Origin of the sequence: Paenibacillus agaridevorans (assembly GCF_003112455.1) — a bacterium.
Classification (GTDB): domain Bacteria; phylum Bacillota; class Bacilli; order Paenibacillales; family Paenibacillaceae; genus Pristimantibacillus; species Pristimantibacillus agaridevorans.
Window position 1 is genome coordinate 57,672 of record NZ_BDQX01000047.1, and the last position, 47,523, is coordinate 105,194.

General features: G+C 49.5%; 31 protein-coding genes (1 of these 31 cut by a window edge). 25 read left to right on the plus strand and 6 right to left on the minus strand.

The window, feature by feature from the left end; all coding sequences use genetic code 11:
• From PAT3040_RS04940 to PAT3040_RS04970, 7 genes are all read left to right on the plus strand, one after another.
• Positions 1 to 210 carry the 3' portion of a sugar phosphate isomerase/epimerase family protein gene (locus PAT3040_RS04940; RefSeq protein WP_108991757.1) on the plus strand. It extends 648 nt beyond the left edge of the window, so 210 of the gene's 858 nt are visible here — the last part of the coding sequence; the start codon falls outside the window, past its left edge; the stop codon is at positions 208 to 210.
• A gap of 361 nt (positions 211 to 571) precedes the next feature.
• Positions 572 to 1,696, plus strand: a complete 1,125-nt coding sequence (locus tag PAT3040_RS04945) for an ROK family transcriptional regulator (protein WP_108991758.1) — start codon at positions 572 to 574, stop codon at positions 1,694 to 1,696.
• A 28-nt stretch (positions 1,697 to 1,724) separates the two neighbouring features.
• A complete protein-coding gene (locus PAT3040_RS04950; protein WP_108991759.1) occupies positions 1,725 to 3,869 on the plus strand; it encodes a hypothetical protein in 2,145 nt (714 codons plus the stop codon).
• Positions 3,870 to 3,960: 91 nt separating this feature from the next.
• A complete protein-coding gene (locus tag PAT3040_RS04955; protein WP_181376446.1) occupies positions 3,961 to 4,968 on the plus strand; it encodes a LacI family DNA-binding transcriptional regulator in 1,008 nt (335 codons plus the stop codon).
• A 25-nt stretch (positions 4,969 to 4,993) separates the two neighbouring features.
• On the plus strand, positions 4,994 to 5,365 hold the full coding sequence (locus tag PAT3040_RS04960; protein ID WP_108991761.1) for a sensory rhodopsin transducer: 372 nt from the start codon (positions 4,994 to 4,996) through the stop codon (positions 5,363 to 5,365).
• Between the two features lie 48 nt (positions 5,366 to 5,413).
• Positions 5,414 to 6,319: a polysaccharide deacetylase family protein gene (locus PAT3040_RS04965; protein WP_108991762.1), complete on the plus strand. Its 906-nt coding sequence runs from the start codon at positions 5,414 to 5,416 to the stop codon at positions 6,317 to 6,319.
• A gap of 40 nt (positions 6,320 to 6,359) precedes the next feature.
• Positions 6,360 to 7,532 carry a M24 family metallopeptidase gene (locus PAT3040_RS04970; protein ID WP_181376447.1) on the plus strand — a complete coding sequence of 391 codons (1,173 nt, stop codon included), beginning with the start codon at positions 6,360 to 6,362 and terminating at the stop codon, positions 7,530 to 7,532.
• A 618-nt stretch (positions 7,533 to 8,150) separates the two neighbouring features.
• On the opposite strand, the gene PAT3040_RS04975 is transcribed toward PAT3040_RS04970, so the two are convergent.
• Complete coding sequence (locus PAT3040_RS04975) at positions 8,151 to 9,251, minus strand: SGNH/GDSL hydrolase family protein (protein ID WP_108991764.1); 1,101 nt, start codon at positions 9,249 to 9,251, stop codon at positions 8,151 to 8,153.
• 248 nt (positions 9,252 to 9,499) lie between these two features.
• On the opposite strand from PAT3040_RS04975, the gene PAT3040_RS04980 reads away from it, so the two are divergent.
• Complete coding sequence (locus tag PAT3040_RS04980; protein WP_108991765.1) at positions 9,500 to 10,261, plus strand: sugar phosphate isomerase/epimerase family protein; 762 nt, start codon at positions 9,500 to 9,502, stop codon at positions 10,259 to 10,261.
• A 30-nt stretch (positions 10,262 to 10,291) separates the two neighbouring features.
• On the opposite strand, the gene PAT3040_RS04985 is transcribed toward PAT3040_RS04980, so the two are convergent.
• Complete coding sequence (locus PAT3040_RS04985) at positions 10,292 to 11,722, minus strand: extracellular solute-binding protein (protein ID WP_108991766.1); 1,431 nt, start codon at positions 11,720 to 11,722, stop codon at positions 10,292 to 10,294.
• 218 nt (positions 11,723 to 11,940) lie between these two features.
• Here PAT3040_RS04985 and PAT3040_RS04990 point away from each other — a divergent pair, with 218 nt between their 5' ends.
• On the plus strand, positions 11,941 to 13,503 hold the full coding sequence (locus tag PAT3040_RS04990; protein ID WP_108991767.1) for a sensor domain-containing diguanylate cyclase: 1,563 nt from the start codon (positions 11,941 to 11,943) through the stop codon (positions 13,501 to 13,503).
• A 3-nt stretch (positions 13,504 to 13,506) separates the two neighbouring features.
• Positions 13,507 to 15,207: an S-layer homology domain-containing protein gene (locus PAT3040_RS04995; RefSeq protein ID WP_258234837.1), complete on the plus strand. Its 1,701-nt coding sequence runs from the start codon at positions 13,507 to 13,509 to the stop codon at positions 15,205 to 15,207.
• A gap of 102 nt (positions 15,208 to 15,309) precedes the next feature.
• Here PAT3040_RS04995 and PAT3040_RS05000 read toward each other — a convergent pair whose 3' ends face one another.
• The gene (locus tag PAT3040_RS05000) at positions 15,310 to 16,500 is read right to left on the minus strand and encodes a coenzyme F420-0:L-glutamate ligase (protein ID WP_108991768.1); all 1,191 of its coding nucleotides are present in this window, start codon (positions 16,498 to 16,500) and stop codon (positions 15,310 to 15,312) included.
• 374 nt (positions 16,501 to 16,874) lie between these two features.
• Between PAT3040_RS05000 and PAT3040_RS05005 the strand changes: the two genes are divergently transcribed.
• The 15 genes from PAT3040_RS05005 to dgoD all read left to right on the plus strand — a co-directional run bounded on the left by PAT3040_RS05005 (position 16,875) and on the right by dgoD (position 43,715).
• Entirely contained in the window at positions 16,875 to 17,879 is a 1,005-nt protein-coding gene (locus PAT3040_RS05005; RefSeq protein ID WP_181376448.1) for a Gfo/Idh/MocA family protein, read from the plus strand.
• A 46-nt stretch (positions 17,880 to 17,925) separates the two neighbouring features.
• Positions 17,926 to 19,239 (plus strand): enolase-like domain-containing protein, encoded by a 1,314-nt coding sequence (locus PAT3040_RS05010; RefSeq protein ID WP_108991770.1) that lies wholly within the window; start codon positions 17,926 to 17,928, stop codon positions 19,237 to 19,239.
• A complete protein-coding gene (locus PAT3040_RS05015) occupies positions 19,236 to 20,165 on the plus strand; it encodes a Gfo/Idh/MocA family protein (protein WP_108991771.1) in 930 nt (309 codons plus the stop codon). Before PAT3040_RS05010 ends, PAT3040_RS05015 begins: the two co-directional genes overlap by 4 nt.
• A 424-nt stretch (positions 20,166 to 20,589) precedes the next feature.
• Positions 20,590 to 22,140, plus strand: coding sequence for an extracellular solute-binding protein (locus PAT3040_RS05020; protein WP_108991772.1), 1,551 nt, complete (start codon positions 20,590 to 20,592; stop codon positions 22,138 to 22,140).
• 19 nt (positions 22,141 to 22,159) lie between these two features.
• Positions 22,160 to 24,211: a helix-turn-helix domain-containing protein gene (locus tag PAT3040_RS05025; protein ID WP_108991773.1), complete on the plus strand. Its 2,052-nt coding sequence runs from the start codon at positions 22,160 to 22,162 to the stop codon at positions 24,209 to 24,211.
• Between the two features lie 215 nt (positions 24,212 to 24,426).
• Entirely contained in the window at positions 24,427 to 25,320 is an 894-nt protein-coding gene (locus tag PAT3040_RS05030) for an ABC transporter permease (RefSeq protein ID WP_258234840.1), read from the plus strand.
• A gap of 14 nt (positions 25,321 to 25,334) precedes the next feature.
• On the plus strand, positions 25,335 to 26,216 hold the full coding sequence (locus tag PAT3040_RS05035) for a carbohydrate ABC transporter permease (RefSeq protein WP_258234841.1): 882 nt from the start codon (positions 25,335 to 25,337) through the stop codon (positions 26,214 to 26,216).
• A gap of 72 nt (positions 26,217 to 26,288) precedes the next feature.
• Positions 26,289 to 27,968, plus strand: a complete 1,680-nt coding sequence (locus PAT3040_RS05040) for an extracellular solute-binding protein (protein ID WP_108991775.1) — start codon at positions 26,289 to 26,291, stop codon at positions 27,966 to 27,968.
• A gap of 73 nt (positions 27,969 to 28,041) precedes the next feature.
• Positions 28,042 to 29,154, plus strand: coding sequence for a sialidase family protein (locus PAT3040_RS05045; protein ID WP_146200364.1), 1,113 nt, complete (start codon positions 28,042 to 28,044; stop codon positions 29,152 to 29,154).
• Positions 29,155 to 29,181: 27 nt separating this feature from the next.
• Positions 29,182 to 30,696 carry a hypothetical protein gene (locus tag PAT3040_RS05050; protein ID WP_108991777.1) on the plus strand — a complete coding sequence of 505 codons (1,515 nt, stop codon included), beginning with the start codon at positions 29,182 to 29,184 and terminating at the stop codon, positions 30,694 to 30,696.
• A 15-nt stretch (positions 30,697 to 30,711) separates the two neighbouring features.
• Positions 30,712 to 36,132 carry an S-layer homology domain-containing protein gene (locus PAT3040_RS05055; protein ID WP_108991778.1) on the plus strand — a complete coding sequence of 1,807 codons (5,421 nt, stop codon included), beginning with the start codon at positions 30,712 to 30,714 and terminating at the stop codon, positions 36,130 to 36,132.
• 26 nt (positions 36,133 to 36,158) lie between these two features.
• Positions 36,159 to 36,863 carry an SGNH/GDSL hydrolase family protein gene (locus PAT3040_RS05060; RefSeq protein WP_108991779.1) on the plus strand — a complete coding sequence of 235 codons (705 nt, stop codon included), beginning with the start codon at positions 36,159 to 36,161 and terminating at the stop codon, positions 36,861 to 36,863.
• Positions 36,864 to 37,053: 190 nt separating this feature from the next.
• Positions 37,054 to 41,739: an S-layer homology domain-containing protein gene (locus tag PAT3040_RS05065; RefSeq protein ID WP_108991780.1), complete on the plus strand. Its 4,686-nt coding sequence runs from the start codon at positions 37,054 to 37,056 to the stop codon at positions 41,737 to 41,739.
• Between the two features lie 150 nt (positions 41,740 to 41,889).
• A complete protein-coding gene (locus PAT3040_RS05070) occupies positions 41,890 to 42,561 on the plus strand; it encodes a FadR/GntR family transcriptional regulator (RefSeq protein ID WP_108991781.1) in 672 nt (223 codons plus the stop codon).
• Between the two features lie 5 nt (positions 42,562 to 42,566).
• The gene (dgoD, locus tag PAT3040_RS05075) at positions 42,567 to 43,715 is read left to right on the plus strand and encodes a galactonate dehydratase (RefSeq protein ID WP_108991782.1); all 1,149 of its coding nucleotides are present in this window, start codon (positions 42,567 to 42,569) and stop codon (positions 43,713 to 43,715) included.
• Positions 43,716 to 43,793: 78 nt separating this feature from the next.
• Here dgoD and PAT3040_RS05080 read toward each other — a convergent pair whose 3' ends face one another.
• The 3 genes from PAT3040_RS05080 to PAT3040_RS37945 form a co-directional block, all read right to left on the minus strand.
• Positions 43,794 to 45,602: a sensor histidine kinase gene (locus PAT3040_RS05080; RefSeq protein ID WP_108991783.1), complete on the minus strand. Its 1,809-nt coding sequence runs from the start codon at positions 45,600 to 45,602 to the stop codon at positions 43,794 to 43,796.
• Positions 45,599 to 47,218: a response regulator gene (locus PAT3040_RS05085; RefSeq protein WP_108991784.1), complete on the minus strand. Its 1,620-nt coding sequence runs from the start codon at positions 47,216 to 47,218 to the stop codon at positions 45,599 to 45,601. The genes PAT3040_RS05080 and PAT3040_RS05085 overlap by 4 nt, the downstream gene beginning before the upstream one ends.
• A 109-nt stretch (positions 47,219 to 47,327) precedes the next feature.
• Positions 47,328 to 47,523 (minus strand): hypothetical protein (locus tag PAT3040_RS37945; RefSeq protein WP_219930235.1); only part of this gene is annotated, 196 nt, incomplete at its 5' end.

Below are 47,523 nucleotides of genomic sequence, written 5' to 3' on the forward strand. Positions count from 1 at the left end.
ATGTCGATGGGCAATGAAGCATTAACCGATTTTTGCGAGCTTGGTACGGGGGTGATCGACTTCCCGCCTATTATCGACGCATTAAATGAAATTGGCTATGATGGATGGCTGACTGTCGAAATCGACTATTCTGTGCATACGCCTCTACGCAGCTTGGAAATATGCCGCGATTTTGTTGAGCAAGAGCTTAAGATTCCGGTGAGAAGCTGATTTCTGGATAAGAAAGAAGAACAGCCACGGCTAATAGCCGTGGCTGGTTCTATGCCGATAGAAGCCGCACATTTCACGCTACTATGCCGATAACATAATTCATCAAGTGGATTATATGGTCGATTTACTTTGGGTAAAGGTAATTGGTTAGTCGGAAATGATTGAATGAATTTTTTTAATGTATTTACAATAAGGATTTTAAGTTATATAATTTAATAAGTAAAATATATAAGAGCAAAACAGCCATTCAAGCGGAGACAACATGATCATTCAGTCAAAAGCCTTACCCTGTAAGCACAGCGAATACTTATGATAGAATGGGTAGGTGATTTTATTATTGCGTGTGAGAGGATAGTTTAGGATGAAATTGAATCCATTGGAAAATCAAATTCTGAAGGCTATACAGAAATGCGAAGGAGTCTCCCGTAAAGCGTTAGCGGAAATGACAGGCCTTTCGCAAGCGACAATTACTAATATTACAAAAATGCTCCTCGAGCATCATTACGTTGTCGAAGGCGATCGTGTTGGCAATGGGATGGGAAGAAAAGAAGTATTGCTGTACTTAAATCCCGAGAAGTTCCGGTTTTTGGGAATTGATATTGGGGGATACCGAATCCGCTTTGCATTGGCGGATAACCTCATGAGAATTACGCATGAGCGGGAGTACTTGGTAGATGAGTTTGACGGAGAAGCGGATGTCATAGAGCGTGTGCTGGAGAAAATTGAACAATTTTTGTCCGAGTCGGAATTGAATCCGGATGACCTTGATGGCATAGGGATCGGTGTTACGGGTATCGTGGATAGGAGTATGCAGCGGATATTGAATATTCCAAACCTCAATGCTTGGGGAGAACTGGATATTGTATCCAGGCTGAACCGGCGGTTTGATTGTCCCGTTTATTTGGACGAAAGCGGCCGAACGATGGCTCTAGCCGAGAAAATAGAAGGTAAAGCCAAAGATGTCGAGGATTTTATCAACGTTCACGTTGCTTACGGTATAGTGGCCGGCATATTTATTAATGGGCAATTGCTTAGAGGCGCTAATAATGTAGGCGGGTTGCTTGGACATATTACCGCAGATGAAGAAGCTGGTCGATGTTCGTGTGGCAATTATGGATGTTTGGAAAATATTGTGACTTATCCGATGATCGAGGATGCTTATAAGCGCCAAGGCGGCCAACTCGAATCCATTGCAGAAGCTTATCGAATAAATGATAAAATCGCATTTGATGTCTGTATTGCGTCAGGCAAAGCGATCGGTATCGCTTTAAGCAACGTTATTAATTTGTTTAATCCGCAAGTGATTTATTTGGGAGGCCCCGTTTTTGAACATTTGCCTATCATTTTCGAAGAAACAAAACGTACGATCTTGCTTAGAGCAAATCGTTATGCTGCGGTAGATATGCAACTGGAACATAGCTCGTTCGGGGATAAGCAGGGGATGATCGGAGCCTTGACGCTGGTTCGAAATTCGTTGATTGGATGACTGAGCACAAAAGATGAGGGGGCGGAAGATGGAGCGAAATTACGATTTTCGCAAGCGGCTGGAAGTGGTTCATAAGCCGAATCGCCGTGATTCCAGCGTCCGCGCCGAAGCGGGCGAGCTGGAAATTTCGGAAGACTGGCGCATCGTTATCGATGAGGCGGCCAGTCCGCTGCTGGTTCATACGGCCAAGGATTTGCAGGACTACCTGTTTACAAGCATGAACGTTTCCGTTCGTTTGTTGCGGGTAAAGGATATTGCGGAAACGCTAGCCTTGCAAGAGCGTGTAATCGTACTGGCGACGAGCGAGCAATTGCCAGCGATGGGCGATAAGCTTGAGAAGCCGCGAAGTTACCGAATCGTTGCTCAGCAAAGTCGTATCATTGTATGCGGTTACAATGAACGCGGGGCAGCGCAGGGGAGCTATTTTCTTGAGGATCAGATGAATTTGCGCGAAGCGCCGGTGCTGGCTTGCTCGGATGTTACTCGCGAACCGCTGTTCTCGCCGCGTATGGCCCATTCTGGCTGGGGGCTGGATCGTTATCCCGATTCTCATCTGAATGCGCTTGCACATGCGGGGATCGACGCGATTATGGTGTTTGTAAAGGACGTTGACGAAACGCCGGAAGGTTATCAGGATTTCAACTATTTGGTCGATCGCGCTGAGCTCTATGGACTGGATGTCTATGTTTACAGCTATTTGATCAGCCGCCTCCATCCGGATGATCCGGATGCGAAACAATATTACGAAAGCACCTATGGACGGGTGTTCAAGGCGTGCCCAAGGTTCAAAGGAGTTATTCTCGTCGGGGAATCATGCGAATTCCCGAGCAAGGATACAAATACGACGGGCAAGCTGCGGCTTGATTGGCCAGCCGATCAACCGCAAACGAAGCCGAGTCCAGGTTGGTGGCCGTGTCAAGACTTTCCGCAGTGGCTGAACCTGTTGTCGGGAACGATTCGCGCGCATAACCCGGACACGGACATCGTATTTTGGACGTACAACTGGGGTTGGGCGCCGGAGGAAGATCGCCTGAAGCTTATCCGCGCGCTGCCGGAAAATATTACGCTGCAAGTGACGTTCGAGATGTTCGAGCAAATACGCAATGAGCATGTAACTCACGTTTGCGTAGACTATACGCTTTCAAACGTCGGGCCTGGCGCGTATTTTAGCAGCGAGGCGGAAGTGGCTCGCGAACGCGGCATTAAGCTGCATGCAATGAGCAATACGGGCGGGCTCACTTGGGATTTCGGCGTCATTCCTTACGAGCCGTTTCCGGGGCAGTGGAACAAGAGACATGAGGCATTAAAGAAAGCCAACCAAGACTGGGGCTTAAGCGGCCTAATGGAATCCCATCATTTCGGCTGGTGGCCGTCTTTTGTTAGCGAGATCGCAAAGTGGGCTTACTGGAGCCCGAGCCCTTCGTATGAGGAAGCGCTCGCGATGATAGCCAAGCGGGACTTCGGCGAAGCGGCTGCGCCTCTTGCAGTGGAAGCTTGGAACGCATGGAGCGAAGCGATCACCCATTATATCCCGACAAACGAAGACCAGTACGGACCGTTTCGCGTCGGGCCGTCTTATCCACTCGTTTTCCGCAATGCTATGTTTAAAAAAGCGGTGCAAATGCCGGCCGTCAAACATGCGATGTTCGGCAACGAAATCGTATTGACGGATTACGATCCGCTAGAAGATCCGCGGCAATCGCTTGGCGTAACCCGCATCGACGTGGAAATCAGGAGCCTCGAGCGGATGCTTGAGCTAATGGAGACCGGTAACGAGTTGTTGGAAGAAGCGCTAAAAAGGACTCCGGATAGAAAAAGAGAAGACGGCGTGAGAATGCTTGGTCTAGGGCAGTTTATTGCCAGGTCGATTAAGACGACGATCCATGTCAAGCAGTGGTGGAAGCTGAAACGACAGCTATTGAGCGAAGGGGATACCGGTAAAGCATTGGCATTGATGGAGCGGATGGAGGAGTTGGCCCGCCGTGAAATCGCAAATGCGGAGGCTACGATCCCGCTGGTGGAAGCCGATTCGCGGCTTGGCTGGGAACCGAGCATGGAGTATATGACGGACACTGCGCATTTGCGCTGGAAAATGAAGCAAGTGCAGAGCGTGCTGGATAACGAATTTGCGCAATACCGCAAGTCGCTTGCGCTAACGGATAGCATGCAATAAAGAGTTTCTGCACCATGGGAAGCGGATGGGAGCCAACTTTTGCTGTTTGCGCAAACGTTGTCTCAAATCGAAAAAAGGAGTGGGAGATGCCGTGCAGCTCAAAGATCTTGCCAAACAATTAAATGTATCGGTGTCCACCGTCTCCAGAACCGTTAACGGAACGGGGCGGGTAGGCGCCAAGACACGGGAACGGATACTGGATGCGATCAAGCAGACCGGATATCAACCCAATGAAGTAGCTCGCAGCTTGAAACGTCGGAGCGCTCGTACGCTCGGGGTCGTCGTCGCGGATTTATCAAACAGTTTCTATTCCAAAGTCATCAAAGGCGTCGAAAAGGTGGCTAGCGAGAACAGTTATAACGTGTTCGTATGTAATACGGACGAAGAAGTGGGCAAGGAAGAGGAGTACATTCGGGTACTGCTGCAAAATCAGGTGAGCGGATTGGTCATTGCCACCGTAGGTTCGGATGTCCGGCTGTTTCAGCCTTATATCGATTCCGGCATTCCGTTTGTTTTTATCGACAATTTGCCTTTGTTGGAAGAACGTTTTAATTTGGTTGCGATCGATAACGCTAAAGCGAGCAGAAGCATTACCCAACATCTAGTCGATCAGGGGCACCGCAAAATAGCGATGATGACGGGGCCGCTAAACCAATCCACATCTTCGGAACGATTGCTTGGCTTTCGAAAATGTCTAGAGGATAACGGCATTATGCCGGAGGAGCGGTGGATAGGCGTCGGAACGTTTAAGCAGGAGTACGGATACCGAATGATGCGCGAATGGCTGCTGAACGAAGATCGGCCGACTGCGGTATTGGCCGCCAACGATTTCCTCATGTACGGCGCTATAAAGGCGATTTACGAAAGAGGGCTGAAAATTCCTGAAGATATTGCAGTTGCCTGCTTCGATGCCAATGACGAAACGGGATTGATCTCGCCGGGCATCACGGCCATCATTCAACCCGCTTATGAAATCGGATCTATCGCCGCCGAAATCATTATGCGCAGAGAGCACGATAAAGGGCGAAAGCAGTACGAGAAAATCGAGCTGGAGCCTGTACTTCTGCTGAAACAATCAAGCATGGGGAATAAGGGCTGACAACACGCAAAGAGGAGGTGAGAATATGAGCAAGGGTCAAGGCCATACGTTGTGGATCTACCCGGATTGCGAATTGCCGCCTGCGGGGGATTCCCTGCTAAAAGGACATGAGTCGGTTATCGTACTGAACTTGGGAGTCAATGAAGCAAACATTAGCTTGACGCTTTATTTTACGGATCGCGAGCCTGTCAAGGATATTAAAGTGAAGGTCGGCGGAGAGCGAGTTCGCTGTCTGCGGCTTGATAATCCGGATGATCTGGAAGGATTTATTATTCCAAGAGAATTGCAGTATGCGCTTAAAGTCGAAAGCGACACGCCGGTCGTCGTTCAATACGGCAGACTGGATACGAGACAGGACAATATGGCTTTCTATACGACGATGGGCTTCAGCGAGTAAAGTGTTTTATTTTCGCAATTATTTTTACGGAGAAGAGTGGATGAATAGATGAGTGATAATATCAAAGTTATATTCGGCTTCGATATGGAGACGGACGTAGGTAGTTTTACGCCCTATTATGACGGGGTTAAGAATGCTACAGCACCGCTTGTCGAGCTATTTGATAAGAAGGGCATTCAGGGAACGTTCTACTATACGGGGGATGCGGCACGGAGAAATCCGGAGAGCGTAGAGCTTGTAAAGCAAAGCGGCAACGAAGTCGGCTGCCATTCTTTGTTCCATGAGACGGTTGGAGATGAGTTGTTCCCGATTCCCGGGGTCGTTCCACTCCTTCCGGAGGAGGTTCCGTTTCGTATCGAGAAAGCAACGGAGTGGGTGCAGCAAGTTCTCGGAGAGCAGCCGATTTCGTTCCGCGCTCCCCGCCTGTGGGGCTCCACGGCGTTGCTAAATTCACTGGAGAAGCTAAATTATGTGTCGGACGCCTCTTATCCCATGTACTTCTATCGGGAGCGATATGTTCCGTACAATCCAAGCTCGGCCGACTGGACGAAGGAAGGCGATATGAACATCGTCGAAATTCCCAACTTCGCTGACATGGTCATGAAGAGCAATGACCCGGGACTGGAGCGCGACCGCGATCAATGGCCGTTGTTCCGTACGCAAGGGACCGACGCGCTGATGAAGCATATCGATAGTTTTGTGAAATTTCTCAAGGATAGAAATTTGCCGGTCGTACTTTGCTTCTATTTCCACCCGTGGGAGTTCATTCCGATCCAGGAAAGCTATCATTACGGCGAAGCAACCGTTACGCCGGATCGCTTCCTGACGCTTGGTTGCGGGGATAAAGCGATGAAGGAGTTTTCGCTGCTGATCGACCGGCTTAAGGATATGGGCTCGACTTTCCATCGCGCAGATGATTTCGCCAGACTGTGGAACAAGGGTGAAATCCGATAATCGCCCACGCAACGAAAAAAGGACAAGGGAGAGGATTACAATGTCAACGAGGATCTGTATTCCGGATTATGAGTATAAGGAAAGAATTCAGCGGGCGGCAAAGCTGGTACAGCAAAAAGGATTGGACGCGCTTCTTGTCAACTCCAACGAAGCGGACTATGCGAACGCGCGGTATTTTAGCGGCTTCTGGCCGTTGTTCGAGCGGGCTGGCGTCGTTATTACGGCTGCGGGAGACGCCGCGCTGCTTGTTGGACCGGAGAGCACCGTCTATGCTTCGGACTTCGGCAAAATCGATAAAATTTTCACGCTCATGGAATACCGCGAGTCGGCCAACCCTGCGTATCCCGAGCTTAAGCCCAACACGTATCGGGATGTCTTTAAGGCGCTTGGATTAACGGGCGACAAGCTGAAAATCGGCGTCGCCAGCCTGCTCGACACGACGGTCGTTATGATGGAAGGGTTGAAGAACAACTACCCTGAGGCGGAAATCGTCGGTGCGGACGACATTATGGTCTCGCTGCGCCGGATCAAATCGGTCAACGAGCTGGCGTGCATGCGCGAAGGTTACCGTATTGCCGAGCTTGCGACGGAAGAAGTCATCCGGACGATCCGCCCGGGCGTTACGGAATCACAGATGGTTGGCGTCGCCCAGCGCGTTATTTACGAACATGGCGCCGAATACGAAGGGCTGCCGATGTATATTTTCAGCGAAAAGTCGACGAGCCATGCGATTTCCCGTTCTTCGCACCGCGTCATTAACGCGGGAGACATCGTGCAATTGAACTTGTCCGCCAAAGTCGACGGCTATTCGGCGGCGGTCGGACTGCCGATCAGCCTTGGCAAGTTGACTTCGGAGCGCCGCGATGTTATCGAATTTGGCCTCCGTGCGCACGAATGGACGCAAGCCCAGCTCAAAGCGGGCGTCGTCGCGAGCGATGTGGCGAAAGGTTTTATTCAATTTTTTGGCGATAACGGCTATGCGGACAATTACCTGTACGGTCCTTGCCACGGCACGGGAATGATCGAGGTGGAAGCGCCTTGGATGGAGACATCGTCCGAGTACCTGCTGGAGCCGAACATGACGTTCCAGATCGATACCTTTGTCATGACGCCGACGTTCGGCATCCGCTGGGAGAAGGGCGTCGTCATTACGCCGGGAGGCTGTGAGCTTATGTGCCAGCCGGTAGGCACAATACACGAATTGGAATTTTAACATAATAGGGCGGCATCTGGCCAAACGTGTATGAAAATTCATACACAATCTACCAAATAGGCCGGCACCTGGCTAAACGTGTATGGAAATTCATACACAATTCACCAAATAGGCCGGCATCTGGCCAAACGTGTATGAAAATTCATACACAATCCAGCAAATAGGGCGGCACCTGGCCAAACGTAAATGAAATTTCATATACAATCCAGCAAATAGGCCGGCACCTGGCTAAACGTGTATGAAAATCCATACACAATCCAGTAAATAGGGCGGCACCTGGCCAAACCTATATGTAAATTCATACACAATCCACCAAATAGGGCGGCACCTGGCTAAACGTGTATGAAAATTCATACACAATCCAGCAAATAGGCGGCACCTGGAAAAATGGTTATCCCAAAAGTCAGTGAAAACGGAATGCTGGACGCTCCGTTTTGGTAGAAAGTTTAAAAGTGGCAGGCATCGACCTCGCCACTTTCCTGAAAAAGCAGCTACACAAAAAGTTGGGCGGAATTATTTTTCGCCCAACTTTTTATTTTTGAGACTTATTGGACAGCTCCTTTTGTTGCTGCTAAACGCGGTCGCTCAGCCTCGAACAGAGTGCGAGCGAACTACCGCTCATAGCAGCAGAGATTTAAATATTGGTTCGAGACGATCCGCCATCCTGAGAAAACCTAAGTCAGTTGGATGCGTGCCATCTACCGTACATTCATGAAAATCACTGCCGAGCAAGTCAGAGCCGTCGATAAAGAAAATATTTTGATCGCCTTTGGATCGAAGCTCATGAACGAGTGACTGCTGAAATTGCTTGCACTCGATTCTTGTCTGATACAGTTCCCTGTGATCCGGGAAGATTTCTCTGGCGTAACGGATTTTGGAAACGACCAGCACTTTTGTTTGAGGGTGGACGCTTCGATAGATTTGGATAAATTCAGGGAGTGTTTGTTGAAAAAGCTCGGTACTCACACAATTAGCTTCGTAATCCAGAACCAAACAGGCAGGATTAGGGATGCTGGCAATAACCTCAGCTACCTCCGGTTCGCCTTTGCCGCTTCCCGAAAATCCTAAATTCAAAAATTCCATCGGGATTCTGCGGCTCAAAATGTTGGAATACGCCATACCCGGACGCGATGCGCAACCCCCTTGGGTAATGGAAGTTCCGTATATAATGATTTTTTTATCCGTTAAATAGTCTGGCGGGGGCAATATAGAGGCACTCTCCTCCAAACCAATCTCTATTTCTTCCACGCCCTTGTACAACGGTAAATAGAGAACGATATTGCGCATTTCGGAATGCCAGTCTTGGAATAAAGCGCTATCATATTCTGTCCGTTCGATATCATATTTCGTTGTATTGCAGTATTGCAGTCCATGCGATGTTTCGATATAACAATCCACTCCGCATTGTCCTGTCGCTGGCATATGAAACATATTTGCCTTATCTGCAAGCTTTACTCTTACCGACAATGAAGGAGAGTCAGTTTGGAAACGAACTTGCGCACCCGCCGGATGATTGGCCAAATAATCTACAGCAGCAGGCAGCACGGCCTTTGGCGCAGTTGGCAGTCTCCGATACTTGCCCTCTTCCGCAAACCAGGCAAGACCTGAGACGTGGAAGGGACTCCTTTTGGGCGAATGCCATTTCATGTTGTCTTGATTTGCCTCGTCGGGCCTCATATTTCTATCATAAGTTTCAATTCTGTTCTCCCGTTTTTTCATGATCAGTCTTGTATCTCCCTTCCATCTATAATTGCTAATGTAGTGCGCTTTCCTGACGACACCTCAAATACTAACACAGTGAAGCCCTTTGGCATAGTGACTGATAGGAAGGAAGTCAATGCACGCCTGTTTTTGGCGGACCGGGCTGATTATGTGCATTGTGCGTCGTTGTTTTCTAGACATTTTGGAGCGTGCGGCTTATATTAGGTCTATCGGATTGGAAAAAAGGATAGAAGGAGTGAGCTGATATGCTGCATACTGGCATGCTGTCCATTACGTTTCGCCAATTACAGCCCGAAGAGATCGTTGCGCTGACGGTTCAAGCCGGCCTGGATGCCATCGAATGGGGAGGGGACATCCATGTGCCCCATGGCAATGTGGAGGTTGCGCATCATGTAAAAAGAGTAACGGAAGAAGCGGGACTCATCATCGCATCCTACGGTTCGTACTACAAGGCCGGCGTTCTTGATTCGGATGTACCGTCTTTCGAGGATGTCCTGGCCAGCGCGGTGGCGCTGGGGGCGCCGGCCATACGGATTTGGGCCGGCAACAAAGGCAGCCAAGCGGCGGATCCTGGCTGGCGGGATCAGGTAACCGCAGACATCGTTCGTATTGCCGATCAAGCTCAGAAGGAGAATATTCGCATTCATTTGGAGTACCATGCCAATACGCTGACCGATACCCTTGAATCGACGATCGCACTGCTTGAGGCGGCAGACCATCCTAATGTCAGGACGAACTGGCAGCCCCCAACAACGCTGTCGGTAGAACAGCGGCTCGAATCTATGGAAGGCGTACTGCCGTATCTTGCAGATGTTCATGTGTATCATTGGCAGCTTGGCGAGCGGCTTCCACTCTCCGATGGCTCGGAGGAATGGGGAGCGTATGTCCAGCACTTTCGTCCAATAGCGGGGAACCGTCGCTTTGCGATGCTGGAATTTGTGCGGAACGACGATCCCGAGCAGTTCCTGGAGGATGCCGCCGAGTTGCTTCGATTGGTTAAATCGTAGCTTCGTTACTCGCTCCTGGCGATTCCGATTCTACTCCTCCGCATAGACACCCCCCTTTGCCGATGGCGAATTCAATAACTCTTCGACCTGGCCGCATAACGCCTCTTCGTCAATGAACTCGGACCAATATTGCTTTAGAATCGTTTTTAAAGGGAAAAACGAATGTAAAGGCATATTCAAATCCCGATTCATACGAAAAGAGGAGATCGTCTCGCGGAACAAATCGTAGCGCGAAGGTCGATTTAGGCTGTTGGCATCCTCCAAAGGCTCCTCGGCGACCGGCTTCAGCGCGGGCAGGCTGATGGTTTGATTTCGCAAAATACGCTGCGCCCGCGCCGAAGCCAGATAGTCGCTGAAAGCTGCGGCGGCTTGAGGTTGCTTGGAATTCCGGTTTACCGCAACGCCAATGACGTTTAGAAGCGTTCGCGGCTCGAACAAATAAGGAACGGGGGAGATATCATACTGGATATCCAGATCTTTGAAATCGTTTAGCGACGTATAGGTGGTCAAAATCATTGATACCTTTCCTTGAAGGAACAGCTCGTTGACATCGTCGTTGCTTTCGGACAAATAACGAGGGAAAACCTCGCGATTATTAATCAATTCTTTGCAGAGCCGAATACTTTCTAGCAGAGGAGTGCCATGCAGACGGAATGCGCCCGGCTGTTTCATCGCAAAGTCCATGCAGCTTTGCAGCAAAAAGACGGGCCAGCGATTATCCGACAGCAGATAGAAATAAAAACCGTGCCGCTGGCCAGGGACAGCAAGCGTATGGGCATGCTGTATAATATCTTGCCAGGTCCAGCTGCCGTCGGGTTCAGGCACGTTGGCTTCCTGGAAGTGCGTGCGATGATAGGCCAGCACTAACGGAGAAAAGACGATAGGCTGAGCCAAAAGCGTTTGTCCCTGGGTGAAGGCCCTCTGAGCAAAACGGTATGTATGGGTTTGCGGAACGAGAGGCTGCAGCATATCGATGTCGTCGTTTTCCTCCAAATGCTGAAAGTCGAGATTGTTAATCGTGCACACATCCAGCAGCCCGCTGTTCATATAGTCTTTGACGGTGCCCAAATAATTGGACACCGATTGCAAGGGCAGCGCCTTGACCCGGATTGTCGGATGCAGCTTGCGGAAGTCTTCGATGAGCAAGGGCAGCGCAAAATCCCGCTCGATAGAAGAGCTGTAGCCAAATGATATCGACTGAAAGAAGCCAGGCAATTGCTCCGTAACTCGGCTGCCAACCCGGTCCACTTTGACGATCAAACCTTCCTCAACCAGAGCGTCGAGTCCTTTACGAGCCGACTTGTTGCTAAGTTGAAATAGTTTTGTGAGCTTAAGCTCGGAGGGCAGCAAATCGCCGGGCGCGTACACCCCGTTTAATATATCGGAACGCAAATGATCGATCATATTTTGCAGCCGAAGCTGATAATTTTTCCGTCCTGGTTGGGGCTGATCGCGATTCATTTTTCATCATCCTTTAGTTTGTCCTCAATCTCCGTTAATCTACTGTATATCATACAACAAATGTTATTTAATGTGCATCAACATCGAGTGAACAGGAATGTGTCGGAATGCGATGAATCGGAGAGCCACACCGCGTAATTATACGGGGGAGTGGCTCTTTTTCGTCTGTGAATATGATATATTTGTTCTAGATATGAAAAAGGAGATATGTCACATCCATGAAGCTCTCGTTAAAGTATTTAATTTTATCAGCGGCACTGCTTTCAATGATTTTCACTCTATTTAGCAGCATCTCATCGGGGTATCGGATCAGCCAGCAAACACTTATTGAAAACACCTTGGAAACTAACCGAGTCTACGCACAAAAACTTGCCAATACAACGGATGTTTTTTTTAACATGACTCTACAAACCTTGGAACTAAGCTCCAAGGACATTTCGTCATACATGAAAGGAGATCATTATTCCAAGACAAAGCTTCTTCAAGAGGCTGATCGTCTGAAAAAGCAAACAAACACGTTTAACTCTGTTGTGATTGTAGCTGCCGACGGAGAAATTCTCGCGACGTCACCGCAAACGCTGGATGTAGTTGGGAAGCTTCTGGATTCTACGGGCGGACAGGAAGCTTTAAAAGGGAAGCGGCCGCTTATATCGAAGCCCTATTTATCCATAACCGGGCGTTTGATTATTTTCATCTCTCATCCGATCGTAGCTGAAGATGGGGAATATCTTGGTTTAGTTGGCGGCAGCTTGTATTTAAAGGAAGCCAATATTTTGAACATGATATTAGGAGAGCACTTCTACAATGATGGATCTTATGTATACGTTGTAGACGAAGACGGTCGTATTATTTATCATCAAATGCCAAATCGGATCAATGAGCTGGTGTCGCATAACCCGGTCGTGCAAAAACTGATGAACAAAGAAAGCGGAACTGCCCGCGTCTTAAACACACAAGGCGTTGATATGCTTGCAGGATATGCCTATGTTCCGTCTGTTGGATGGGGGATTGTATCTCAGAGACCAGCGGCAGTTTCATTAGCCCCCACCTCGGACATGATGAATGGAATGATTGTTAAATCACTACCGTATTTATTGATTTCTTTAATACTTCTTTCATTTATTTCCAAGCTGATTGCTCAACCCTTACAAAAACTAGCGCATTTTACGGAGTCAAGCACGGAAAATAATCAAGAGAAAAGTATGCAGAAGGTTAGTACTTGGTATTATGAAGCCATACAATTAAAAAAAGCACTTACCTATAGTCTTGGTTTTTTCCATGATCGAGTAGACTATTTTACTTACCAGTCTAAAACAGATCCTTTGACGAAGCTTGCAAATCGACGGACATTAGATGAACAAACTCAGAAGTGGTCGGAGGATGGGGTGGCATTTTCTGTAATTCTATTGGATGTTGATCATTTTAAGAGGGTTAATGATACCTATGGCCATTCTAAAGGTGACGAAGTTTTGATATTTCTAGCCCAAAAAATGAAGGAAGTATCAAGAGAAAAAGATATTTGTTGCCGCTTTGGCGGCGAGGAGTTTGTTTTGCTTCTCCATGACAGGAGTGGCGATGAAGCGTATCAAGTTGCCGAGCAGCTACGAATGCTAGTAGAAAGCACCGTGAGTCCGTGTGGTGACATCATTACTATATCGGCCGGCATTGCAGCTTATCCGGCTAGCGCGACTCATCTTGCTCATTTATTCGAATTGGCCGACCAATGCTTATATGAAGCGAAAAATACCGGAAGAAACAAAAGTGTTTTCAAACAACCATAACGCTTGTTTGCCATTATTTTAGCGATGACTACGATCTTCATATTTGGTATGCTTCGAGAATTGAGATTGGGAGAGGAGTATACCAAAAAAACGATGCTGGGTAGATTAGCAATAACGACATTTATTGTCGGTTTTTTAGCAAGCGGCGCATTTCAGGCAGCAACAGCTAATAAAGTTCTGCCTTTTGATGATATTAGTACTAGCTACGCACAAAATGAAATCATAAATTTATATAACAAAAAGATGATGACAGGTACATCGAAAACTAGCTTTTCGCCTACCAGGTCCATTACTAGAGCTGAATTTATTACCGTATTGGATCGCATGTTGGGGCTTAATCCAGTTGGAAGTCCCGTAACATCTTTTACTGATGTAGCGCTGGACGATTGGTATTATGGCTGGATACAGGCTGCTGTTCAACTAGAACTAGCTAATGGCATAACGGCTACATCCTTTGCTCCAAAGAGGGCGGTAACGCGGCAAGAGGCGGCAGTTTGGGTAGCAAGAGCTTTGAAACAGAACGGGGAAAGCTCTATTGGCCTCTGTACAGCTTTTAAGGATGGTAAAGAAATTGCAGACTGGGCAAGCGCCTCCGTTGCCGCGGTCCATCAAGCAGGATTAATGAAAGGCGATAATAAGGGGAAGTTCAGACCTTCAGAGCCCATAACAAGGCAGGAAACAGCCGTGCTTCTCGATCGAGTGTTACAAAATAAGAGCTGGGCTTCGGAGCTTAAGGCGTTGCCGGAAAAAAGAATCGTTATCGGATGGCAGTATGGCCAGACAAGGGAACAATATCAGAGCAATATTTTGAAATCGAATGTAAACACGCTATCACCTCGCTGGTATTTCGTAGGGGAAACAGGTGACTTGTCCGATTCTACTGACACGAAGCTTATTACATGGGCGAAGCAGAATGACAAGCAGATTTGGGCAATGGTTGGCAATCGATCCGATCAATCAGCTACCCACCTTATGTTGTCTGATTCTATAGTAAGAAATAAAGTCGTTGAGCAATTATCGGAAATCGTGAAGCGTTACGACCTGGAAGGACTTAATATTGATTTCGAGAACGTCGCCCCAAAGGATCGCGCATTGCTTACGACATTCATTACTTCTTTAGCGGAGGAGCTGCATACGCTTGGGGCAGTGCTCTCAATTGATGTGTCTCCCGATCTTGGCACGGATTGGACGGAAGCCTTCGACTATGCCGCGCTTGGCAAGCAAGCGGATTATGTCGTGATGATGGGATACGATGAGCATTATGGGGGAAGCTTATATCCAGGCTCGAATGCTTCGTTGCCTTATGACGAACATGCCATTGATACACTCCTTAAGGTCGTACCAAGCGAGAAGGTAATTCTTGCCTTCCCATTCTATAACCGGGATTGGACATTAAATGAGAACGGTACCGTTTCATCCTCCGAATTTATTACCCTTACCGAACAAAATCGGAAGATCAAGACCTACGCGCTTAAGCCCGTATGGAATGAAGCAATGGGGCAATATGTGGCTATCTACATGAAGCAGTCTTTGAAGCATACGATCTGGTTTGAGGATGCTCGTTCCCTAATCACCAAATATCGCCTAGCCGTAGACAAAAAATTAGCCGGGGTAGCTTATTGGTATATTGGCGGTGAAAGTGAGGATGTATGGGCAAGCTTAAGCAATGCGGAGACCTATTATGATTATTCGTTCTCCAAGTAAGGGGAGCTCCGCATCAGGTTTATAACATGATAGGGTGCCCTGGCCAAATTAATGGCTTTGGGACACCCTCTTTATTTGGGATTGTTCAATAACGCAATGTATTTATTTCGTATAGTTATCAAAATAACCTTGAATAAAGACGATAGGCGTACCTTTATCTCCGCTTCCGGAAGTTAAATCGGATAAGGAACCAATAAGATCGGTAAGCTTGCGAGGTGTAGTGCCCTGCGCTTCCATTGAACCTGTAAGATCCGAATTTTTATTGTTAATGTATTGCGATATAGCATCTTTCAGTTCCTGGCCTCTTAGATCAGCAAAATGATTATCGGCAAGATATTTTAACTTCACTTCATTAGGGGTTCCGTCCAGTCCTGCCGTGTAGGCGGGCGATACAACAGGGTCAGCAAGCTCCCATATTTTGCCTACGGGATCTTTGAAGGCGCCATCTCCATAAACCATGACTTCCAAGTTTTTTCCAGTTACTACCTTGAGCCTCTGTTGTATGGCATCAACTACAGGCTGGCAATTACGCGGGAAAAGCTTCACGCTGCTTTCTGTCGATTTATTTGATCCCAGCAAACCATAAGCTTCGTTATATCCGCTGCCATCAATAGACTCAGACAGTATATTGTCGAGGCTATAAACGTTGACTCCGCCATTTGCTTTTAGTATTCTCTTTGTCCTGAATCTTGTATGTATATCACAAGCTAGAACATGTTTGGTGTAATTCAAAATGGTCTTTGGATTATTGGAGAAAATAACCTCACATTCCACGCCATATGCTTCAACTAATGATTTATAATAATCGATATAATCAACACCGGTAAACGTATGCTTATTATATCCAAAATAATCGCGGAATTGTTTTTCAGTCAAAACATCTGTCCATGGATTAACTCCCTTTTCATCAAGCATGTCAATATCAACTAAGTGATTGCCAACCTCATCAGATGGATAGCTTAGCATTAAAACAATTTTCTTAGCACCCTTTGCAATCCCGCTGAGACAGTTCGCAAATCGATTGCGGCTTAAGATCGGGAATATGACTCCCACAGTCTCTTCTCCAAATTTCGAACGAACATCTTTGGCAATATTGTCGATAGTCGCATAATTGCCTTGCGCACGAGCAACAATGGACTCGGTAATGGTAACGATATCTTTATCATTTATTGTGAACCCTTCAGCTTCGGAAGCTTTCACGACACTTTCTACAACGATTTCCTCTATATTGTCCCCCTGATTTATGATAGGGCAACGTAGTCCTCTAACGACGGTTCCAACCATTCTTTCCACATGGATCGCTCCTTACTACAATATAAAGTCTAATTATGTTGTGCATCTCACTGTACTATACATGTGTTTATTGGTAGAAGTAAAATGATTATTCCTAATACTAGGGATAAGCGGGGATTATATGGTGGTGTTCTAACGAGCGAATATTAATTTGGTTTTACTCACCATCAATCTGATGTATATCGTTAGATAAAACCGTTTAAAGTACATCAACGTTAGTGATAAGTATAAAATATACGATAATAGATTGACGAAATAGCTTAAATCCTGTACTTTATTGTTAGATAAATACATCAGTTTATACATCAGATGTGGAGTTATTTATCTTATTTCAAGGATATATACAGCAGTTAAAAATGATTGGAGGAGTTACGATGATTAAAGTGGGAATGATCGGATGCGGCAACTTGGGACGAACGCATGCCAAATGTATCGCTGAGCTTGAGGGAATAAAGCTGTCGGGTTGTTTCGACGTTTACAAGCCAAGCGCAGAAAAATTGATGGAGGAATTTGGCGCAGATTATGCGACGGATGATCCCGATCAACTGTTTAATGATCCATCGATAGACGTTGTGTATGTGTGTACCATGCATGATACGCATGCCGAATACTGCATCCGTGCTATGGAGAGCGGCAAGCATGTGCTCGTAGAGAAACCTCTGGCGATGACGGTAGAGGAATGTGTGGCTGTGGGAGAAACGGTAAAGCGTACAGGCAAAACGTTGTTTACGGCGTTTAAGATGCGATACTACGAGATGTTGTGGAAGGCGAAAGAATTGATCCCTAATCCTATTATGGTGACCATGCAAATGATGGACAGCAGATGGGGGGACGGCATATGGCCCAATGATCCAGTTAAAGGCGGAGGCAACGTCATCAGCCAAGGTTGCCACTCCACCGATATTATGCGGTTTATGGCAGGAGGCGATCCGGTAGAGGTATATGCGGCTGGCGGCAACTACTATCAACCGAGCGGCGTTGTTGACAACCTGGTTGCTGTCTATCGATTCGACAACGGCGCGGCGGGCTGTTTGGTCCAGGGCGATAGCGATTGTCCCCCATTAACGAGCAAGTTTTTTATGCAAATGTTTGCAGAAGGCAAATCGATTACCATATCCGACCGTCTCACTACTTTGACCTATACCGAGGCAGGAAAAGAGCCGCAAGTATATAAAGGCACAGAAAGCGGGTTTATGGAAGAAAATCGAGCGTTTCTAAAATGCTTGCAGGAAAACGCCAAAGCGACAATCGATCATGTGGACGGCTTATACGCCACGCTGATGATCTTGCAAGCGATTGCTTCGCTGGCAAGCGGCAAGCCGGAGCTGATTCAAGCCGTAGTCGAGGAGTCCATAAGCGAGAGGATTAACCAAGGATAGGGAAGGTCGTATTGACGGGGAGAGCTTATCGATTGGAGGATAAAAAATGATAACAATCGCCGAATCCAAGCATCTATCGATCCAAGAACCTTTGCTGGAACCTTTCGGATTTAAAGGGGACTACTTGACGGAGTTATGGCAATCGGTGGCAGGGCTTTGTTCTCAAGACGGCGCCCTCGGCATCGGAGTAGGCGTTCAAAGCGTCTTATGGTCCGACGACCGGGTATTTTCGCAATATGGAGAGCAAACCGGCAACGCTTTGATGGCTAATGCGACCCAATATGCATTGATGCTTGCGGAGCACTCGGAATTTGATACGCCAATTGATTTAATGGATCGATTATTTCCGGAAGTGCATGCATTCGCGCAACGAAGTGTTGGAAGGGATGATCTTCGTGCGACCTTTGCTCTGAATTCGCTTGTTGCCTTGGATCAAGCGGCTTGGTCCTTGTACAGCAAAGGCAAGGGCGCGGGAGGCGGCTTCCAGGAGTTGGTTCCTGAGCCATACCGTTCGGCCTTATCGGCTCGGCAGCAACAGCTAGGGTGCATCCCTCTTGTGTCTTACAATCTGTCAGAAGAGAAGATTGAACAGATTCTTGGAGAAGGTTATTTTATTTTGAAAATTAAAATCGGCGCCGATCCCGAACAAAACGGGGATCCTGCCAAAATGCTGGAATGGGACAAACAGAGGCTGTCACAGATCCACCGCATTGCTTCTCGCTTCGATACGCCATACACGCAGAACGGGAAAATCGCTTATTACTTGGATGCCAATGGCAGGTATGACGGGAAAGGTCGCATGATAAGTTTCCTGGAACATGCCGATCGGATAGGCGCACTGGAGAGCATCGTGCTGCTTGAGGAGCCGTTTAACGAAACGAATGTTATCGATGTGTCGGATTTGCCCGTTCGATTTGCAGCCGACGAAAGCATCCATAACGAAAGTGATGCGCAACTGAGGATTGAGATGGGTTATAAGGCGATTGCGCTTAAGCCGATCGCTAAGACGATGAGCATGAGTTTAAAAATCGCTAAGCTAGCTCGCGATAGAGGTATTCATTGTTTCTGCGCCGATCTAACCGCTAATCCCGTATTAGCGGATTGGAACAAAACATTGGCCGCTCAGTTGCCTCCGCTTCCCGAATTAAAGATCGGCGTTTTAGAAGCGAACGGTCAACAGAACTACCGCAATTGGGAACGGATGAAAAGCTGGCATCCCTATTCCGATGCGTCATGGATTACACCTGATAAAGGACTTTTTACATTGGACGATTCTTTTTTTAACGTACTGGGAGGGGCGCTTGAAATAGGCTCCGAATACGAAAATCGCTTATATGGCAGAGGTGGGCAAACGAAATGACATCATTAAAAATCGGTTTGGTGGACCTCGATACATCACATCCTGGCAGCTTTGTCCCCATTGTTCGCGAGATGGGGCATCACGTCACCGGAGTGTTCGATAGCGGAACGATCTATCCTCCTGGATATGCTTCTACATTTGCCCGCGAGCATGGCATTGCTCATGCTTGCGAAACGATAGAAGAGCTGGTCGAGCGGGTAGATGCGGTGTTTATTCACAGCTGCGATTGGGATTTGCATGTCCAACACGCAAGGCCTTTTATAGAAGCGGGGAAAGCCGTATTTATCGACAAACCTTTAGCCGGCAACGCCAGGGACCTGCAGCAGCTCATCGATTGGGGCAAGGATGGCTCCATACTTACAGGCGGATCTGCGCTCCGCTATTGCAATGAAGTAAAAGAGTGGCGAGAAAGAGGAATAGGAACGGAAGAATGGGTGTATGGACTTGTCGGCTGCGCGGTAGATGAATTTAACTACGGTATTCATGCCTATTCGATGCTTCACGGTCTTATGGGAGCGGGGATCGAATCGGCCAGGTATGTGGGGGAGACCACACAGCAACAGTTCGAGCTGGCTTGGAAAGACGGCAGGCGCGCAATGGTGAGCATCGGGAAGACTTCGGGTTACTTGCCTTTTTACGCCTCGATAACGACGCAAAAACAAGTCGAGTTTATAAAGGCGGACAATAATCGCTTATATCAAGCCATATTGGAAAACGTTCTGCCTTACATGGCAGGGGAAGCTCCTTCGCCGATCTCGCTCGATGAGCTGGCAGAGGCGGAAATGGCAGCAATTGCTGCCAAAATGTCTGCGGAACGGGACGGGGCGCTTATCCGTATTCAAGATATTCCATTAAGCGAAGTCGGCTATAACGGAGGTTTGTTTGCACAACAGTACAAAGCGATGAAATTTCCCGTATCTCGATAGGAAAAGAGGAAAAACAAGCAGACGGAAGAGATTGCCCCATTCGTAAGATCTTGGTGCAGTCTCTTCCGTTTATCGTTAGCGGAGTTTCTTATCAAATTTATATTCAAGCTTGAACAGATTGCGACCGAAGACTTGTTGCAATCAAGCGACTGGTTGTTTGTCATGTCACATTGACAAGCGTTCGGATAGCGTATAAAGTATGTTTATCTGTGAATTGGTCATACCATAATCACAATCATTTTTAAAACGGTTTTTAGCCAAATGTCCCACCAATAACACCTTTTTGTACGTATGTGGAATCTTGGTTATTCCTACTTACCGCAAGAATGGTGTTTTTGTTGCTCCATGGTCTTTATTATTGTATAGAATCAGGAGCATTAAAGGGAAACTTGTCAGGATTGGAACTTACACAGGGGGTATTCCAATGAATCAAGTGTTAAGCAAGGGCATGACAGGATTCATTATTTGCAGTCTCATCTTGACGGTCGCAGCTTGTCGCATCAGTATAAACGGACCTGCTCTTCAATCGCCTTTATCAGTCGAACATAGAGAGAATTCTTTGACTGAGCAGCAGGTTAAAATCGTATCGCTTCAGGCCAATGCGCAATACGAGCGTGGGTCCGAAGCAGAACGGAACGTCCATCGCCGGATTTTGGAGAAAACCGGGGTAGACTTGCAGCTTGAAACGAGTACAACTAATGCGGACTACGGGCAAATGATTGATCGCATGTTATCTTCGGATGAGCAGCTCGATATCATTCCACTTATCCGGATGGATGAGGCAATAAAATTGTACAACAACGGAGCAATTATTCCACTCAATGGGCTTCTTGACGAATATGGGCCGAATTTGAAGGCGAATATCAAGCCGGAAATGTGGAGTCAGGCTAGCGCTGACGGCCAAATTATTGGCATCCCCAGCCAGGCGACCAATACGACAGGGAATGTTATTCAGATTCGTACAGACTGGCTGCAGGAGCTGAACCTGAAGAAGCCGGTTACCATTGCTGATTTCGAGTATGTAATGGAAGCCTTTAAACAAAATAAAGAGGATGCTTACCCTCTCTCTACAGGATTTGCTACCTTCAATGCTCTTCATGTTGGCTTTACGCCTTATTTCTTGCCGCAAGCTTCGGAATGGTGGCTGGATGGACAAGGAAGGCTTTTTCCTCCTGAATTTCATCCTGGCTACAAGCAGTTTTTGTCTAAAATGGTGGAGTGGAATGCCAAGGGATACATCTGGCCCGAAATGATCTTGTCTACACCTCCGAAACAAACGGAACTGATCGCTCAAAACAAAGTGGGGGCAGTGGCGGGCTGGTACTCCTCAACCATTGCAGGTGCAACGGAGGTGTTGATCAAAACGGTTCCAGAAGCAAATTATGATCCCCTAATCTTGCAAGGAGACGGCATTAATAAAATTCCTGCGTCACAGGATACACAATATGTAACCGTGATCACCAAGAAAAGCAAGCATCCAGAGGTAGTCATGCGATTCCTGGATTATCATGCCAGTAGAGAAGGATATGAGCTGGTATATATAGGCATTGAAGGAGAGTCGTATACTAGACTTCCGGATGGAACATTGGAATATATCGGGGAAAACAAGGATGATTCGTACAAGGCTAATTACTACGCCCTGTACTGGATGTTCCAGATGGATTTCGATGATTTTCCAACATGGCCCATGTCCTCCTGGATAGATCGGAAATTTACGGCTATGAGACAGAAAACAAAGGAACTTCCCAGCTTTCAACCTATTGATTATCAGGTTACCTATGATAAGTCGCAGTGGGAGTCATTTGCGTATCTGACGGAACTGGATCAATTCATGGAAGATCAGAAGATGAAAGTATTTACGGGCGAACGACCTGTCAGCGACTGGGATAACATTATTCAGCAATGGCAGGATATGGGCGGCAAACAAATGATAGAAGATCGAAACAGGCAATACCAGAAAGCGCTGCACAAATGATAGCCTGGGGGCTAAAAAGATGAGATTTCGGTTCAGAGACTATGATTCTAGAATTGTTATCATTTTGCTGCTGGTAGCGATACCGCCATTTCTTATCGCAAGTATTTATCAAATTAACATCTATTTAAAACAAACCATTACGTTAGTAGATGCCAAAAATGAGAGCGAATTGATTCGAACGGGCACCTTCATGAACCAAATGCTTGAGCAAGTTCGCGATGGGGTGCTCGAAGGCATGAAAAATGAACAATTTATGAAGACGCAAAGGACGGGAGATAAGCTTCAAGTTCTCAAAAGCTTGAACAAGGCTGTCAACAGCAGCAAGTATTTGGAACAAGTGATGTATTATAATGAAGCCGAAGATTACATGCTTGTGTCTAATTACGGCATTGTGAGCGATGTACATAGCTCCCCCTATAATTGGGTTACAGCGGAAGCAGCAGAGATGGAGAACTACCAGATTAAAGTGATGGAGGCAAGGAGCCTGGACATACATGGGAGTCACAAATATGTCAGCTCACTGCTGGCCAAGCTTCCAACAGGTACCAGTCAATCCTATCTTAATTACACGATTAATTTGGAGAAGCTGTATAATGACTTTTTGCAAAAGTTGAATGTCGATGGCGGGGTATATAATTATTATTTGACGGACCTGGAAGGAAAGATTGTGTATCATCAAGATCTGTCGCTGTTAGGTGTGCATATGCAGAATAATCCTGCAGCCAGCAGCCTTAATAATAAGATTGTCATCAGCAGTTATCCCATTCAGGCGATGAAATGGAACTTGGTAAGCGAAGTGAATATGTATCAATTAAGCAGTGGTATATATAAGACACGGGATCAAATGATCGTATTCCTAACGATTATGGTCGTAGTTATTCTGGCAATGGCGGTACTTGGCGCCAAGCAGTTATACATGCCGATCAGCCAACTGAAGCTCCGCCTTCATAATAGCGAGCACTTGTTGAAGAAGACTTTGGTGCATAATCTGGTCAAAGAACGATTTACCGAAAGTTCCGATATTGAACGTTACCTGGATGAATATCCTGCGAATCTGATCATTGTTATTTTAACTATTCATTCTCAAATTGACAGGACGACTGACGACTCCGGGTTGGCGGAGGAAATTGAAACTTGCTTACGGGCACACTTTAATATTGATTTGTTTGTTGAATCGGATAAGCAGTATGTCGTGCTGCTCAAGTTGCATGACGATGATAGGGATACCTTTACCAACAATTTGACTTTGAGCTTCAACGATCGACTGTTGGAAGAACTGACGATTAGTGTTGGTGGAATCTACCCGATTAAAAAAATTCATCATTCCTACATTGAAGCCTTGTACGCTTATAATATGGGACGAATTTATTCATCGGATACGAATGTATATTCCTACAGTCAGCTCCCGGCAGATTTCCGACAGCAACAGATTAAGGATCCAACGATGGATGAGCTTGAATTAGCGATCAGACAACACAATGTGCAGACATATACGGAAATAATAGACATGATGCTATCAGAAAATCGAAGCGTTATGGAGTACAATTATAACTTATATCAGTATATAACCTTATTGATACGGCTTTATGATCAGGAAAGCGTACGTTTCTTGAGCGAAATTAATGAACTGATTACCGATAAGGGGATTATGAATGCAGCGGCAGTCAAACAGTTTTTCATTAGCAAGTTCAGTAATTTTAATACAGAGTATCGCCAGGATTTCAATGATTATGTTGCAAGAGTCGAGCAATATATTGCCGAGTTCTATGCAACCAATTTTTCTATGGATGACGTCGCCGATTATGTCGGGGTGAACAGAAAATATTTAAGTCAGTTGTTTAAAAAGCAATATAATATGACGCTTACGGATTATGTAAGCCAATACCGGATTGAACAAGCCAAATTGCTGCTCGCCGATACGAAGATGAAGATTAACGATATCGGCAGCAACGTAGGTTTCAACAGCAAGAGCTATTTCACCAAGGTATTTAAAATGCTGACGGGGATTACACCTACTGAATACCGGGAGCTGGCTTGGAATCGCAACAAGGAGGGAGGGGACGAAAGCTAGTTTGATTGCGCTTTTTTTACACGACAGGAACAATTTTTATACGCGGAAATGCCCTTTTTAGAGGCATTTCCGCTTTTTTTTATACCAAAATGACAATTGTGTGATTGAGACCGAGGATGAATCGCTTTACGATTGCTTTACGAACACCCGAGAGAATGAGATTAGAGGGGATCAGCTAAGAAGATGACGAAAGGTGGCAGGATGGCGCAATGCAAATGATGAGAGTATTTCTGAAGCAGAAGTATTTATATCTTATGGTTTTGCCGGGGTTAATATTGGTATTTATTTTTAAATATTTACCAATGTATGGAGTCATTATAGCTTTCAAAGATTACAACGTGTTTGCTGGCGTATTTGAGAGTAAATGGGTGGGACTAAGATGGTTCAGGTTATTTTTAGATAACCCGATGGCACTGCGGGTATTCAAGAACACTCTGCTTCTTGGCCTATATAATCTTGTATTTGCTTTCCCGCTGCCGATTATTCTAGCTCTTTTATTAAACGAACTCAAAATAGAGTGGATTAAACGAACCATTCAATCGATTACGTATTTGCCATATTTCATTTCGGTTATTATCATCGTTGGCATGCTCAAAGAATTGGCTTCTTTAAATGGGTTGTTCAATCAGGTCTTATCGCTCTTTAATATCGAAGCAATGAATTTCTTCGGCAGACCGGAATTTTTCCGAACGCTTTTTATAGGGTCAGGCATTTGGCAAAACCTGGGATGGGGCACTATTTTATATTTGGCAGCGCTTACTAATATTGATCCTGCGCTTTATGAAGCTGCACATATGGATGGAGCCGGTCGGTTTCGTAAGATCGTACATATCACATTGCCAGGGATGGCAGGCACGATCGTGATCTTGTTGATATTGGCTATAGGAAATATGTTGGAAGCGGATTTTCAGCGAGTGCTGTTAATGTATAACCCGGTCATTTACAGTACGGCTGATATTGTCGGGACTTACGTCTACCGGGAAGGCCTGGAAAGTGCGAGATTCAGTTATGCTACTGCAGTAGGTTTGATGGTCTCGGTCATTTCTTTCGTACTCCTGTTGGCCGTCAATCAGATAAGCCGACGATATTCAGAAAATAGTTTGTGGTAGGAGGCAGGGGGATCATGTACAAAAGTAGTCTAGGTTCTCGAATGTTTGATCTATTCAATGGTTTGTTTATGCTGCTTCTGGTTGTTGTCATGCTCTACCCATTCATGCATGTAGTGGCGATTTCACTGAGTACGCCTGAGGCGATTTCGGCTGGCAAGGTAGGATGGCTGCCGAAAGGCTTTAACATGGAGGGCTATCGTTATGTGCTCAATCGGGCCGACCTCTGGATTGCTTATAGAAATACTTTGCTGTATACCGCTGGAAGCTGTTTTTTTGTCTTGCTTTTCACCTCTCTAATGGCATATCCACTCGCTGTTCGAGAATTTAAAGCTCAGAAAGCAATACTGTTCTACCTGGTTGTCACTATGTTTTTCAACGGAGGCATCATACCAACGTTTCTTGTTATCCGCGAGCTGAACTTGCTAAACACGTTTTGGGTGATGGTATTGCCCGGAGCTGTCAGTGCATTTACAGTCATTATTTTTAGAACCTTTTTTCGGGCCATTCCCTACGAATATCGGGAGTCTGCATTTATGGACGGGGCCAATGATTTTAGAATTCTGTTCAGCATTTATATGCCTCTTTCCAAGCCGCTATTGGCAACGTTTGGCTTGTTTACGATGGTTGCTGCCTGGAATGAATGGTTCAGCGCGCTCATTTATTTGAAAAATGAAAACTTGTTTCCTGTACAGATTTTGCTGCGGAAAATTCTTATCCTGGAACAATTTGCGGATTCGGGAAGCAGCTCTGGAGTCGTAAGAATGGAGGGGAACATCTCTCCAAGAAATATACAGATGGCAGTTACACTGGTAGCCATGTTCCCGATCCTGGTGGTTTATCCTTTCGCACAAAAGTACTTTGTGAAAGGTATTATGATTGGCGGCATTAAAGGATAGCTGCAGTCAAGCGGTCTATTAAAGAGAAATGCTCTCTTTCAATAGAAAACTTTCAAAAGGTGGTAAGCGAAAATGGGGAGAAAAAAAATGCGGACAAGACTGTCCGTACTGGCATTCGTGCTGGCAGCGCTAGTAGCGCTCACCGGTTGTACTGGCAATAGCGGTACAGGCGGGAAAGGCAGTGGTGGTGGAGAAACAACGCCGCCAGTTTCAGAGGAAGGAGGCACGGAGCCGGAAGTATTGAGCTTTACAGTGTACCAGCCGTACTTTGGCGCTGAGACAGCCAGAGGCACGAGGGTCGATCAGGTCTGGCAAGAGATGATGGAGGAGTATTTGGGCGTGAAGCTGGACATTACCTGGGAAGAGCTTCCTTGGGGCGATTTTAATGAAAAGCGGCCTATTTATTTAGCTTCCGGCGAATTCGCGGATATTTTCCTGCTGAACAATGTTGATGAAGCGATTAAGGCCGGGGAGCGCGGGGCGTTGGTTGATTTGTCCACCAAGCTTGATCTGATGCCATATTCCAGAAAGTTTCTGGAAAGCGATCTGGGCTACGGTCCGGAAGTGAATAAAATCTCCACTCCGGAGGGCAAATTCTATACTTTCCCGAATGCAGGAGATTGGGCTTATCAGCCGGGAGGCCTCCCGCAATATGTGTATCGTTTCGATATTTTCCAAAAGCATAATATTCCGATTCCAGGGAATTTGGAGGAATACTATAACGCCGCTAAACGTTTGAAAGAGCTTTATCCGGACGCCTACCCCGTTGGTTCGGGTTTTGCGGGCAGCGATCCGAATTCGATCCAGAAGTCACTTTTTGAATTAAACCGTACATCAGCAGATATTTTCTTTAATGGCGACAAGTTTTTATTCGGTCCGATTGATGACAGCGCTGGTATTAAGCGGGTACTGGAGTACTTGAATAAGCTCTATGAGGAGAAACTGCTTGATCCTGAATTTTTCACCCAAACGAATGAGCAGCAGATCGAGAAAAGCCTGACGGGCAAAATCTTTATGATGCCCAATAGTTTCACGGGGTGGGCGGGAAATCATAACAAGAGCACAGAATATCCGCAAACTTGGGGCGTAGCCCGCCATCCGCTTAATCTGGATGGAAAAGTTGGTTGGTATCAGACGCCAGCCGGAAAGGAAGTATTCAGGGGCAATACGGGACCTGTTATTTCTGCAAGTGCCGCCAACCAGGACCTGCTGATTAAATTAATGGACTACCAGTATTCGCCGGAGATGATCAATTTGTTTACTTGGGGTATTGAAGGCGAAACATATGTTGAAACGAATGGCGAGAAAAATTTTCTGGACGAGATTCTGTTGGCGGACGATCCGTATGGCGAGTTAGCGAAATTTGGTGTCAATACGTCAGGAAGTGTGCGTTCAGGCATTCAATGGGGGGCGCAAGCACTTGAGACGAGCGATAAAATTGCCGGCAAAATTCCGGTCTATGCGGACGGAAAATACTATGAAGAATACAATTATCTCTTTCACTCCCTGGGTTCAACTCCCGAAGCTACGAGTCCCATTCTGATGGGACCGTCCCTTGTATCGCTTTCTGCCGAAGAGCTTGAGTTGCGCGACAGCAATCTCGTGCCGATTAAAACGCATTTCGACGGCGAGAGCATTAGATTTATAACAGGCCAGCGCAAGTTCGATACCTGGGATAAATTTATCGAAGAGTTGAAAGGCATGGGCAACTACGAGGCGGTCACAACAATGTACAATGAAAAATTGAAGTAATGGCGTGCAAGCCCTCTAACGCAAAAATCAGATAGAGGGCTTGCGGACCATTTGAAGGGAAAGGAAGGTTAGAATGACAGGGATTACAGTAATGAATGAGGGCATTTTGTACCGCAACCCACTCCCCCACGTCTATAGCAGGCATGCGTATTCTCCTTCGATAGTGGCAGGAAAAGAGGGGGAGTTGATTGCTTCGTTCGCAATCGGCCAAGCCTTTGAAGCCGAGGATTTGCACTCTTGCATAGCGCGTTCAGTGGATGGCGGAGAAACATGGGAATTTGAAGGGCGTTTATATTCCGGGACTATGGATCGTGTGACATCAGATGTGTGCAGGCTCTCCATTGGCGAGGAGGGGGAAATCGTAGCTTTCGTTATTCGCCATAATCGTTCCAGGCACGAGCAAGGACTTACAAATCCGGATAACATGGGGTTTGTCGATATCGAATTGCTGCTATTCCGCTCCCGTGACGGCGGTCGCAGTTGGGGGGATCCTGAGGCGCTGAATCCTCCCCTTGTTGGCCCAGCCTTTGAGATGACGTCTCCGATCGTCCCTTTGCGTGATGGAAGCTGGCTTTTGCCCACCTCTACTTGGCGAGGATGGGATGGCCATTGTCCCAATGGCATGAGGATGGTAGCTTTGCAATCGGGTGATGGTGGCCATACATGGCCATCTTATCTTGATGTGATGGTGGATGAAAGTCAGGATATCATCTATTGGGAATCTAAAATCATAGAGTTGATAGACGGCAGGTTATTGGCGGCAGCCTGGGCGTATGATGAGACAAATGCTTGCGATTTGCCCAATCAATATGCTTTATCCGAAGGAGTCGGAACACCCTTCTCTGCTCCGCGATCGACGGGGTTACTGGGACAAACTCTCAATATAATCCAACTGGAGAACGGAAAAATTCTAACGGTGTACCGGAGGATGGATGAGCCGGGTTTATGGGCCAATATCGCGAGGCTTGATGACGGGGATTGGATCAACGAACAGCAGGTGCCCTTGTGGGGCAAGCAGACCCTTGGGCTTACGGCGAGCGGACCGAACATGTCGCATAATTTCACAGCATTGAAATTTGGCGCGCCTAGTCTGTGCCGATTGCAGGACGGCTCTTATTATGTTGTATTCTGGGCGGTTGAAGATGGTGTGAGCAATATTCGCTGGCTGAAATTAAGCGTAGGATAACAATCTAACGATGTGGAGCTGCTAAACATGTACAAGAGCTATGCACGAAATGAAATTGTATTCGAGGATGAATTGGTTTTGCTTGCCATCGATGATCATTCAATTCCGGCGACCAGAAATCTGCATCTACAGATGGAAAGGCCCGTCAAGCATGCGACCAACCCGGTTGTACGCAGGGGCAGCAAGGGGCAGCCGGATGCCCATCGTGCGTCATTGTTTGGAACTGTGCTCTATATCGACGGAAAATTCAGGATGTGGTATAACGCTTCGCCTGAAATTGATGCCAGCATCACGCTTAACGATGATTTCCCGGCACTGATTGCGTATGCTGAAAGCTCGGATGGGGTTAACTGGGAGAAGCCGAACCTCGGACTGGTAGAGTTTAACGGCAGTAAGGCGAATAATCTGGTGGAGATTGATGGAGGCGGCATCTTTTGCTGCGTATTGTATGAACCCGAGGCGGATGATCCCGAGCAAATGTACAAAATGGTGCTTGAAAAGTTTTATAGCCGATTTACGGGGTGGACGACAGAACGGGAACGAATTACGGGTTTCTTCACCAGTCCGGATGGGTTGCGCTGGAAAGAGATTAGCGACAATCGTTTGATTTGCCAGCAATTAGAAGTGTCAACCTTGTATAAATTTAATCATCAATACTATCTGGGCGGTCATCAATATCGGCCAACCGTTGCGCTTCCAGAATCGCTTGATTGCGGTAGGGTGATGGTCACCTGGCGTTCGGAAAGATTCGACGCCTGGCCGGAAGAGAGGGCGATCAGCTTCTATAAGCCGATGCGTACAAGCAAGCCGGGTTCCTCCTGGGACGGAGAGGAGGTTCATATGGGGGCGGCCGTCTGGAGCAGGGGCAATGTATGTATTGGCGTATACGGGCAATGGCATACGCCGGAAGATGGAAGCGAAGCTCAGGTGGCGGTCGATTTGGGTCTTGTGGTGAGCAATGACGGGCTTCACTTTCGAGAGCCGGCGCCGGGATATTCTTTTCTCGAGCGGGATCAAGAGAAGGGCTGGGATCGCGAGGCCTCGGCAGAGGATGGCGATAACATTTTGCTGGTACAAGGAAATGCATTCGTCAATGTAAATGATAAAACCTATTTCTGGTACACCGCATCTACGGCAGGTGGCAATTTACTATCCGTCCATGAGAACATCGGGCTGGCGACATTGCGCAGAGACGGCTTCGGCTATTTGTCGCTTACTCCGGAGGCGCAAGAGGGGAGTCTGGCGACATGCCTGATTGAACTGGAGCAGAGGGCCGGCCTGTACTTGAACGTGGATACAGGTATTGATTCCGAGATTAAGGTTGAACTGGTTAGGGAAGGCGGTCTTGCAACCGTGCCGGGTTACGGCGTGGCAGATATTCTGCCGGTTATCGATAGCGGAATCAGGAGCTGTGTTTCTCGCAGCAATGGCAAGCCGCTGGAACTGCCGGTAGGGACGAAGTTTGCTATCCGCCTGCATATTCGCGGACCGGTCAAGCTTTATGCGATGTATATTGCAAATCCATTCAAGTCCACTATGTAGCGGAGGGATGAATGAATGAAAAAAAGAGGATTGGCGATCTTGCTCGCCTGGATGATGACGGTTTACTTGCTGCCGGACTATCCCGCAGCCGCACAACAAAGCCATTTGCAGGAGAGCCCGATGGAGGTGCTCATTGCTGATTCGCTATCTATTGGCAGCAGCGGCAGCGGTCGGGTCGCAAATGCGCCGCTTAATGGGGCAGTGACCGAGGCTGGCGCGCGGACCTGGATAGGCAATGGCGGGTTCGCCTTCACCGAAAGCGGCGGAGATAGCTATGCTACAAGCATTTATTCGTTATCCGCGACGGCGTTTGTCCCTTACATCCCCGGTTCTTCCAAAGCAAGCGTGAAACTGGAAGTCAAACCGGCCGGCGCGGGCTGGTCGGCAGTCGGCTTCAGCGGGAGCAATGCCCCGTTCCCGGCGAGTGGCCAACTCTGGGCTCTTCTGGGTGAAACAGGCAGCTACATCCTGTATGCGGACGGCACTGCAAACCTGTTGGCTCAAGGGACCCTAACAAACTTCGACGCGCAGCGATATACAAAACTCAAGGTGGAGTATGATGCGGAATTGGAGGAGGTCTCGCTGTGGGCAGACGGGATTGTGCTGGCTGAAGGCGTGGACTTAAGTGTTCTGGGTTCCTTTGAGCCGGATATCCAGTATGCGGGATTTGGGACTGATACGCAGACAATTGGCGGGACCGCATTTGCCAACTTTCTAGTGAAGGAACAGGCGGCGAATGTGTTGCCGCTCGTTATCTTCGATTCTTTCGGGGCAGACGGAATCGCCCGGAAAGCGGGCGATAGCCTGAACAATTCACTTACGGAAGCGGGCAACCGCACGTGGGAATCCAGCTACCAACTGTCCTTTAACGGAACGGGCAATGCCGGTTTCCTGACGGTTAACGCATCTGGCGGACGATTCGGGATGGTGCCATATGAGCCGGCTGGAAGCGTGTCCGCCATTGAGGCTGATATTCGTCCTGCGGGCTTGAACGGCTGGTCGGCATTCGGCTTTTCCAGCGAACCCTCTGCATTATGGTCCTACGGCCAGGTATGGATGAGCATCCGCGAAGACGGCTACTATGTCTTGTTTGCGGATGCGACCAGACAAGTGCTGGCGAACGGTACTGTAGCCGGGTTTGATGCCGGCGGTTATACGAGGCTCCGCTTGGAATTGGATCATGTCGCTGGCACTGCTTCGGCCTGGATTGGCGGGCAACAGGTTGTTAACGAGGTTACCGTACCTGAGCATGCCGCATTCAGCCTTAATGTCCAGTATGCAGGAGTCATGGTAGACACACAAACACCGCAAGTGGTGGCCTTCAAAAACTTTGCGGTATATGGAGAGGCGCTGCCTGTACCGCCGGAGTATCCAGACAATATCGAGCAGCCGGAGGAAAGCGATTTTCCGCTGGGCGTGTTTGAGGACGCCAATCTGTATCAGGGAAGTAAAAAGAATTTCCGGAATTTGATTGCGGATCTGCATGGGCAAGGTTTTGACTCCATCATGATGGCAAATGGGGATGTCAATCGAGACCACGCGATGCTGGAGGCGACGGATCGATATGGGCTGGGAGTGTACCTGCATGCTGCGTATAATCTGGGCGATTATGTGCATTACGGCAACGCGGACATTGCAGAAGCGCGAACCGTTGCGGCCGGAATTGTCGATCGGGTGGCAGATCGTCCCAGCGTCAAGGGCATCAATCTGTCGGATGAACCGACGATTGACCTGGTGCAAAACCATGACTTGCTCAGCCAGGCGTTCCGCGAGCAGGACAGCGGGCTGATTATCACGACGCCGCTGATAGGCTTTGACCGCGTAGGGCCAATGTTTGCTTCAACGACGCAGGATGTCATGCTTATCGATATTTATTCGCTGGCCAAAGCGAATCGAATTGGCAATTTCAATATGAACAACTATGGTTATCCGGCATGGAATTTCCTCAGCTATTTGCGCGAAGTGACGAAGAACAAGCCGGAGGAAACGCCGTTATGGATCATCTTGCAAGCGTTTGGTACTGGTGGGGAACGGAGCTCACGCTTCGATATTCGTTCGCCGATTGCCGAAGAGGTGCGCGTGCAGAACTGGTTGGCCATCGGGGAAGGGGCAAAGGGAATCTTTTGGTTTCTGTACACCTCGATCCCGGGCTCATCGCTGATCGGTATGGATGCGGACCCTGAGGTGCGGGAGGAGGTAGTGGATCTGGTCGAACGCGTGAAGCCGCTTCGGCCGCTGCTGCTGGATGCTAAGAAGGATAAGGAACGCTTCACCGTCCAGGCAACCGGCGGCGCCGTCCCTTATATCAGCACGCTCGTTAGCGAGAATGGGGAGCATACGTATGCGGTGGCTGTAAACATGGATGCTGAAGCGTCTCAGCAGCTAACCATCGATTCCACGTATTTTACCGGTCAGTTGCGCAACCTGGAAACCGACCAGCTCTATCCACTGGGCTCGGCCATTACGTTCGCGGCAGGGGACGGGCAAATCTATGAAGTGGTTCCGGAAACAACGAATGCAGAGCCGGAAGTAATCCTTACAGCCCCGACCGGCGGCGACGCTTCCCCGGTGAACGGTGTAATTACGCTTACCGCAGCGGTTACGGATGACGGGACAGTGGCGGAAGTCATGTATTATGCAAACGGGCAAGCGATTGGAACCGGTACAGGGCCGAACTGGAGCTTCGCATGGCAGGGCGCAACGGCAGGCAGCTATATGCTTACGGCGATTGCGACGGACAATCTGGGCGCGCAAGGCGAGTCCCAGCCAGTAGCCATCATGGTTTCAGGGGCATTGAATGAGCTGAGCAATCCATCCTTCGAGGCGATAGCCGGCGGCAGTCAGCCTGCAGAATGGATGGTCGCCAGCGGCGTTGGGTTGGCAACGGATGAACCCCATACGGGTGTCATGGCCTTGTTTGCCCAGGGAGCGCTCAGCGGTACGCTGGTTTCCCAGGAAGTCGAGCTTATGCCAGGCAAGGAATACGAACTCAGCGGGTGGATCAAGACGGATGGGGTAAAGGGAAGCGGTTTTTCTTTGCAATACCGGCAAGAGTCGCCAACCTCCAATATACATGAGACAACCCCTATTTATGGGACCTCTGATTGGCAGCGGAAGAGTATAACATTCATGGCTCCTTCCTATGCAACGAGCGGCAAAGTGTCCGTGACGGCAAATGTGCCGTACGGGGCAGGGAAAGTGTGGATCGATAATATAAGCCTGGTCCCGACCGGGCGCGAGGAACTTTCCGATGGACTGGAGCTTCACCTCTCATTTGATGAGTACAATAATACGCAAACCATTTCATATGACGTCTCAGGCAACGGGAGACACGCCGACCTTGTGGCCAACGATGACGATTTGTTTACGCCAGTGCCTACGTTCTTCTCAGGGAAGGTAGGGAGCAACACACTGTTCATGCAGGGAAGCGACCACTACGTAGAGGTTGCGCCTGGCTTCGGTCTTGACGCTGCAGGCAGCTTTACAATTGCCGGGTGGGTCAAACCGGAAGATTCCTTAAGGGCTCAGACCATTTATTCCGATGGACATGGCTTGGAAATTCAATTGGCGGAGCATCAGCTCCGCGGAAGGCTCAAAGGTAGCGGTGATACGGAGTGGGCGACCATCGACGGCGGAATGTTGTCTTCGGATACTTGGTACCATGTTGTCGCGACCTATGAGCCAAGCGGCGGCATTAAGCTATATGTGAACGGGCAGTTGGTGGCAGAGGAAAACAGCTATGTATATAATAGCGCGGCAGATGGCAGGCACTTGTTCGGTCAGACGCCTGGCGTTGCTGCTACAACCTATTGGGGGCTGTTGGACGACGCTCGCATCTACAGCCGGGCACTTGCACCAAGGGAAATCCTGCGGCTGGCGGAGGTGGATGAACACCATGAGTTGCGTTTCGAAACGAATGGCGGCAACGCGATTTCCGCGATATATGTGAACCATGGCATGGCAGTGACAGCACCGGCGACGCCTGTCCGGGCGGGCTTCAGTTTCGGCGGCTGGTATACCGATCCAGCACTCACTATGCAGCATGATTTCGGCACCCCTTTGCTTGCTGATCTTACGTTGTTTGCAAAGTGGATTGCTCTGCCAGGCGGGTATGGCAGTGGGAACGGTACGGGGAATGGCAGCGGCGCAGGGCAGGAAGGGGAAGGCACGGCGGCAATTTTGATCAACGGCAATGCTGTGGCAGAAGGCACGCAAGAAATTAGCGAGCGGGCTGGGCATAAGGTGGCCAAGATTACAGTTAGCCCAGTTCAAGAGCAGGCATTGTTGCAAGCAGCAGGGCAAGGAGCAGAGATTATAATAACCGTTACGGAGAATGCGGATATCGTAATCGGACAGTTGAGCGGGAGCATGATCGCCAAGTTGTTTAGGCAGCAGAGCGCCATTACGGTAGAAGCGCCGGTTGCATCCTTTACATTGCCGGCTGGGAGCTTGGATATTGCTTGGTTAGGACAACAATTGGGGGCGGCGGACCTGCAAGAAGTTACGGTTAGCATTTCCGTCTCTCGGACGACAGCCGAGCAATCTGCCTTGGTCGGACAAGGGGCGTCTGCAGGGGGATTTGAATTGGTCGCCCCTGTCGTCCAATTTAACGTATCAGCCAGCTACGATGGCCGTGAAGTTTCCGTAGAGCTGATGCCAGCCTATGTACAATACAAGCTGGACATTACTGATCTGAAGGAGGGAGAAGCGCCGATTACCGGAGTATCAATCGGAGCAAAGGGTAAAGCAAGACATATTCCAACCCGGGTGGCGACAACCGCCAATGGCGGGAAACAGGCGATTCTGTCCAGCATGTCAGGCGGGATGGTGGCTGTAGTCAGGCACCCGGCGGTGTTTACTGATGTACAAGGCCATTGGTCGGAGCAAGAAGTGAACGGTCTGGGATCACGCCTAGTCATAAACGGAAACCAAGATGGGAGATTCATGCCAGACTCAGCGATTACTCGCGCGGAATTTACGGCCATTGTGATCCGCGCTCTCGGTCTGGGAGAGCCTGATGTGGTGGAGGCGCAGTTTGCGGATGTGCCGCAACAAGCCTGGTATAGCGGCGCTATTGCTACAGCCTATCACTATGGCTTGATTAACGGCTTTGCTGGCGAAGGGTTCCGCCCGGAAGCGGAAATCAGTCGAGAGCAGGCGATGACCATTATCGCCAGAGCGATGGCATTTCCCGGGCTTCCTGTACAGTTTGTACAAATGGCAGGCGAGAGCGGTGACGGAGATTGGAACTTGGCGCGATTTGCTGACTACAGAGAAGTGTCGCCTTGGGCTGCAAATCGTATTTCAGGCTTATTGCAGGCGTCTATTGTCGAAGGTAATAGTCTGGGCAATTTGTCTCCGAAGGCACTGCTGACCAGGGCAGAGACGGTCGCCATGATTGGGCGGTTGTTGCGGCAGACCGGATTAATCAACTAGCAGAAGACCAACAGGAGGCATAGACAATGAGTTTCAAGGCACTCGACAAGCTTCAGAATGGTGAGCGGGCATTTATTGTTTGTATTGGCGATTCTATCACCGAGCAGAATTACCATCTCGAAGGCAGGTTAAATTATGTGGGGCTGCTGACAGAACGGTTAATGGAGCTGTACAATCGCAAAAGCAGTGTACTTAATGCAGGGAAAAGCGGGGACACAGCACAAGGAATACTGAATCGGCTAGAGGAAGACGCTTTGCGATTCCGGCCGGATCTGGTAACGGTAATGGTAGGGATAAATGATGCTGTATTAGGAAGGGATGGCATTGACCCATTTAAGCTTAACTTGGAACTGTTGGTTGAACGTATAGCCGCAAGCGGAAGCGAAGTGCTGTTGCTTACGCAGAACGGGGTGGACTTTCATGTTCGGGAGCAGTCCGTTCTTTTGAGAACTGCCTATCCGTCCTATGCAGCCGCCATCCAGGAAATTGCCGTCCGGAGCAATATACCGCTATGTAACATTTATGAGCGTTGGGGCGAGTACGTACAAGGGCAGACGAATAATCATTTGATGCTTATGCATGACAGCATCCATCCGGGGGCACGAGGGCACGCATTTATCGCAGCCCAGCTTTATCGCTATCTCGGTATTTTGCCCAGTGATGGAGAAATCCAAAATTTCTGGCGCTTGCAGCGTACACACTTTAACACGGAAGTTTTTATTACCGGCTAATCTATGTTGGCAGGGAGCGGAGAAATGTGGCTAGCCCATGGGCTAGCCACATATTCATTTCACAGGATTTATACGCATTACGTCAGGTGCGGCATGAAAGGAGGATAAACCCGCAATAATGCTCATAGTACATGCACCCGGGCTCTGTTATGCTCAGCGATGATAACAATAACAGGGAGGGGTTATTCGCATGGTTGGTATTAGGTATAGGAAGCAAGCGAAAATGCTGGTCGCTGCAATTCTCGTCTGGACGATGGCGCTTTCCGGGCTGTTGCAAGAGCCGCAGAAGGCAAGCGCGGCTGCGGCAATCACGATTGATTCGCCGGAGAACGGCGCAACGGTAAACAGCGGTACGGTTAGAATATCGGGTACTTATACAGGGTTATATGATATTAAGCTGTTCATTAATGGAACAAGACAGGTGGACGCTCTTACATACGATCCAACCGGCACCGATTCCGGCACCTGGCATTATGATTTGGATACAACCGGTTATAGCGGAATGGTTCAGTTGAGGGCGCGGGGGCTCGATACGTCGACCCGATACGGCATATGGAGTCCGGATATGCACATTAACGTTAGCAATGCCGCATCGGAAGCGCCGCTTGTAACCATTGCAAGTCCGCAGGAAGGGACTTCGCTAAGCGGCGTCGTGCCGATAGAGGTAGAAGTCCAATCGACGGCTGGCATTAGTCGCGTGGAGGTACGCATCAATGGCGGACCGTGGCAGGAGGCGGGGCAGAATAACGGGCATTATACGTTGAACTGGGATACGGACAGCTTATCCGATAGTATCGTGAGCCTAGAGGCTCGGGCTTTTAACGAGCATGGGGCAACGGGCAGAAGCTTAACGACTTATGCGCAGATTGGGTCAGGCATATATGAAAGTGTAAGCGTTAACAGTCAGGACAGAGCGATGTGGATTTGGGAAGCCGCGTCGTATAATATGCTGCTGAATCCCGGCTCCAGAAACGTTCTGCTGGAGATGGCCAAGGATACGGATACCTTTCAATCCGAGCCCGTGAAGGTGTTGTATTTTGCAGTTGGCCCGTTTGCCGGCATGGATGTGATGGAGGACAGACCGGATTTGCTGCGCGATTTTATCGCATGGGCGCACGAGCATGGCTTTGAGGTGCAGGCCTGCATCGCGGGAGGAACTTCACCGCCTTATATGGGGGCTTATCGAGCGTTCCATGACGTAGCGATCGGGCACTTCGAGCAGGTGCTGAACTATAATTTGTCTTCCGACCCGGCCGAACGTTTTGATGGAGTCAATGTAGATATCGAACCTTATATTTCGCCGGATTTTGCGGATGTAAGCAAGTTTTTGCAGGTGGAGTATTTGGAGCTGGTCGAAAAAATGATGGAGAGGCGCGATGCATCCGGATTAAATCTATCGTTCGGACCCGCGATTCCGAGATGGTACGACACATCGGATCGCGCAAAGGATATAACATTCAACGGGGAAACCAAATGGCTCTCCGAACATATTCAGGATATGGTGGATTATATTTCGATTATGAATTATAGGGACCAGGCCGAAGGCTCCGTCGGGCTGATTGAGCAAGCGCAAGGGGAAATCGATTATGCCAATGCGATCGGCAAGCCGAATTCGGTCGTGATCGGCGTAGAGACGCTCGACATTGCCAATAGCGGAGATCCGGAGACGATCACCTTCCGCGAAGAAGGCAGAGCCTATATGGAGTCCGAGCTCGACAAGGTGCACACGGCCTTTGGCGGCAATCCCGCTTTCGGAGGAATTGCCATGCACCATTATGATTCCATCCGATGGCTGCCTTCGCATTGGGGGCCGGACGGGGTGTTATGGATGCCGTCTGACGACTCTGAGCCTCCCTCTGTTGTCAGTCGCCAACCATCCGCGCAGGCTGTTGATTATCAGACCGTGACGTTGTCCTATGGTCGGGCTTACGATAATTCGGAAATCGAAAATTATGTCATATACCGCAGTACACTGCCCAATTTCACGGCAAGCGCTGAACAAGCCATCGGCACGGCCAGATCGTTGTCCTATAAAGATACGGGACTGCTGCCGGATACGACCTACTATTATAAAGTGGCTGCCGTAGACTTGCGAGGCAATGTAGGTCCTGCATCGGAGCAAGCGGCGGCAACAACCCGGCATACGGAGCTCAAGCCGATGATCGTGTCCTCGATGAAGGTGGAACGGTCGGGGACTGCGGTGTCGGCCGCTATCGCAATCTCCGATTATGCGACCGGTGTGCCCATCGCGGCCAATGTCGAGGGAAGATTCACGTATGCCGGAGGGCGATATGTATCGGGCCAGACGGGCGGTTCTGCCGTATCCTTCACATCGGAGACGATTGGCGAAAACCATCTGGCAGGTTTTATGCCAAGACGCGTCACCGCAAGCGGCTATTACTGGGCGCAAGCCTACGACATGCCGCGAGCAGCCAATGTGTATCCGCGCGTTCGCCTTCAGAGCTTGGCCGTAAGCGACGGAGAACTGTCGGAGGGATTCGCGCCGGATCAGTCTCACTACAACTTGCAGGCAGACGCCGAAACGACATCGGTTCGTATTACCCCGACCGCGGAGGAAGCGGGCACCGCGATTCTGGTGAACGGGGTTCCGGTTGCAAGCGGCGCCGCATCCCCGCCTATATCGCTGGGAGAAGAAGATACCATTATCGTTGTGCAAACGACTGCGCCTAATGCGGCTATGGACAGCTATACGATCACCGTACAGCGGTCGGAAGCATCGGTGGACAATGTATTCGTTGCCGTCGAGGATGCGCATGTGCATCAAAATCATCCATCAACCAATTATGGCGCTTCCGAATACTTGAACGTTATGGATATCCTGAATGCGGATGGCGGCGGTGATCAGCTTGCCTACTTGAAATTCGATTTGACCGGATATACGGAGCCCGTACAATCGGCGGACGTGCATGTTTATTTAGCTGAAACGCTTCCCAAAAAAGTGAAAATCGATGTCATCGGTTATCCGGGCAGCAGCTGGAATGAAAATACGATTGTGTTCAACAACAGGCCGCTGCAAACGCCCCAAGCGCTGGGTACGATGGAGGTGCAGAACGCCGGTTGGTATTCGTTCGACATCGCCTCATTCGTCCAGAGCAGAATGGGGACCGGGGGAGATCAGAAAGTGACCTTGCGTTTCATTATTAACGATATTCCGAATTCCTCCGGGGCTTTGGTCCAGTTTCACTCGCGCGAGCATGCCGACAATCAGCCGTATGTGCTGGTGAATCCATCTTCGGACGCAACGCTCTCCAAGCTTGCGCTAAGCAGCGGCAGCCTTGATTCGCCATTCGATCCCGAGCTGCTGGCTTATAAGGCGATTGTAAGCGGCGTCGAACGGATTGCGGTTACGCCTGTCGCAACGAATAAGCACGCCGTCATCAAGGTTAATGGCGAAACGGTGTTAAGCGGAACCCCATCGCAAGAAATCCCGTTAGAGCTGGGAGAAAATCCGGCGATACGAATCGATGTGACCGCGCAGGACGGCACCGAACAACATTATACCGTCGAGGTTGTACGACAAAGCGCAGGGCCCGATTATTCCGGGAGCAGCATCGTTATTCCGATATCATTCGCGGATGTTAAAGTGGCAGAGGGACAAATTCAAGCTACGCCTCATGTGACTTTTACGGAAAAGGATGGAAACGTAATCGGCAAGGTTGACATGAAGGAAGAAGCTGTCCGCCATGCCTTAAACAAAGCGGCCGAGTCTAATTCCGCTCTACGTGGCATGACAGTTGCTGTAGGCGAGCGGGAGAGCGAAGGGCAAGCCGCTGGATGGGAGCTGCAAATGGATCCGGGAGCATTGGCGCGGCTGAAAACTGCCGGCTTAACGCTGGAGCTGCTTGGACCGGGCTGGAGCCTGACTATTCCTCTGGAGGCAATGGCAGGTCTGGCAGAGCATAAGGAGCCTATAGTTATTCATATTGCGGATTTGGATGCTGCCGCGCACGAAGCTGCGATAAGCCGGATGTCCTCCTCGCCGCTAGTCCGTTCTGAATTGGGCGGTAGAGAACCATTGTGGCATTCTGATCCTCTGGTTGTAGAAACCAATTTCAGCGGCGAACCGATCATCCTGGCCTTGCTGCCGCGCAACGCCCAGGAACGGCTTCAATATACGAAGCTGGAAGCGGGACTAGGCGTATATATCGAGCACAACGATGGCGACGTTACGTTCCGGCGGGGCACCGTTGTCTATGATGAATCCGGCCAATCGGCTGGCGCGCAAATCATAGTCGACAAATTCAGCATCTTTACGGTCGTTGCTCTTCCGCACAAGCCGGACGCTTATATTTACGGTTACGCGGACGGCACTTTCCGTCCGGATAACAACCTCGCAAGGGCGGAGTTGGCTGTGCTGCTGGACCGCTTGGGGGGCCAGGATCCAAAGGACGATACAACAGAAGGGGATGCTCAAAGTTCGGCGCTGTGGAAGGATGTGGGAAGCCACTGGGCCAAGAGCGCGATCGGGCGTTGGGCCGCCAAAGGATTATTCCATGGCTATCCGGATGACACCTTTAGACCGGATCAAGCTGTAACGAGGGCGGAGCTGGCGACGATCCTGACGCGCTGGAACAATCTTTCCCTTCCTGCGATCCCGGTGCAATTGTTCGCGGATACCAATGGACATTGGGCACAATCCGCGATTGAGGCTGGACATGCTGCAGGCTGGTGGAACGGCTACGGCGATGACAGCTTCCGTCCGGACCAATCCATTACGAGAGCCGAGACGATAGCTATACTTAACCGAGTAACGGGACGTATTCCGGCAGCCGAACCGATTAAGCTGCCTTGGACGGATGTCGCGCCGGAACATCCGTTTGCGGGCGATATCGCTATTGCGACAGCAACGGAATAAATGAAATTGTAGCGGAAGGGGATCCGTGTCGTTGTGCGACATGGATCCTCTTTTATGGTGGCTTTTTATCTTTGACAAATCGCCAAATAGATAATATCTTATAAAAAGAAAGATCATATCATTAATCAAAGCTAGGATTGAGAGGCCCTTATGAAGAAGCTGGCTCACGAAGAGATACTAGAGCAATTGCAAGAGCGAATCCGCTCCGGAGAATGGAAACCCGGGGAACGTCTGCCGACGATGCAGGAATTGGCGACGCAATATAAGCTCAGCCTGACGGCTGTGCGAGAGGCGCTGCGCCTGCTTGAAAGTCGCAGGATTGTCAGCATCGAGCATGGCAGAGGGATTTTTGCCTGCAACGATCCTGGACTGCTCGAGGATCCAGTAGCACCAATCAGAGGGATGGAAACCCGTTCACTGCTGGAGCTGCTGGAAGCTCGTCTCGCGATTGAACCAGAACTGGCGGCGTATTGCGCCAAACGATCGTCCGGAGCTCAGGTCCGGTCCATCCGCGAATTGGCGGATATGATGGAAGACCAGATCAGGCGGGGAGTGGATCACTTCGCTACGGATGTTCAGTTTCACCAAGAGATCGCGGAAGGCGCCGACAATCCGTTGCTTGCACAGATGTTGTCCGTCGTGGCAGACCTGTCGGCGCAAGGAAGGAGGGAGACGGACAAGCTGCCCCATATGCGGGATAAAGCCGTCAGCTATCACCGGCTGATCGCGATCGCGATACAGGAGCGGGATGCGGAGCAAGCGCGGGCGTTAATGAAAGCCCATATTCAAGATATGATCAATACCATACAATCGAGAGGATGAGGAGCTTGAAAATTACTAGCATGGAGTTATTCATCGTTCCGCCGAGATGGTTGTTTCTAAAGATCGATACGGATGTAGGGATTGTCGGTTGGGGAGAACCGATCGTGGAAGGCAGAGCTCGCGCGGTAAAAGCAGCGGTCGAAGAATTGAGCGGGTATCTGATCGGCAAGGATCCCCTCGCCATCGAAGATCACTGGCAAGCGATGTACAGAGGCGGATTCTATCGGGGCGGTCCCGTGCTCATGAGCGCCATCGCGGGGATCGACCAAGCGCTGTGGGATATCAAGGGGAAATTCCACCAAGCCCCGATCTATCAGCTGATGGGTGGAGCCTGTCGTGATCGCATGAAGGTCTACTCCTGGATCGGCGGGGATCGTCCTTCCGATGTCGGGCAAGCCGCATTACGCGCGCAGTCCCAAGGTTTTACCGCCGTTAAGATGAACGCGACGGAAGAATTGCAATATATCGATTCCTATGTCAAAATCGATCAAGTTCTGAAGAGAGTGGCTGCGGTCAGGGAGGCTGTCGGCCCTTATTTGGGCATCGGGATCGATTTCCATGGCCGCGTCCATAAACCGATGGCAAAAATTTTGGCAAAGGAGTTGGAGCCTTTCCGCCCGATGTTCCTCGAAGAGCCCGTGCTTCCAGAGAACAACGAGGCGCTTCGGGACATTGCGGCCGTTACGCATATCCCGATCGCGACCGGCGAGCGGATGTTCTCGCGTTGGGATTTCAAGAAGCTGCTCGCGGACGGCTATGTCGACATTATTCAACCGGACTTGTCGCACGCAGGCGGCATAACAGAATGCAAGAAAATCGCGAGCATGGCGGAAGCTTACGACGTTGCCCTTGCGCCGCATTGTCCGCTCGGACCCATCGCGCTGGCTGCTTGCTTGCAAGTGGACGCGACTAGCCATAACGCGTTTATTCAGGAGCAGAGCCTGGGGATTCATTATAACCAAGGCAATGATTTGCTGGATTATGTCGTCGACCCGTCCGTATTCGAGTATGTGGACGGATGCGTCTCGATCCCGGACGGTCCGGGGCTTGGCATCGAAATCAACGAGGCGCATGTACGGAAAATGGCGGAAATCGGGCACGACTGGAAAAATCCGATCTGGCGCCATCAAGACGGCAGCGTGGCGGAGTGGTAACAGGAACAATAAAAAAAGGGGGAAGCTTGGGAATAACCCGGGCTTCCCCCTGAATTTTTTAAAGGTAACAATTAAAGTCTAGTTGGATGAGATTTTGATTTTTAGCAACACATTCGTCCCGCTCCCCGGCTTCGAGGTCAGGGTGACTCCCGCGCCGTTATCGCGGGAAAATAAGCGAAGGCGCTCGTGTACGTTATAGAGTCCGTAGCTTTCGACTTTGTTGTCTGGAGATGGAGGTTCGAGAAGCTGCGCGAGACGTTCGGGAGTCATGCCGACGCCGTTATCCCGTATCTCGATCGTTAGCCAGTGCCCCTCGAGTTTCGCGGATATGTCGATGGTCCCCCGCTTTGGCCGTTTCATATGGATGCCGTGCAAAACCGCGTTCTCTACAATCGGCTGCAAGGTTAGCTTTGGAAGCCGACAGGACAGCAACGTCTCTTCGACTTCGCAGAAAAGCTCAATGCCGCTGTCATCCCGGGTGTTATGAATGTGCATATAGGATCGAATCAATTGAAGCTCTTCGGCAAGCGTAACCACATCGCTGCCCTTGTTAAGGCTAAGCCGGAAGTAGGTGGATAGAGCCTCGATCAAATCGCTGATCTCATCGGCTCCCCGGCGAATGGCCATCCAGTTCATGCTGTCCAGCGTATTGTACAGAAAATGCGGATCGACTTGCGCCTGAAGCGCCTTTAGCTGGGCATCCCTTTCGTGCAGCTTGGAGCGGTAAGACTCCGCTGTCAGGTCATGCACGGTTTGCACCATGCGCGAAATCGCGCTTTCGAGCTGCCGCAAGTCGCCTTTCGGCTTTGGCAGGCTGCCATCGAAATGCGCGGAGCCTTCGGCTTTGAGGGTACGGTTCATGTCCCGAACCCGCTTGGCCAAACTTTCGGCCGCCGCCGCGAACGCAAGCACCAGGAAAAAGATAAAGACGATGGAGCCGATCCCGAGCAACAAAACCGCTGACACTTTTGTCAGGACGACGCTTTTGCCGGAAAGCTCGGAAGTCGGCAGCTTGGCGACGATCGACCAATCCGTGTTCGGAATCCGGCGATAGAGGAAGGAGGTTGTGCCTTGATCGTCCCGGAAGCTGCCTTCCTTCGATTTCGCTAACTGTTCCATCTGGGCTGCGGTCAGGTCGGAGGGCTGTCCTAGCCTGGCGGCGTCCTGATGCGAGACAAGTCGGCGATCGTCGTCCACGACAAACACTTCTTGAGAGGACGACAAGGACACCCGGCTTAAAATCTCCTGAATCATACTCACTTTGACGTCAATCGACAGCACGCCGATAACCGACTCGTAATGAAGCGGATCGTGCAGCATGCGCACAGCTGATATAACTTTGGCATCCGACTCCCCGAGATAAGGTTGAAGATATGTTCCGCGCCAATAATTGCCTCCGTTGCGCGAAATCATGTTTCTGTACCAGGCGGCTTCGCGATCCAGGTCGTGCAACGAAAAGAAATGAATGTCTTCCCTCGAATACGTCAGTCTCGGGTCGACGAACAGGCGAATTCGGTGAATGCCGCGATTTCGTTCCAAGCTGACAAGCAGTTTCTCGAGCTCTTGGAAGTCCTCGAACTGTTCGTATGCCGGTTTTGCGGAACCGCTTAGATACTGAGCGATCCCCTGATTGGCGATTACGCTGTCGGAGACGCTCGCGACGTTATCCAGGCCATTGGAGATATTGTACTCGGCTTGATTTAGCGTCTGCAGCATCGAATCGCTCATTTCCCGTTCGATGATGCCGGATGTCTGTTGAAAATAGAGAAGAAACAGCAGGCAACCGGGAACCAGGACGACGACGATGTAGATCGCTATTGCTTTTTTTGTGATGCTCGCTCCGGAATAGGCCCGCAAATATCCCTTTAGCCATCTCCAGCCGTTCATAGTCCCCGCTCCCGGAATTCGCCGGGCGTGTAACCGGTTTGCTTCTTGAACAACTTTCCGAAATAACCCGGATCTTTGTAGCCAACTGCATAACAAACATCATACAGTTTGTTGGCCGGATCGGCCAACAGCGCCTTGGCGGCGGCAATCCGCGTCTCGATGATGTATTCGTTAAGCGTTCTCCCCGTCTCCTGTTTAAACAGCAGGCAGACATAGGTCGTGGTCAAGTATACGGAAGCGGCTATTTGGGCGTTCGTCAAGTCTTCCGCATAATGCTCTTCGATATAACGGCAAATTTGCGCCACGACGTTGTGCGTTTTATTTTTGCGCTTGTCCGATATTTCCGCATAGGTCAGATTTAAATGACGAACGGCTTCTTCGCGAAGCTCGGCTACCGTCTCCGCCGATATGATCGCCTGCCATAACCGGAGCTCGCCGTCCTCCAGACTTTCGGCGGGCAGGTTCATCTCTCGCCGCAATTCGGCGCACACCGCCAGAAGCTGAGCCCCTGCAATCCGGGTCCGGAAGATGGCGTTTGTTTCCTCGCCGCCTTCGAGCGCTTTTTCTGCCGCCAGACGCAGGGCATCCCGGTCTGATCCCTTTAACAATGCGGCAATTTCTTTCGGTTCGAGCTTCTCGCCTCCCCCGTTGGTACGGGTTGAGGGATTGTAGATGAGTCCGTCCATCGAGATAATCTGGTTTTTCCCGACATACCATTTATGCTCCGAAGCCTGTGCGGCCTGACCGTAGGCGTTTGGCAGCTCTTCCCAACGTTCCACCGCCTGTCCTACTCCGATCGTCACTTCAAGCTTTAACAGCCGGTTGATCTGTTCCTTGACTCGCTGAATCAACGCAAAGAAGCCGTCTTCTTCGTCATCGGAGGCGAAGTGGACGATGCCGGCATACTCCCCGGTCCGTACCTCGAACGCATGTCCTGGATAACGTTCGTTCAACACATCCTCGATGATGTTCAAAAGGGCAAACGCTTGCAACTGTCGTTCTTTCTCCGGCAACGCTCCGATTACTTTGCTGTAATCGTCTATACGGATGGCGAATACGCCAAGTCGGAATGGGGAAACGGGCAGCCGTACGCCAAGAAACTCGAATTTGTTCCTTAACGCCTCCAAATCCTTGGCCCCGTCCAGGACGAGAGCGGCCAGATGCCGTTCCCGCAGAAGCGGGATGCTTTGATTCAGCTTCATATGCAGTCCGTTTAGTCGCCTGATTTCTTCTTCTTCCGCATCCAGCTTGTCGACGAGTCGCCGAAGCAGCTCGGTCAGCTCGCCCAGACGCACAGGCTTCAATAAGTAATCGACGGCCTCAAGCCGTATCGCCTTCTTTAAATAGTCCAGATCGCCGTAACCGCTAATGAACACGAACTTCGCCGGATGGCCTTCTTCAGCGAGCCGTTCGGCCAGGCCGATTCCGTCCAAATGCGGCATCCTCACGTCTGTCAAGACGATGCGGACGCCCTTTGTCTCGCGGATCGCCTGCAATGCCACCTCCCCGTCTTCGGCCTCCCCGGCCACTTCCAATCCGAAAGCAGACCAATCGACGCATTCCCGCAGACCGGAGCGGACGGAGCTTTCATCGTCCACGATAAAAAGCTTGTACATTTTATCATTCCTCCCGAACGAGTTAAAACTATACAGTAGCACCGTAAAATCGTAATCCGCTCCTCTATAACCGATCAAGGATAGCCGTTACAATTTGTTCAAGGGGAAATCACTCAACCCCATTGTAAGGCGAATCCGAAAATGGTGTAAACCTTTTTCGTCCGACCGCCGAAATCGAAGAACGCGTCGCCGTGCCGCGGACGGCGGCGCGAGTACGACGGAGAGGATGGTAGAAGATGAAGGAGTCCGAAGCAGTGACGGGACAGCTGCCGCCTTCGATGGCGGCAGGCCGCCGCAAGCCGGGC

Excerpts from the sequence above, each read along its gene's own strand:
- PAT3040_RS04945 (WP_108991758.1), top strand. The coding sequence starts at position 572 with ATGAAATTGAATCCATTGGAAAATCAAATTCTGAAGGCTATACAGAAA.
- PAT3040_RS04950 (WP_108991759.1), top strand. The coding sequence starts at position 1,725 with ATGGAGCGAAATTACGATTTTCGCAAGCGGCTGGAAGTGGTTCATAAG.
- PAT3040_RS04960 (WP_108991761.1), top strand. The coding sequence starts at position 4,994 with ATGAGCAAGGGTCAAGGCCATACGTTGTGGATCTACCCGGATTGCGAA.
- PAT3040_RS04965 (WP_108991762.1), top strand. The coding sequence starts at position 5,414 with ATGAGTGATAATATCAAAGTTATATTCGGCTTCGATATGGAGACGGAC.
- PAT3040_RS04970 (WP_181376447.1), top strand. The coding sequence starts at position 6,360 with ATGTCAACGAGGATCTGTATTCCGGATTATGAGTATAAGGAAAGAATT.
- PAT3040_RS04975 (WP_108991764.1), bottom strand. The coding sequence starts at position 9,251 with ATGAAAAAACGGGAGAACAGAATTGAAACTTATGATAGAAATATGAGG.
- PAT3040_RS04980 (WP_108991765.1), top strand. The coding sequence starts at position 9,500 with ATGCTGCATACTGGCATGCTGTCCATTACGTTTCGCCAATTACAGCCC.
- PAT3040_RS04985 (WP_108991766.1), bottom strand. The coding sequence starts at position 11,722 with ATGAATCGCGATCAGCCCCAACCAGGACGGAAAAATTATCAGCTTCGG.
- PAT3040_RS04990 (WP_108991767.1), top strand. The coding sequence starts at position 11,941 with ATGAAGCTCTCGTTAAAGTATTTAATTTTATCAGCGGCACTGCTTTCA.
- PAT3040_RS05005 (WP_181376448.1), top strand. The coding sequence starts at position 16,875 with ATGATTAAAGTGGGAATGATCGGATGCGGCAACTTGGGACGAACGCAT.
- PAT3040_RS05010 (WP_108991770.1), top strand. The coding sequence starts at position 17,926 with ATGATAACAATCGCCGAATCCAAGCATCTATCGATCCAAGAACCTTTG.
- PAT3040_RS05015 (WP_108991771.1), top strand. The coding sequence starts at position 19,236 with ATGACATCATTAAAAATCGGTTTGGTGGACCTCGATACATCACATCCT.
- PAT3040_RS05020 (WP_108991772.1), top strand. The coding sequence starts at position 20,590 with ATGAATCAAGTGTTAAGCAAGGGCATGACAGGATTCATTATTTGCAGT.
- PAT3040_RS05025 (WP_108991773.1), top strand. The coding sequence starts at position 22,160 with ATGAGATTTCGGTTCAGAGACTATGATTCTAGAATTGTTATCATTTTG.
- PAT3040_RS05030 (WP_258234840.1), top strand. The coding sequence starts at position 24,427 with ATGATGAGAGTATTTCTGAAGCAGAAGTATTTATATCTTATGGTTTTG.
- PAT3040_RS05035 (WP_258234841.1), top strand. The coding sequence starts at position 25,335 with ATGTACAAAAGTAGTCTAGGTTCTCGAATGTTTGATCTATTCAATGGT.
- PAT3040_RS05040 (WP_108991775.1), top strand. The coding sequence starts at position 26,289 with ATGGGGAGAAAAAAAATGCGGACAAGACTGTCCGTACTGGCATTCGTG.
- PAT3040_RS05045 (WP_146200364.1), top strand. The coding sequence starts at position 28,042 with ATGACAGGGATTACAGTAATGAATGAGGGCATTTTGTACCGCAACCCA.
- PAT3040_RS05050 (WP_108991777.1), top strand. The coding sequence starts at position 29,182 with ATGTACAAGAGCTATGCACGAAATGAAATTGTATTCGAGGATGAATTG.
- PAT3040_RS05055 (WP_108991778.1), top strand. The coding sequence starts at position 30,712 with ATGAAAAAAAGAGGATTGGCGATCTTGCTCGCCTGGATGATGACGGTT.
- PAT3040_RS05060 (WP_108991779.1), top strand. The coding sequence starts at position 36,159 with ATGAGTTTCAAGGCACTCGACAAGCTTCAGAATGGTGAGCGGGCATTT.
- PAT3040_RS05065 (WP_108991780.1), top strand. The coding sequence starts at position 37,054 with ATGGTTGGTATTAGGTATAGGAAGCAAGCGAAAATGCTGGTCGCTGCA.
- PAT3040_RS05070 (WP_108991781.1), top strand. The coding sequence starts at position 41,890 with ATGAAGAAGCTGGCTCACGAAGAGATACTAGAGCAATTGCAAGAGCGA.
- PAT3040_RS05080 (WP_108991783.1), bottom strand. The coding sequence starts at position 45,602 with ATGAACGGCTGGAGATGGCTAAAGGGATATTTGCGGGCCTATTCCGGA.
- PAT3040_RS05085 (WP_108991784.1), bottom strand. The coding sequence starts at position 47,218 with ATGTACAAGCTTTTTATCGTGGACGATGAAAGCTCCGTCCGCTCCGGT.